At 69.6% G+C, this 57,671-nt stretch carries 48 protein-coding genes and 3 pseudogenes (2 of these 51 cut by a window edge); 20 read left to right on the top strand and 31 right to left on the bottom strand.

Features of this window, described 5'->3' with window-relative positions:
* Window positions 1–213, top strand: the 3' portion of a protein-coding gene (locus BJ970_RS11965; RefSeq protein ID WP_312864221.1) for a DUF4253 domain-containing protein. The gene continues 624 nt to the left of window position 1, outside the view; 213 of the gene's 837 nt are visible here — the last part of the coding sequence; its start codon lies beyond the left edge, outside the window; it ends in the stop codon at window positions 211–213.
* Between the two features lie 250 nt (window positions 214–463).
* Here the strand turns inward: BJ970_RS11965 and BJ970_RS11960 are convergent, their stop codons facing one another.
* Both BJ970_RS11960 and BJ970_RS11955 read right to left on the bottom strand, forming a co-directional pair.
* Entirely contained in the window at window positions 464–757 is a 294-nt protein-coding gene (locus BJ970_RS11960; RefSeq protein WP_184726319.1) for a DUF3017 domain-containing protein, read from the bottom strand.
* 64 nt (window positions 758–821) lie between these two features.
* Window positions 822–1,673, bottom strand: a complete 852-nt coding sequence (locus tag BJ970_RS11955; protein ID WP_184726318.1) for a bifunctional methylenetetrahydrofolate dehydrogenase/methenyltetrahydrofolate cyclohydrolase — start codon at window positions 1,671–1,673, stop codon at window positions 822–824.
* A gap of 377 nt (window positions 1,674–2,050) precedes the next feature.
* Between BJ970_RS11955 and BJ970_RS11950 the strand changes: the two genes are divergently transcribed.
* Window positions 2,051–4,312: a TNT domain-containing protein gene (locus BJ970_RS11950; protein ID WP_184726317.1), complete on the top strand. Its 2,262-nt coding sequence runs from the start codon at window positions 2,051–2,053 to the stop codon at window positions 4,310–4,312.
* Window positions 4,313–4,541: 229 nt separating this feature from the next.
* Here the strand turns inward: BJ970_RS11950 and BJ970_RS11945 are convergent, their stop codons facing one another.
* Window positions 4,542–5,132, bottom strand: a complete 591-nt coding sequence (locus BJ970_RS11945) for a pentapeptide repeat-containing protein (RefSeq protein WP_184726316.1) — start codon at window positions 5,130–5,132, stop codon at window positions 4,542–4,544.
* 42 nt (window positions 5,133–5,174) lie between these two features.
* Between BJ970_RS11945 and BJ970_RS38820 the strand changes: the two genes are divergently transcribed.
* Window positions 5,175–5,525 (top strand): VOC family protein, encoded by a 351-nt coding sequence (locus BJ970_RS38820; RefSeq protein WP_184726315.1) that lies wholly within the window; start codon window positions 5,175–5,177, stop codon window positions 5,523–5,525.
* An 82-nt stretch (window positions 5,526–5,607) separates the two neighbouring features.
* Here the strand turns inward: BJ970_RS38820 and BJ970_RS11935 are convergent, their stop codons facing one another.
* Both BJ970_RS11935 and BJ970_RS39425 read right to left on the bottom strand, forming a co-directional pair.
* Window positions 5,608–6,117: a universal stress protein gene (locus tag BJ970_RS11935; protein WP_184726314.1), complete on the bottom strand. Its 510-nt coding sequence runs from the start codon at window positions 6,115–6,117 to the stop codon at window positions 5,608–5,610.
* Window positions 6,118–6,217: 100 nt separating this feature from the next.
* The gene (locus BJ970_RS39425) at window positions 6,218–6,442 is read right to left on the bottom strand and encodes a hypothetical protein (protein WP_312864220.1); all 225 of its coding nucleotides are present in this window, start codon (window positions 6,440–6,442) and stop codon (window positions 6,218–6,220) included.
* Here BJ970_RS39425 and BJ970_RS39420 point away from each other — a divergent pair.
* Both BJ970_RS39420 and BJ970_RS37745 read left to right on the top strand, forming a co-directional pair.
* Window positions 6,388–6,561, top strand: a pseudogene (locus tag BJ970_RS39420) (M20/M25/M40 family metallo-hydrolase); the annotation flags it as partial. The gene BJ970_RS39425 and the pseudogene BJ970_RS39420 overlap by 55 nt on opposite strands.
* Window positions 6,562–6,640: 79 nt before the next feature.
* Complete coding sequence (locus BJ970_RS37745; RefSeq protein ID WP_312864219.1) at window positions 6,641–7,411, top strand: M20/M25/M40 family metallo-hydrolase; 771 nt, start codon at window positions 6,641–6,643, stop codon at window positions 7,409–7,411.
* A 448-nt stretch (window positions 7,412–7,859) separates the two neighbouring features.
* Here the strand turns inward: BJ970_RS37745 and BJ970_RS11925 are convergent, their stop codons facing one another.
* From BJ970_RS11925 to BJ970_RS11880, 10 genes are all read right to left on the bottom strand, one after another.
* Window positions 7,860–11,165 (bottom strand): error-prone DNA polymerase, encoded by a 3,306-nt coding sequence (locus tag BJ970_RS11925; protein ID WP_184726313.1) that lies wholly within the window; start codon window positions 11,163–11,165, stop codon window positions 7,860–7,862.
* 75 nt (window positions 11,166–11,240) lie between these two features.
* Window positions 11,241–12,899 carry a DNA polymerase Y family protein gene (locus BJ970_RS11920; RefSeq protein WP_184726312.1) on the bottom strand — a complete coding sequence of 553 codons (1,659 nt, stop codon included), beginning with the start codon at window positions 12,897–12,899 and terminating at the stop codon, window positions 11,241–11,243.
* Window positions 12,900–12,904: 5 nt separating this feature from the next.
* Window positions 12,905–13,618: a DnaE2-dependent mutagenesis accessory factor ImuA' gene (gene imuA', locus BJ970_RS11915; protein ID WP_184726311.1), complete on the bottom strand. Its 714-nt coding sequence runs from the start codon at window positions 13,616–13,618 to the stop codon at window positions 12,905–12,907.
* 594 nt (window positions 13,619–14,212) lie between these two features.
* Window positions 14,213–15,778, bottom strand: a complete 1,566-nt coding sequence (purH, locus tag BJ970_RS11910) for a bifunctional phosphoribosylaminoimidazolecarboxamide formyltransferase/IMP cyclohydrolase (protein WP_184726310.1) — start codon at window positions 15,776–15,778, stop codon at window positions 14,213–14,215.
* Entirely contained in the window at window positions 15,775–16,368 is a 594-nt protein-coding gene (gene purN / locus BJ970_RS11905; RefSeq protein WP_312864218.1) for a phosphoribosylglycinamide formyltransferase, read from the bottom strand. The genes purH and purN overlap by 4 nt, the downstream gene beginning before the upstream one ends.
* A gap of 178 nt (window positions 16,369–16,546) precedes the next feature.
* A complete protein-coding gene (locus tag BJ970_RS11900) occupies window positions 16,547–18,169 on the bottom strand; it encodes a cell division protein PerM (protein ID WP_184726309.1) in 1,623 nt (540 codons plus the stop codon).
* Between the two features lie 349 nt (window positions 18,170–18,518).
* Window positions 18,519–19,409 (bottom strand): DUF5336 domain-containing protein, encoded by an 891-nt coding sequence (locus BJ970_RS11895; protein WP_184726308.1) that lies wholly within the window; start codon window positions 19,407–19,409, stop codon window positions 18,519–18,521.
* 272 nt (window positions 19,410–19,681) lie between these two features.
* A complete protein-coding gene (gene sucD / locus BJ970_RS11890; protein WP_184726307.1) occupies window positions 19,682–20,566 on the bottom strand; it encodes a succinate--CoA ligase subunit alpha in 885 nt (294 codons plus the stop codon).
* 4 nt (window positions 20,567–20,570) lie between these two features.
* Window positions 20,571–21,737, bottom strand: a complete 1,167-nt coding sequence (sucC, locus tag BJ970_RS11885) for an ADP-forming succinate--CoA ligase subunit beta (protein WP_184726306.1) — start codon at window positions 21,735–21,737, stop codon at window positions 20,571–20,573.
* A gap of 321 nt (window positions 21,738–22,058) precedes the next feature.
* Window positions 22,059–23,774, bottom strand: coding sequence for a hypothetical protein (locus BJ970_RS11880; RefSeq protein WP_184726305.1), 1,716 nt, complete (start codon window positions 23,772–23,774; stop codon window positions 22,059–22,061).
* A 610-nt stretch (window positions 23,775–24,384) separates the two neighbouring features.
* Here BJ970_RS11880 and BJ970_RS11875 point away from each other — a divergent pair.
* Entirely contained in the window at window positions 24,385–25,077 is a 693-nt protein-coding gene (locus tag BJ970_RS11875; protein ID WP_184726304.1) for a M23 family metallopeptidase, read from the top strand.
* Window positions 25,078–25,115: 38 nt separating this feature from the next.
* On the opposite strand, the gene BJ970_RS11870 is transcribed toward BJ970_RS11875, so the two are convergent.
* Window positions 25,116–25,631, bottom strand: coding sequence for a GbsR/MarR family transcriptional regulator (locus BJ970_RS11870; RefSeq protein WP_246470824.1), 516 nt, complete (start codon window positions 25,629–25,631; stop codon window positions 25,116–25,118).
* Window positions 25,632–25,694: 63 nt separating this feature from the next.
* On the opposite strand from BJ970_RS11870, the gene BJ970_RS37740 reads away from it, so the two are divergent.
* Window positions 25,695–27,326, top strand: coding sequence for a class I SAM-dependent methyltransferase (locus BJ970_RS37740; RefSeq protein WP_312864217.1), 1,632 nt, complete (start codon window positions 25,695–25,697; stop codon window positions 27,324–27,326).
* Between the two features lie 229 nt (window positions 27,327–27,555).
* Window positions 27,556–27,906, top strand: coding sequence for a VOC family protein (locus tag BJ970_RS11860; RefSeq protein ID WP_184726303.1), 351 nt, complete (start codon window positions 27,556–27,558; stop codon window positions 27,904–27,906).
* An 85-nt stretch (window positions 27,907–27,991) separates the two neighbouring features.
* Here BJ970_RS11860 and BJ970_RS11855 read toward each other — a convergent pair whose 3' ends face one another.
* A complete protein-coding gene (locus tag BJ970_RS11855) occupies window positions 27,992–30,475 on the bottom strand; it encodes a UvrD-helicase domain-containing protein (protein WP_184726302.1) in 2,484 nt (827 codons plus the stop codon).
* A gap of 433 nt (window positions 30,476–30,908) precedes the next feature.
* On the opposite strand from BJ970_RS11855, the gene BJ970_RS11850 reads away from it, so the two are divergent.
* Complete coding sequence (locus BJ970_RS11850) at window positions 30,909–31,214, top strand: chorismate mutase (RefSeq protein ID WP_184726301.1); 306 nt, start codon at window positions 30,909–30,911, stop codon at window positions 31,212–31,214.
* A 226-nt stretch (window positions 31,215–31,440) separates the two neighbouring features.
* Here the strand turns inward: BJ970_RS11850 and BJ970_RS11845 are convergent, their stop codons facing one another.
* Window positions 31,441–32,247, bottom strand: a complete 807-nt coding sequence (locus BJ970_RS11845; protein WP_246470822.1) for a 3-hydroxybutyrate dehydrogenase — start codon at window positions 32,245–32,247, stop codon at window positions 31,441–31,443.
* Window positions 32,248–32,394: 147 nt separating this feature from the next.
* On the opposite strand from BJ970_RS11845, the gene BJ970_RS11840 reads away from it, so the two are divergent.
* The 6 genes from BJ970_RS11840 to BJ970_RS11815 all read left to right on the top strand — a co-directional run bounded on the left by BJ970_RS11840 (window position 32,395) and on the right by BJ970_RS11815 (window position 39,041).
* Window positions 32,395–32,709: a hypothetical protein gene (locus BJ970_RS11840; RefSeq protein ID WP_184726300.1), complete on the top strand. Its 315-nt coding sequence runs from the start codon at window positions 32,395–32,397 to the stop codon at window positions 32,707–32,709.
* A gap of 113 nt (window positions 32,710–32,822) precedes the next feature.
* On the top strand, window positions 32,823–33,551 hold the full coding sequence (locus BJ970_RS11835; protein WP_184726299.1) for a PIG-L deacetylase family protein: 729 nt from the start codon (window positions 32,823–32,825) through the stop codon (window positions 33,549–33,551).
* Between the two features lie 34 nt (window positions 33,552–33,585).
* A complete protein-coding gene (locus BJ970_RS11830) occupies window positions 33,586–34,494 on the top strand; it encodes a hypothetical protein (RefSeq protein ID WP_184726298.1) in 909 nt (302 codons plus the stop codon).
* A 133-nt stretch (window positions 34,495–34,627) separates the two neighbouring features.
* Entirely contained in the window at window positions 34,628–35,374 is a 747-nt protein-coding gene (locus tag BJ970_RS11825) for a hypothetical protein (RefSeq protein ID WP_184726297.1), read from the top strand.
* Window positions 35,375–35,854: 480 nt separating this feature from the next.
* A complete protein-coding gene (locus BJ970_RS11820) occupies window positions 35,855–37,297 on the top strand; it encodes a serine/threonine-protein kinase (RefSeq protein ID WP_184726296.1) in 1,443 nt (480 codons plus the stop codon).
* 202 nt (window positions 37,298–37,499) lie between these two features.
* Entirely contained in the window at window positions 37,500–39,041 is a 1,542-nt protein-coding gene (locus tag BJ970_RS11815; protein WP_184726295.1) for a serine/threonine-protein kinase, read from the top strand.
* A 46-nt stretch (window positions 39,042–39,087) separates the two neighbouring features.
* Here the strand turns inward: BJ970_RS11815 and BJ970_RS11810 are convergent, their stop codons facing one another.
* The 3 genes from BJ970_RS11810 to BJ970_RS11800 all read right to left on the bottom strand — a co-directional run bounded on the left by BJ970_RS11810 (window position 39,088) and on the right by BJ970_RS11800 (window position 42,287).
* Window positions 39,088–40,080 (bottom strand): LysR family transcriptional regulator, encoded by a 993-nt coding sequence (locus BJ970_RS11810; protein ID WP_246470820.1) that lies wholly within the window; start codon window positions 40,078–40,080, stop codon window positions 39,088–39,090.
* 128 nt (window positions 40,081–40,208) lie between these two features.
* A complete protein-coding gene (locus BJ970_RS11805; protein ID WP_184726294.1) occupies window positions 40,209–40,904 on the bottom strand; it encodes a response regulator in 696 nt (231 codons plus the stop codon).
* Window positions 40,905–40,940: 36 nt separating this feature from the next.
* Entirely contained in the window at window positions 40,941–42,287 is a 1,347-nt protein-coding gene (locus BJ970_RS11800) for an ATP-binding protein (RefSeq protein ID WP_376775025.1), read from the bottom strand.
* Window positions 42,288–42,375: 88 nt separating this feature from the next.
* Here BJ970_RS11800 and BJ970_RS11795 point away from each other — a divergent pair, with 88 nt between their 5' ends.
* From BJ970_RS11795 to BJ970_RS11785, 3 genes are all read left to right on the top strand, one after another.
* Entirely contained in the window at window positions 42,376–43,602 is a 1,227-nt protein-coding gene (locus tag BJ970_RS11795; RefSeq protein WP_184726292.1) for a PspC domain-containing protein, read from the top strand.
* Complete coding sequence (locus BJ970_RS11790) at window positions 43,595–43,798, top strand: hypothetical protein (protein ID WP_184729398.1); 204 nt, start codon at window positions 43,595–43,597, stop codon at window positions 43,796–43,798. Before BJ970_RS11795 ends, BJ970_RS11790 begins: the two co-directional genes overlap by 8 nt.
* 173 nt (window positions 43,799–43,971) lie before the next feature.
* Window positions 43,972–44,859 carry a glycoside hydrolase family 16 protein gene (locus BJ970_RS11785; protein WP_184726291.1) on the top strand — a complete coding sequence of 296 codons (888 nt, stop codon included), beginning with the start codon at window positions 43,972–43,974 and terminating at the stop codon, window positions 44,857–44,859.
* Between the two features lie 84 nt (window positions 44,860–44,943).
* On the opposite strand, the gene guaA is transcribed toward BJ970_RS11785, so the two are convergent.
* From guaA to guaB, 5 genes and pseudogenes are all read right to left on the bottom strand, one after another.
* Window positions 44,944–46,545, bottom strand: a complete 1,602-nt coding sequence (gene guaA, locus BJ970_RS11780) for a glutamine-hydrolyzing GMP synthase (RefSeq protein ID WP_184726290.1) — start codon at window positions 46,543–46,545, stop codon at window positions 44,944–44,946.
* Between the two features lie 169 nt (window positions 46,546–46,714).
* A pseudogene (locus tag BJ970_RS11775) lies at window positions 46,715–47,419 on the bottom strand (GMC oxidoreductase); the annotation flags it as partial.
* A gap of 121 nt (window positions 47,420–47,540) precedes the next feature.
* Window positions 47,541–47,630, bottom strand: a pseudogene (locus tag BJ970_RS39960) (hypothetical protein); the annotation flags it as partial.
* A 118-nt stretch (window positions 47,631–47,748) separates the two neighbouring features.
* Window positions 47,749–48,879, bottom strand: coding sequence for a GuaB3 family IMP dehydrogenase-related protein (locus tag BJ970_RS11770; RefSeq protein ID WP_184726289.1), 1,131 nt, complete (start codon window positions 48,877–48,879; stop codon window positions 47,749–47,751).
* 146 nt (window positions 48,880–49,025) lie between these two features.
* On the bottom strand, window positions 49,026–50,537 hold the full coding sequence (gene guaB / locus BJ970_RS11765) for an IMP dehydrogenase (protein WP_184729043.1): 1,512 nt from the start codon (window positions 50,535–50,537) through the stop codon (window positions 49,026–49,028).
* A 226-nt stretch (window positions 50,538–50,763) separates the two neighbouring features.
* On the opposite strand from guaB, the gene BJ970_RS11760 reads away from it, so the two are divergent.
* A complete protein-coding gene (locus BJ970_RS11760; protein ID WP_376775117.1) occupies window positions 50,764–51,165 on the top strand; it encodes a DUF5319 domain-containing protein in 402 nt (133 codons plus the stop codon).
* Between the two features lie 73 nt (window positions 51,166–51,238).
* Here the strand turns inward: BJ970_RS11760 and BJ970_RS11755 are convergent, their stop codons facing one another.
* From BJ970_RS11755 to BJ970_RS11740, 4 genes are all read right to left on the bottom strand, one after another.
* Window positions 51,239–52,354: an anti-sigma-D factor RsdA gene (locus tag BJ970_RS11755; protein WP_184726288.1), complete on the bottom strand. Its 1,116-nt coding sequence runs from the start codon at window positions 52,352–52,354 to the stop codon at window positions 51,239–51,241.
* Entirely contained in the window at window positions 52,355–52,927 is a 573-nt protein-coding gene (locus BJ970_RS11750) for a sigma-70 family RNA polymerase sigma factor (RefSeq protein ID WP_184726287.1), read from the bottom strand.
* Window positions 52,928–53,437: 510 nt separating this feature from the next.
* Window positions 53,438–54,034 carry a response regulator transcription factor gene (locus BJ970_RS11745; protein ID WP_029536209.1) on the bottom strand — a complete coding sequence of 199 codons (597 nt, stop codon included), beginning with the start codon at window positions 54,032–54,034 and terminating at the stop codon, window positions 53,438–53,440.
* 308 nt (window positions 54,035–54,342) lie between these two features.
* The gene (locus tag BJ970_RS11740; protein WP_221467119.1) at window positions 54,343–55,449 is read right to left on the bottom strand and encodes a MerR family transcriptional regulator; all 1,107 of its coding nucleotides are present in this window, start codon (window positions 55,447–55,449) and stop codon (window positions 54,343–54,345) included.
* Between the two features lie 196 nt (window positions 55,450–55,645).
* On the opposite strand from BJ970_RS11740, the gene BJ970_RS11735 reads away from it, so the two are divergent.
* The gene (locus tag BJ970_RS11735; RefSeq protein ID WP_184726286.1) at window positions 55,646–55,951 is read left to right on the top strand and encodes a WhiB family transcriptional regulator; all 306 of its coding nucleotides are present in this window, start codon (window positions 55,646–55,648) and stop codon (window positions 55,949–55,951) included.
* A gap of 189 nt (window positions 55,952–56,140) precedes the next feature.
* On the opposite strand, the gene groL is transcribed toward BJ970_RS11735, so the two are convergent.
* Window positions 56,141–57,671, bottom strand: partial view of a chaperonin GroEL gene (gene groL / locus BJ970_RS11730; protein WP_184726285.1) — the 3' portion only. The gene runs 92 nt beyond the window's last position; only the last 1,531 of its 1,623 coding nucleotides appear in the window; the start codon falls outside the window, past its right edge — the gene reads right to left on this strand; it ends in the stop codon at window positions 56,141–56,143.

The raw sequence follows: 57,671 nt of genomic DNA, 5'->3' as shown, positions 1-57,671 counted from the left end.
GAGGAGCGCTTCGGGGCGCGCCTGTTGCGCCTCGGTCCGGACCGCCTGGACCTGAGCGTGGCGGCGCCCCCGCAGGACCCGGACCACGCCGCAGCGGTCGCGGCCGAGCACTGGACCTTCTGCCCGGACCGGATCCTCCAGGAAACCGGCACCATCGCGGCCTACGCCCAGGAAATCCGCGGCCGCCGAACCTGGTCTTTCTGGTGGGAGTAGACACTGCCCGGGTGCACCGCGCCTTTGGGCCCGGCCAGGCAGTCACGACGCTCATGCGCTCAGGACGGGCGAATCAGTCCACGATGGACTAATCGGTGGTAACGGGGCCTGTCCAGACCGGACTCATCACCTATGGTGCCGGCCGCATTGCCGAATCCGTCCACAATGGTCGCCGGGTTCTGGCCGCCGTTCGGCTCGCTCTTCGCCAGGTGCGGAGGCCCCAATTCCTAAAATCGGGACTTCACTTCGCTCAGCCGAGCAACCCGCCCCGGATGGTTATCGCCACCGCGATGATCACCAAGGCGAATCCGCTGTAGAGCAGGACGTCCACGGCTTTGCTGCGGATCGCCAGCAGCCCCATCCGCTCCTGCGGAATCACGGCGCGCGTCGCCGCCGCGAGCAGCAACGCGAAGCCGAGCAGCACCGAACCCCGCCGCCAGTGCCCCAAGGCGACCAGCAGCAACCCGATCAGCACGATCAGCAGCACCAAGCCGAACGGCACGTGCACCGACAGCTGCGACCTGCCGCCGAACCGTTCGCTCACGCCGTTCCTCCCGTGGTGGTGGGCCAACAGCGGGTGGGTTCTACCCGAAACCACCCGGCACGAATCAACCGACGTTGCGTTCCGCGGCCTCGACGACGTTGGTCAGCAACATCGCGCGGGTCATCGGCCCCACGCCGCCCGGGTTGGGCGACAGGAACCCGGCGACCTGCACGACGTCCGGGTGCACATCGCCCGCCAGCCCGGCGTCGGTGCGGGTCACGCCGACGTCGAGCACGGCCGCACCCGGCTTGACCATGTCCGCCGTGATCAAGTGCGGCTTACCGGCGGCGGCGATGACGACGTCCGCACGATGAACCTCGGCGGCGAGGTCCTTGGTCCCGGTGTGGCAAAGCGTGACGGTGGCGTTCTCACTGCGCCGCGTCAACAGCAGACCGATCGGGCGGCCGACGGTGATGCCACGTCCGACGACAGCGACCTGCGCGCCGTTCAGCGGCACGTCGTAGCGGTGCAGCAGTTCGATGATGCCGCGCGGGGTGCACGGCAGGGGCGCCTCCTCGCCGAGCACCAGGCGTCCCAGGCTGATCGGGTGCAGCCCGTCCGCGTCCTTCGCCGGGGCGATGCGCTCCAGCAGCGGCCCGGCATCCAGGTGCTTGGGCAACGGCAACTGCACGATGTAGCCGGTGCAGGCCGGGTCGGCATTGAGCTCGTCCAGCACCGCCTCGACGTCGGCCTGGCTGACGTCGGCGGGCAGGTCCTTGCGGATCGATTTGATACCGACCTTGGCACAGTCGTTGTGCTTGGCGCGCACGTAAGACTGCGAGCCGGGGTCATCCCCAACCAGCACCGTGGCCAGTCCGGGTGTGTGTCCCTGCTCGGCAAGCCGGGCCACCCGAGGCCGCAGCTCGTCGAAAATCGCGTCCTTGGTGGCCCTACCGTCCAGAATCGTCGCGCTCACGGCTGTTCATCGTGGCAGATGGCCCGCAGACCGCCCCGCCCGGTCCTGTATTGCCGCCACGCCCACGGCCACCAACGTCAGCGCAGCGATCACTGTGTCTTCTGGCACGTCCGTACCGCTACCGAATTTCGTCCGCCAGCCACCGACGGCGACGTATCGCTGATCCACCTGGTGGTGTGATGTTTCTCCGGCCGTCCACCGGGCAGGCTTTCGTGACGAGATGGCCGCGCAACGTGACAAGGATCTTGAAAGCAAAGAAATGTCCTGGATCAGCCGCACTGAACTGACACACAGCGCACATGTCGGCGCCCGCGTCGAGTAGCGTCTTGGCCGGGGTGGAGTCGGGTTGCCTCGTCGAGAGGGGGAGGATGTCACCCATGTCGCGTCCGACAGCGATCAGTCCGGAAGAGCAGGAGCAGATTGCCCGCACGATCGGGGTTCTGTTGTTACAAGGCGCTCCCGAGGACTGGCAGGAGATCACGGTGGAGTATCGCGCCACCGGCGAATACCATGACCTGCTGGGTGAGGTCACCGCGCAGGACGGCAGTTCCCGTGCCTGGGAACCGCCGACCGAGCTGCAGGAGATCTTCGAGCGCCTGCGTGAGGGCATGTACCGGCCCGATGTGGGCACCTGGCTCAGTGCCCTCTACGTCGTCGAGCGTCCATCGAGCTACCGGATCGACATCAACTTCGATTCCGAGCCGCACTGGCAGCGCCCGCTGCCGCGCGCCGCGTACGTCGACGAGCTGCGCCGCTACCCGCGCGCCGAGGAGAACATCCCGGAATGGATGCGGGAACGCCTTGACGGTACCGCGCCGGCCCAGCCAGCCGACGCCGAAGCAGCGGTCGCCGAGGCCCCGATCGTCGATCCCATCGAAGCACCGGCCGCCGCGCCAGCGGTCGCCGAAACACCGATCCCGGAGCCTGGGATCGGCGAACCGGCCGACGGTTTTCGGGTGGCCAGCGTCTTCGACGACTACGACGAGCAGGGCCGCCCAGTGGTCGCCGACCGCTCGCCGATCCCGGCCGAGGAAGTCGGGCCGCTGCGCCAGTACCTGGAGAACTCCCCGGTGGTACTGGCCGCTCGGGAGGACGAGGAGGACCAGCTCGATCCGGCCCGCGCCGCCTCGGTGCCGGGCACCTGGCACACCGACGGCGTCTGGCTGTGGCCGGGCGCGATCGCCTTCTACCTCGCGCAGTACGGAGTTCCGCCGGAATCGGAATTGATCGCGCACATCCGCAGCCGCGGCTTCCAGCTCGCCGAGGTCGACGAGGCCACCCGCGATGCGGCCCTCAGCGAACTGCTCGACCAGCCCGCCGACGAACTCGACGGCGAGCCGCAGGAGCACGCCGCACCGGTGCCGGACGAGGCGCTGGAGTCCACACCGGACCCCACGCCCGAACCGGCCGTCGACGACGTGATCGCCGAGCCGGAGCAGGCCGCTGGATCCCGGCATGTGCTCGACGAGGCCGACGTCCCCGACACCCAGGAAGTGCTGGCCAAGCTGCACGACCGGCTCACCGACTACCAGGTGGACGGTGACGGCTACCGGATCGGCAGCCACAGCGCGGGAGCTCGCTGCCTGGTCGAGGATGGCTCGGACTGGGTCGTCACCGCCGGTACCGACGGCGGCGACGACGTCCGGTTCACTCGCGTCGACCACGCCGCCGCTTACCTGCTCGGCAGTCTCCTGATGGACCAGCCCGCCCCGGCGGTTGTTCCGCCTCCGATCACGCCGCCTGCGCTGCCGATGGCCCCGCCGGAACCGGCCGAGTTGCCGCAGCGGCCCGCGCCGGAGACAGCCGACCTGCCACCACGATTCACGCCGGAACCGGAGCACAGCGGGGCGAACCCGTTGTTCACCGCGAACCAAGAACCGACCAACGCCCCGAGCGCGCCGCCGGAACCGGCGATCCACGAATCCGCACCGTCCGCCCAGGCAGGCGACGACGTGACCCGGTTCCAGCCCGCACCGCGGCTGGACCGTCCCGCGCAGCCCCCGATGGCTCCGCCATCGCCGCCGGTCGGGCAGCCCGCGCAGCCTCCGGTTGGTGGGCCGGGCGCGCCACCGCCGTTGCCGAAGCGCCAGCCGCGCCGGGACAGCGGTGCGCCAATGCCTCCGGGCGGACCCGCGCAGGGACCGGTCGGCGGTGCGGAGCGGCGCCCGGGTCCCGGCGGGCCCGGCATGGCCGGTCCGCACCGGCAGGGCCCACCACCCGGGCCGCCGCGCCCGCCGCAGGGCGGACAGCCGGGTGCCCAACCTGGTCAGCCGCAGGGTGGTGGTCAGCAGATTCAGCCGCTGGGCGGTGAACCGCCGTTGACGCTGTACCGGGACCGGCGGATCGTGGTGTTGCAGCCAGGCACCGAACTGGACCGGTTCGGCGAGCCGAACGGCAACGTCACATACGCGATCCGCACGCCGTACACCCACCGTTCGCTGCCACCGCAGTGGGCGAACCGCTCGTACTTCGCCTACCGGGTGCAGCGGCCGATCCAGGCGCTGCGCGGCACGGCGGTGCCGTGGTTCGAACAGCCCGGCGGGGGCACGGCGTTCGTGCTTCCCACGACGGTCAACGATCTCCTGGCGGACGGCACCCTGGCCGAAATGCCGGCCAACGACCGCCCGCCCATGGAGTAACCGAGCAGGTCACGAGTGAGGGGCACCTTCGAACCGGTCGAAGGTGCCCCTCACTGATTCGCCCACGTTGAACCGGCCCACCTTCCCCGGGCGCCCGGGGAAGGTGGGTTTCTTCGAATCCAGGTACGACCCTGAGCCTGCACATCGCTTCACATCGGACACCCGTCGCAACCCGGGCATCCTCCGGCCGGTCCTCCCGTCGGCCCGGGTGGTGCGTGCCGGGCCTGGGTCAATCGACGCGGAGTCCGTGGGCGGCGGCGAAGGTGAGGGCCGTCGCCATGTCGATGCGGGCGCCCCTGAGATTCGCCGCAACCAGGGCGTCGGCGTCGATCCGGGCGTCGCGCAAATCCGCCTCGCCCAGGCGGGCGCCGAGCATGCGCGCGCCGCTGAAGTCCGCTTCGCGGAGATCGCAACGGCGCAGATCGCATTCGGTGAGGTTCGCTTCCCGAAACCGGATTCCGCGCAGGTTCAGGCCGCGAAGATCCGCCTTGCCCATGCCGACCAGCGTCAGATCCGTCTCGCGCAGCGTCCAGGCGCGCAGACGGCAGTCCACGAAGTTCGACCCAAGCAGACTACATCCGTCCATAGTGGACTTTCCGAATACGGTGCGCTCGAACTTGCAGGACCGGAACGCCGTGGCGACGTGTTTCGAACCGTTGAGATCGGTGCCGGTGAAAACACATTCGGTGAACACGCAATTGCGAGTGCTGAGACCGGTCAGATCGGCATCGGTGAAGTCGCAGTGTTCGAAGGTCCGGCCATCCCACTGCTGGTTCGTCAGCACCGCGTCCTGGAAATCTTCCCCGACCGCACTCGTCATGCCCCTAGGGTGGCACGTGTCATCGACCTTCATGGAGGCACCGTGCACGTGCGGCGAGTCGTACCCAACATCCGTGCCAACGACCTCGCGGCGACCCGCGACTTCTACATCGACACCCTGGGCTTCCAGGTCGTGATGGACCACGGCTGGATCGTCACGGTGAGCGCCCCGGGTGATCCGCAGCGGCAGATCAGCATCGTTGGAACGGACGCCACCGCCCCGGTGCACCCGGACATCTCGATCGAAGTGGAGGACGTCGATGCGGCGTATGCGAAGGCCAGGCAGCAGGGCCACGAGATCGTGCACCCGCTGACCGACGAGCCGTGGGGCGTCCGCCGCTTCTTCTGCCGCGATCCCAGCGGCACAGTCCTCAACATCTTGTCGCACCGGTGAGCCGTTAATAACGGCGAATGAAACCGCTTCGAACCAGGGCGAACCGCCTTCGGTACCGAACCCGGGCGAACCGCTCTCCGTGCTACGGCACCACGACGACCGGACGGACGGCCTCGACCACCAGGGTGGCGGGCACCGTGCCGAGCAGACCGCCGCGCCGGCGGGACCGGCCGACCACGATCAGATCCGCCCGGTACTGCTCGGCGACCTGTTCCAAACCGACCGCCGGGTCGCCGCGGTGGTGCACGAAGTCCCAATCGATGTCCACCCACCTCAGGTGCGATACGACTTCCTTCTTCAGCTCCTCCACCAGGCTTTCGGCGGCCTCGCTGGCAACCGCGACGCCCATCGGCGACCAGTAGGCGACGCCGCCCACCGCCTCGACGTAGACCAGCACCAGGCGGGCACGCTCCCGCCGCGCCAGGCCGGCCGCCCACGCCGCGGCGTGGAAGCTCGCCGGGCTGCCGTCCATGCCCACGACGATGCCGCCCAGCCCGTCCTTGCCGATCTCGAATTCCCGCTCGGTCTTGTCGCCTTCGGCCACGCCGAGATGGTAGTTGGCGCGCGCCGGGCCGTTGGACGCATACGACACACTCGAAACGTGAACGGCGCACGCACCCCCTCCGACCTCGAACGTCGCGTCCTGGACGCGATAGATGTAGCCGGGCTTCTGCACGACCTGCGAGAACTCGTCACGATCCCCAGCGTCGGGGCACCACCGGCGAACAGGACGCCCAGCAGTGTGCGCCGACAAGCTGGCAGCGCTGGGACACCGGGTGGATCACTGGCGTATCGACGTCCGGTCGCTCGCCGAGTAGGCCGACTTCCCCGGCCAGGAAGCGGACCGCGATGTCGCCTACGGCTGCGTAGGCGTGCGCGGCGAAGGCCCCGAGCCTGCGCTGGTCTTCTGTGGGCACACCGATTCTTCTGTGGGCATAGGGATGTCGTCCCGCCCGGTGATCTCGACCGGTGGCCGAACCGCGACCCATACGCCTTGCGGGTTGCGGACGGCGTCGCCGCGGGTCGGGGCACCTGCGACATGAAGGGCGGGGTGGTCGCGATCTTCGGCGCGTTGCGGGCCCTGCGCACGGTCGGGGATCGAGCTGGCCCGGCCCGTGGCCGTGCACGCCGTCGTCGGCGAGGAGGACGGCAAGCTCGGTGCATACGCGACGCCTCAGCGGGGCCACCGCGGTGCCGCGTGCATCCTGGCCGAGCCGAGTTCCGGCACGATCGTGGCCGCGAACGGCGGGTCGCTCACGTTCCCGACTCGAAATCCCGGGGCAAGGCACTCACGGGTCCACAGCTACCGGGGCGTGAGCACGCTGGACAAGCTCTCCGAACTGCTGCCCGTGCTGCGCGGGCTGGAGGCCCGCCGCAACGCCGACCCCGACCCGTTGGTCGCGCACTTGGAGGTGCCGTACCCGCTGTCGGTCGGGGTGGCCCGGGCCGGCGACTGGGCCAGCACGGTGCCGGATCTCGCGATCGCCGAAGGCCGCTACGGCGTCCGAGTCGGCGAGTCGATCCCCGACGCCAAAGCCGAATTCGAGGCCACCATCGCACACGCCTGCGCCGCCGACCCCTGGCTCTCCAAACACCCGGTGCGGGTCAGGTGGGGTGTTTGCCAGCGGACGCCTGCCCGAAGGGCACGCGCTGCTCGGCGAAACCCGCAACGCCGTCACTGCGGCCAGCGGTGCCACGCCCATTGCAGTGCGCCGTACGGCACTGACCTCCGGCTATACGCCGCAGCCGGGATCCCGACATTGCAGTACGAACCAGGCGACGTTCGCTACGCCCACGCGCATGATGAGCACGTCCCGGTCGCAGACCTGGAACAAGCGCCCCGTACCTACGCCCTCCTGGCCATCCGCCGCTGCGGCACCGCCTGACCGCCAGCGACGTCATGGACATCAACGCCCGCTCACGCAGCCCTGATCATTCCGAGAAGTCGAGCCGCCACCCGTTGAGCGCGCAGCTTGTGGGGTTGGCGAGCGTGCGTTTCCCACTGCCGGGCGGTCCTGAGACAATCGGGAACGTCGACTTGTCGACGCTACCGGCATGTTGGGCATCCAGGGAATGACTCGGGCGGTCTAGCGGAGCGTTGGGGCTTCGCAGCACGAACTAGCTCATCGCAGCGAAGGGGTTCGCCGAACCGGCCCGGGTACGACGTTGCAGGCACGCACGTCGCGCCCGGGCCCAGGGCGTTCGAGTGCTCAGCCGGTCAGGTTGGGGAAACAACACTCTGGGAGGGAGAAGTGCTCTTTCGCTGCCGGCCAGGCATGATCGACGCCGGTTCGGTGGCCGCAGCCACTGGTGAGATACGAATCTTCGCCGTGGCTAGTGGAAGTCGCGCGAGGTCGAGGGGATGCGCACTTCCAGTTTCTGCAGCCGGTCCGCTCTCAGGTTGATCACCTCCTCCGCTCGTTCCACGATTCCGCGCACCAGCAGCGCTGCGCTGGTACGCCCGACCTTCCGGTAGCGCGCCCACAAACCCGGTGAGCACATGACGTTGACCATCCCGGTCTCGTCTTCCAGGTTCAGGAACGTGATGCCGCCCGCGGTGGCCGGCCGCTGCCGGTGCGTCACCGCGCCGCCCACCAGCACCCGGGTTCCATGCTCCACTTCGGACAGTCGCGAGGCCGGAAGCGCCCCCAGTTCATCCAACCTGGACCGCACGAACTGCAGCGGGAAGCTGTCCGGTGACACCCCGGTCGCCCACACATCCGCGGCTGCCGTCTCCACCCCGTCCATCCCCGGCAGCGCCGGCGCGGCGGCCGACGCGGTGGTTCCCGGCAACCGATCCGGCCGGTCACCGGCAGCGGCGGCGGCATTCCACAGCGCCTCCCGCCGGGACAGGCCGAAGCAGTCGAATGCGCCAGCGGTCGCCAACGCCTCCATCTGCGCGGCGGTCAGGTGCGTCCGGCGCGCCACATCGGCCAAATCGGCGTAGTCGCCGTTCTCCGAACGTTCTGCGACTAATCGCTCGGCGGCACTGTCGCCGAGCTTGCGTACGGAAGCCAGCCCAAGACGTACCGCCTGCCCGCCTTCGCTGGCAGCATCCGGCTCCAGGTCGGCTTGGGCCCGGCTCGCGTTGACGTCCGGCCCGCGCACCCGCACTCCGTGCCGACGGGCATCCGCGACCAGCGACTGCGGTGAGTAGAAGCCCATCGGCTGAGCCTTGAGCAGCGCCGCGCAGAACACCGCCGGGTAGTAGTGCTTGAACCACGCGCTGGCGAACACCAGCAGCGCGAAGCTCAAGGCATGGCTTTCCGGGAAACCGTAGTTCGCGAAGGCCAGCATCCGCTGGTAGATCCGCTCGGCCAGCTCACCGGAGATGCCCTTGGCCGCCATTCCCTCGAACAACCGCCCCCGAAGCCGCTCCATCCGTTCCTCGGAACGCTTGGCCCCCATCGCCCGCCGCAGTTGGTCCGCCTCCGCCGGGGAAAACCCCGCGACATCGACAGCCAGCTGCATCAACTGCTCCTGGAACAGCGGCACGCCGAGAGTCTTTTTCAAGGCACCGGCCATCGACGGGTGCTCGAAGTCCCACTCCTCCAGGCCGTTGCGGCGCCGGATGTACGGGTGCACCGAACCGCCCTGGATCGGGCCCGGCCGGATCAGCGCCACCTCGACCACGAGATCGTAGAACTCTCGCGGTTTCAACCTCGGCAGCGTGGCCAACTGCGCCCGGCTCTCCACCTGGAACACCCCGACCGCATCGGCCCGCCGCAACATCTCGTACACCGCGTCGTCGTTCAGGTCGAGCTTGCCGATGTCGACCTCGACCCCGTGGTGCTCAAGGGCCATGTCGATCGCGTAGTGCAACGCCGAGAGCATGCCGAGACCCAGCAGGTCGAACTTGACCAGTCCGACCTCAGCGCAGTCGTCCTTGTCCCATTGCAGGACGGTACGGCCGGGCATCCTCGCCCATTCCACCGGGCAAACCTCGCTGACCGGCTGGTGACAGATCACCATCCCGCCGGAGTGGATGCCTAGGTGCCGGGGGAAGCCCATCAGCTCGCCGGCCAATTCCCGCACCGGCGCGGGGATCTCGGAATCCTCGGGCAGCGGCCCCCAGTGCTCGATCTCCTTGCTCCAGGCGTCCTGCTGACCGGGCGAGTAGCCGAGCGCCCGCGCGATGTCCCGCACGGCCGAACGCGGCCGGTAGCTGATCACGTTCGCGACCTGCGCGGCATGCTTCCGGCCGTACTTGCGGTAGACGTACTGGATCACCTCCTCGCGGCGGTCCGACTCGATGTCCAGGTCGATGTCCGGCGGCCCGTCCCGCTCCGGTGCCAGGAACCGCTCGAAGAGCAGCTGGTAGCGCACCGGATCGGCGTTGGTGATCCGCAGTGCGAAGCACACCGCCGAATTCGCCGCCGAGCCCCGGCCCTGGCACAGGATCCGCTGCTCCCGGCAGAACTCCACGATGTCGTACACCACCAGGAAGTAACCGGGGAACTTCAACTGCTCGATCAACGCCAGCTCGTGCTCGATCTGCCGGTAGGCCGCGGGGTTCTCCTGCGGCAGGCCGTACCGGTCCAGCGCGCCCCGGTAGGTCAGTTCACGCAGCCAGCTCGCCTCGGTGCGGCCCTTCGGCACGTCGAACGGAGGCAACCTCGGGGCGACCAGCCGCAGGTCGAAGGCGAACTCCCGGCCGAGTTCGGCGGCCCGCTGCACGGCCCCCGGATAGCGGGCGAACATCTCGGCCAGCTCCGCGCCGGAACGCAGGTAGTTGCCCGCCCAGGCGGGCAGCCAGCCGTCCATGTCGTCCAGGCTGCGGCGGGCCCGGATCGCCGCCATCGCCCCGGCCAGCCGAGCACGTTCCGGGCGGGCGAGATGCGCGCCGGTAGTGACCACTGTGGACACCCTCGCGCGGTCGGCGAGCTCGGTCAGGGCGTCGTTGCGCTCCGAATCGGTGGGCAGCCCGTGGTCGGTCAGCTCCACGGTGACGTGATCCCGCCCGAACAAGGCGATCAGCCGGTCCAACTCCGCGTCGGCCGCCGCCGGACCGCCTTCGGCGAGCGCCGCCGGGACGGCTCCCTTTCGACACCCGGTGAGCACCTGCCAGTGTCCCTGCGCCGCCTCCGCGAGCTGCGTCAGCTCGTACCGCGGGCGGCCTTTTTCCTTGCCTTCCAACTGCGCCTCGCTGATCGCCCGGCACAGGCTCCCGTAACCGGCCGGGTCGCGGGCCAGCACCAGCAGATGCCGCCCCTCGGGATCGGCGACCCCGTTCTGCGGCGCCGAAAGCCCCAGGCTCAGCTCGGCGCCGAACACGGTGCGAACCCCGTGCTCGGCCGCGGCCTCGGCGAAGCGCACCACCCCGTACAGCCCGTCGTGGTCGGTCAGCGCGATCGCCTCCAGCCCGAGCCGCGCCGCCTCCGCCGCCAGTTCCTCGGGATGGGCGGCACCGTCAAGGAAGCTGAAATTGGAGTGCGCGTGCAACTCCGCGTAGGGCACCGCCGGAGTCGCGGGGACAACGTCCGCCGCGTACTTGGCGCGCCGCCGAGTCCACGCCGGGCTGTCGTTCCCATCACCGGGATGCCTTTCGTCGCGCGGGCCGTATCCGTCGCCCGAAAGCGGCCGGCCGGAGAGCGCCTTCTCCAAGTCCGACCAGGTCTGGAGCGGGTTGAACCAACTCATGAAGCCAGTGAACTCCTGTTCGAATCATCGGCGCCAGCAAAAAAGTCCCACTCCACTCGAACGAGTGTTCGCCCACTATCGATAGGCGCCCTGCACCCACCAGCTGGCCCCTTCGTGCACCAGCAACAGCGCCACTTCACCCGCGTCGGCATCGCCATCGGCGGGCTCCGGCTCCGGTTCGAGCGCGACCTGGACCCGCACTGCCTCTCGCGGCGGCACCTGCGCTGCCGGCGCAGTGTGTCCCGCACCGCCCGCCAGCAGCTCCACCCACCAGCGCTCGGTCACCGGCCACGGTCCGGCCCAGCCGGACACGGCTCGCGACCGCCCGCCCGCCACCTCGACGCGGCACGGCACGGCGGTGAGCCGATGCCGCTCGGTGACGCCCACCGGTCGGCCTTCACCGTCGAACACCGCCGCAGGCCACGGCGAATCCGGCACCACCGATGGCGACGGTGACGGCAGGCGCCCCGGCCACGGCCGGTCCGCGGGCAGCTCGGGACGGCGTTCGTCGCCCCAGGGCACGAACCGCACCTGATCGCGCAGATCCCGGCCGCCGCCGAGCACCCCGGTCAGGACCGCCTCCGGCCCGAGCATGCCCTGCACCCGCGCGAACGCACGCCCGGCGCGGGCATCCGCTTCCCCGGTCGCGGCATTGAGCAGGTCGAGCTGCAGTCCGCCCGCCCCGACGACCTCTTCCGGCCGCAGGCTCAGCACGCTCACCCCGGCCGTCGGGCGCTGCCGACCGCTGCGACCGTGCAACCAACCGTCGAGCTGCCAACGCACCCGGTCCGCAGTCGCCGCCGGCGTCAACGGCTCCGCGCACCGCCACACCCGGTGCAGTTCCTCGCCGTGCTCGGTGCGGGCCGAAATCCCCAGCCTGGTGCAGGCCAGCCCGAGCTCGCCCAGCCTGTCGTGCAGTTGATCCGCCAGGATCTTCGCCACGAACGCGGCCTTGTCCACCCGATCCACCGGCGGATCGAGCTCCTCGGCCACCACCAGGTCCGGGGGCGGTTGCCGCCGCCGGATCGGCCGTTCTTCCCGGCCGCCGGCCGCGCGGTGCACCACCAGCGCGGCCCGGCCGAACCGCGTGGACACGTCCGACGGGGACAGTGCCGCGAACTCACCCAGCGTGCGAATCCCCAGCCGCCGCAACAGATCCACCAGTTCCGCCTGCTGGGCGGCGCGCTGCCCGGCAAGCTGATCGGCGAGCTGGTCGATCTCCTCGATCGACAGCGGGGCGAGGAACTCCCTGCTGCGGCCGGGGGCCACGAGCTTGTTGCGCCGGGCGGCCAGGATCGCCGCGAACATCCCGTCCGCGATGCCGATTTGGCATTCGATGCCGACCTGCGCGTCGAGCTGGTCCACCACTCGCTCGGCAACGGCCTCTTCGGAGCCGAAGTAACGGGCGGGCCCCCGCGCCGGGACGGCCACCAGCCCGGGGCGCACGATCTCCACGCCCGGCACCAGTTCTTCGACCGCCGCCACGACCGGCTCGAACAACCGCGTATCCCGAGCCGGATCGTGTTCGCACACCACCAGTTCCGGGCACCGGCCCTGCGCCTCGCGGCGGCGCATCCCGCGACGCACTCCGCTGCCGCGCGCCGTTTCCGAGCAGGCCACCACCCGGTTGGCCGCGAACACCGCGGCGGGCACCAGCGGCCCGAGCTCGGCCACGCGGGCGGCGGCGACCACCGGCCAGTCCGGGCACCAGATGATGAGCCGGCGGGGCGGCATCGCTCTCACCCCGCCACCGGGCGCAGCCAGGGCCGGGACGCCTCGCCGGGCTCGTCCGCAGGTACCCCGATCAGCCCGTCGCGCGCCGGGAGCAGCAGTCGGGACGAACGCGGCCGGGACGCCGCGCCACGCCCGCTAGCACGCACCATGACGGCCCGTTCCCGCAGGTAGCCATGGCCCTGGCCGAGACCTCGCCAGTTGGCATCGGCGCAGTGCAGCTGCACTTCGGCTCCCGACCACGGACCGAATGGCAGCAGCACCGAGCCACGATTGCGCGCCCGCGCGGACAGCCGCCGGGCATCCGAGTCGGCCACCTGCCTGGTGCCGCCTACCGCCACCAGGTCGACGCCGTCGAGCAGTGCGGCGATCACCCCCGCCGGATCGCTGCCCGGCCGCGGCACCACCGCGAGCCTGGCGAGCTCCACCCCGGCTTCGGCCGCCGCGACCAGGCTGATGCCGGGCAACCCCACCACGGCCGCCCACGACCCGTTCGCCGTCGCCTCGGACAGCAGCGCGAACAGCAGCGAGACCGATCCGTGCACCGCCACCGTGCTGCCACGGCGCAAACCTGGCCATGGCAGCACGGCAGCGAGCTCCGTCCGCGTGGGCAGCACCCGGCCCGCTCCGGGAACGCCGCCCGCCTCGACGGCCGGCACACCCACGGACACCCCGTCAGCCGTGGACGCGCCCAGCGCCGTCAAAGACGCCATCGCGGACATCGCTGCCTCCCCACATCGTGACCGCATGGGTGCCCGACCCCGGCGCGGGCACCCATTTAGCCGCTGTGGGGAAGACAGCGGTGGAGTCGGCGCTGCGCCTGCACCCGAACACAACGCCAACTCCATCGGAGTAGCCGACCCCGACACCGGCCACTTCCAGATCTCGAACCTCAGTTCGAACAACTTAAGTAAACCCTGCGCACCGGCCCACGTCAAGCGTCCCGACCAGATCGAGTGAACATTTGTTCGATCACCTGATCTTGCCCGAAAAGTCCGCTACAACTTGACACATGACCGCGTTTCCACCCTGCGCGGCGGCCGAACGAGCAGTTCCGGCGGTCGCCCGAGCGGGCGGGCCCGTCGATGCCGACGAACCCGCGGACAAGCAACACCACTCGCCATAGCCACCGGCCTTGCGCCGACGGCTCTGGCGCGGAGCCCGAGGAGGCAAGGAACATGCGCACCACCGAAACCCGCACGGGCCACCGGCCTACCGCGGAACCCGCCGCAACGAAAACCGGAGCAGCGAAAACCACAGCAACGAAAACGGTGCGGCCGACCGAAGTCGCCCGCACCGTCCACAGTGCACCGGAGTCAGTGCGCGAAGTGTCGCGTCCCGGTGAAGTAGAGCGGCACGCCGGCCGACTCCGCCGCCGCGATCGTGTCGGCGTCCCGGACCGAACCGCCGGGCTGAACGATCGCGCGCACACCGGCGTCCAGCAGTACCTGCGGGCCGTCCGCGAACGGGAAGAACGCATCGGACGCGGCAACCGAGCCCTTTGCCCGGTCGCCAGCCCGAGACACCGCGAGGCGCGCCGAGTCGACCCGGTTCACCTGCCCCATGCCCACGCCGACGGTCGCCCCCTCGTTGGCCAACAGGATCGCGTTGGACTTCACCGCTCGGCAGGCGCGCCACGCGAACTTCAGATCCGCCAGCGTGGCCTCGTCCACCGGCGAGCCGGTCGCCAGCGTCCAGTTCGCCGGGTCGTCGCCCTCGGCGTCGATCCCGTCGGAACCCTGCACCAGCATGCCGCCGGAGATCGCCCGCATCTCGATCCGGCCGCTCTTGGGCGGCTGCGCGGTCAGGATCCGGATGTTCTTCTTCTTGCTCAGCACGTCCACCGCGCCGTCGGCGTAGCCCGGCGCCACGATCACCTCGGTGAAGATCCCGGCGACCTGCTCGGCCATCGCCACCGACACCTCGCGGTTCGTCGCGATGACTCCGCCGTACGCGCTCACCGGGTCGCACTCGTGCGCCTTGAGGTGCGCCGCGGCGATGTCGCCGGCAACCGCGATGCCGCACGGGTTGGCGTGCTTGATGATCGCCACGCACGGCTCGCTGTGATCATGCGCGGCCCGCCAGGCCGCGTCTGCGTCGACGTAGTTGTTGTACGACATCTCCTTGCCATGCAACTGCGCCGCGGCCGCGAGTCCGGTCGCCTCGCCACCAGAGACGTACAGCGCGGCGGGCTGGTGCGGGTTCTCGCCGTAGCGCAGCGCGGAACGGCGGTCCCAGGTTTCCCCGATCCAGCCGGGAAACACCGAGTCGTCCCCGGTCGGCACCTTGCTCATCCAGGACGCCACCGCGACGTCGTACGACGCGGTGTGCCGGAACGCGGCCGCGGCCAGCTCGACCCGGTCGGCCAACGTGAAACCGCCCTCGCGGACCTGCTCCAGCACCCACTCGTAGCGGCTCGGGTCCACCACGACGGCGACGTTCGCGTGGTTCTTGGCGGAGGCCCGGACCATCGCCGGCCCACCGATGTCGATCTGCTCGATCACCTCGTCCGGGGCGGCGCCCGAGGCCACCGTCTGCACGAACGGATACAGGTTCACGACCAGCAGCTCGAACGGCGCGATGTCCAGCTCACGCAGCTGGTCGACATGCTCCCGGCGGCGCAGATCGGCGAGCAGTCCGGCGTGCACCCGCGGGTGCAGGGTCTTGACCCGACCGTCGAGCGCCTCCGGGAAGCCGGTGAGCTCCTCGACCGGGGTGACAGGCACGCCCGCCGCGGCGATCGTGCGGGCCGTTCCGCCGGTGGACACGATCTCCACACCGGCGGCGTGGAGTCCGGTGGCCAATTCAAGCAGACCGGACTTGTCCGACACGCCGATCAACGCACGGCGAACGCCTCGCCGCTCCTGCGAATTCGCGGTCACGGGATACTCACCTTCCGTCCCTGCACGGTCCAGCCGTGCAACGCCAGCTGTTCCAGAGTGTCGACCAACAGCCGCCGCTCGACGGCCTTGATCCGTTCGTGGAGGCTTTCCTCGTCGTCCTCGGGCCGCACCTCGACGGCCTCCTGCGCGAGGATCGGCCCGGTGTCCACACCGGCATCCACCACGAACAACGTGCAGCCGGTGACCCGCACCCCATACTCCAGCGCGTCCCTTACTCCGTGCATCCCGGGAAAGGACGGCAGTAACGCCGGGTGGCTATTGAGGTACCGGCCGGCGAAGCGGGCCAGGAAATCGGTGCCGACGAGCTTCATGAAACCGGCGGAGACCACCAGGTCCGGCTCGTGCTCGGCACAGGCCTCGGTCAGCGCATGGTCCCAGTCGGCCCGGCTGGCGTGGTCCTTGACGCGGCGCACGAAGGTCGGCACCCCGGCGCGCTCGGCGCGGGCCAGCCCCTCGATGCCGCCACGATCGGCGCCCACCGCGACCACCTGCACCGGGAAGTCGGGCGCGCTCGTCGCATCGAGCAACGCCTGCAACAGGGTGCCGGAGCCGGATACCAGCACGACCACCCGCGCTGGGCCGGTGGTGGCGAACCGGGTGGGTTGCGAGTGCGCGGCGGCGCTCGGCTGGTCAGTCGTACTCGGGTTCAGCGTTCGCTCCTGACATGCCTCGGCACGATCTCTCGCAAAAGCGTAAGCGCTGGTTGCGGTGCCGACGCCGCCAGGGGCCGGGCGAGTGGCGCAGCCCTCAGCTCCGGTCGTCCTCCCGGAGGTCACCATCGAACTCGGTGGGGTCGATCTCGGTGGGCTTGTGTTTGGGCAAATCCGATTCCGCACCAGCGCGGGCGAGCGGAATCCGCGCTGCGGAGTCGCCCGGCTCATCGCTGGCCGCGTCATCCGTCGCATCGGCCTTGGACGCAGCGTCTTCGTCCGAGCGGTCGCCGACTTGATCTTCATCGGCGTCCGTCGCGCCGCCCGCGGCAGCGTCAGTGGTGCCGGTGGCCTCAGCGGGCTTGTCGCTTGCGTCGCTTGTGGAATCATCGGTGGTCGCCGAATCGGCATCGGCGGCATTGTCAGTGCCGCTTTCCGCCAAGTCGCTGTCTGCCTCGGCGGAGGTGGTCTCGTTTGCGGAGTCTTCATCGGCTTCCGCCGTGGCCGGGTCAGCGGAATGGCCGTTGTCGGTCACATCGGCTTCAGGCTCGTCGTCGGTGTCCGGCCCGGCGAGCCACGTGACGGCGGCCGCTGGCACCGCGATCCAGCACAGTGTCGCCGCAGCCAACGAGACCGGCCGCAGCGTCACCGGTCCGAACGGACCGTTGCCTATGTCGCCGCCGGCGACATAGGCGAGCACCAACATCCCCAACGCCGCGATCGCAGCAGCCACGCCCACCGCCAGCAGTCTGCGCGCCAGCAGGCCGGACGACCGTCGGCAAGCGGCTCCGGCGAGGGCGCCGACGAGGAGTGGCAGTGCCAACACGATTGCCCACCACACCGCCGAGTCCTGCGTCGGCAGGACCGCGAGCAGCGGCAGGTCAGGCACCGGGCCGGGCGTGGACTGCAGCGGCTGGAGCGTGAGCCGACCGATCGACAGGCCCGTCCCGGCGGCGAAGGCCCAGCCCGCCAACACCGCGTTCGGCAGGTACAGGATCGACAGCAGGGTGGAGCCGATCGCGTCGCCGGCTCCACCTCCGGATCGCGCGATGGCGGCGGCCATCTCCGGGGCCGACACGCAAATCCCGAACAGCAGCACCACACCACCGGCCGCGACCAGCGCCGCCAGCGCCAGCAGGCCGACGCGCATGCCCGACCAGACCTCGGCCTCGACGCGTTCCCAGACCAGGTAGATCAACCCGCACCTGTTCGCAACGCCCGCAGTCGACGCGATCGTGGCCGTCAGCCCGCAGCTCAGGAACGCATCCACCGGAACCGCGTTCACCGGCCCGTCCAGGGCCATCGCGATGCCGGTGCCGACGAAGGCGTGCACGAGCCCCATCGCCATGATCAACGGCCACGCCTGGTCGGGGCGCCGCAGCCGGGACCGTCGCGCGACCCAGGCGGACGCGCCAGCGATCACCAGCATCATCAGGGCAGTCGGCAGCAACGGCAGGATGCTGAGCGGAGCGTCCATGATCTTCAGCGTCGCTTGGTGCAACGCGAGCCACCCGGGCAGCGCGGCCACCAAGACCACGGCCGGGTCGAAACGCGCGCTGGTGGCGGTGGCCACCGCCAGCGCGATCAGCCCGGCGGCGATCAGATAACCGACGAGCAGGACGGCGCCGATGGCCACGGCGAGCAGCCACCAACGAATCCCGAGCCTGCGTTCGCGCCGGGCGTCGGCAATCGCGTGGGGGATCGAGTCGAGCACGGACACGCCGCCGAATGTCGCACCGATATTCCGCCAAACGAGTCACAACACGCCGCCGGCTCCGCCCATCGAGCGACACCGCTTGTCCGCTTGGGACGCTGCTGTCGCCCGGGTCGTCGGACTATCGGGCTTCGACCGCTACGCGCTGCACGGGCTCGACGAACTCCGGAAATTTCGGCACGTCTCGCCAGCACGCTGACGGAGAGTTCCTCGACGCGCATTTGCGATCATCAGAGGCTGCCGAACTGTTGTGGACCCGACTCATTCGGTCACCGAAGAACAGGCACCTCGGGGACCTGGATCACTCCGGCGCCCAACACCTGCCGGAACCCGCGTGGCGACGGGAACGCATTGATCAGAAGCTCGGCGGGTTGGCGCCGGGGTGTGGCATCTGCTGGGTGCCCTGCGGTCCGCTCCCCTGGCCCTGCTGCCCGGACGGGCCCGATTTGCCGGGCTGCCCGGACGGGCCCGGCTGACCGGGCGGGTTCGACGGCGGCGCGGACGGGTTCGACGGCGGCGCGGACTGACCGGCCTGGCCAGACTGACCGGGTTGCCCCGGTTGGGCGGGCTGACTCGACTGGCCCGGCTGGTTCGGGGTCGAGAAGTCGCCCGAGGGCGGGTTCCAACCGCCGGACTGCGGCGATTGAGCGGACGCCGAGCTCCACCCGCCACTCGGTTGACCGAATTGACCGGGCTGGGCGGGCTGTCCGGCCGGGCTCCAAGCACCTGGACCACCGGGGGCGCCCGGACCGCCCGAACCACCAGGACCACCAGGACCACTGGGCTTGCCCGGCTGGAACGGGCCGGGCTTCCCGAACTGCGGCCGCGCGGGCGGCGCAGGCTTCGGCGGCGCCTTCAGGATCCCGCCTTCCATCAGCAGCACCCCGACCACGGCGGCCAATTGCGCGATCGCCAGCAGGACCAGCACGATGATCCCGCCCGAACTGCCGCTGACGAGATCCTGCAGCAACGACAGCGTTGCGTAGGCGGACAGTGGTGCGGCCGCGAACAGGCAGTTAGGCGTCTTCGGCACGAACCGAAGCCCCGCTAGGGCCCCGGCGACGACCAACGAGAAGCCCGCCAGGCTACCTATCGCCACCCCTGCGACCTGGTCGAAGAAACCGGTCAGGTAGCCGATCAGGCCGGCGCCAGCCGCCACCAGGGCCAGGATTTCGTTGCGGTCGAGCGAGATTCCGGAGCGTTCCGGTGCGGCCGGACGTGGCCGCTGGGGGAAGGGCGCGGACATGGCTGGACAGACTCCTCGCTTGAACACACGGGTGCGGAGCTCGCTGACGGTATCGGATCAACCGGACACAGTGTCCCGAAAACCGCAAAGCCCGTTCTTTCCTGCAGCGCCAACCGCTTTCGGCCAGGCGCGCGGTTCGCACCGCCGCAGTGGATGTCGCGGGAGCGCCTGACTTGCGCTATCCGCGCCACCGCGCAAAGGCTTTCGGACAGCCACCGGGGCCGGACTCCCGAAGGCGTCCGGCCCCGAAAGATGACCAACGGAGATCGGGCTCAGCCCTTGACGATCTCGCGCATCAGCTTGGCGGTCTCGCTCGGCGTCTTGCCGACCTTGACCCCGGCGGCCTCCAGGGCCTCCTTCTTCGCCGCGGCGGTGCCGGACGAACCGGAGACGATGGCGCCGGCGTGGCCCATGGTCTTGCCCTCGGGCGCGGTGAAACCGGCCACGTAGCCCACCACCGGCTTGGTGATGTTGGCCTTGATGTAGTCGGCCGCCCGCTCCTCGGCGTCCCCACCGATCTCGCCGATCATGACGATCGCCTCGGTCTCGGGGTCGTCCTCGAACGCCTGCAGGGCGTCGATGTGAGTGGTGCCGATGATCGGGTCACCGCCGATGCCGACGCAGCTGGAGAAACCGATGTCGCGCAGCTCGTACATCATCTGGTAGGTCAGCGTGCCCGACTTGGACACCAGGCCAATCTTGCCCCGGCCGGTGATGTCGGCCGGGATGATGCCGGCGTTGGACTTACCGGGCGAGATGATGCCCGGGCAGTTCGGCCCGATGATCCGGGTCTTGTTGCCGGTGGCCTTGGCGTGCGCCCAGAAGTAGGCCGAGTCGTGCACCGGGATGCCCTCGGTGATCACCACTGTCAGGCCGATCTCGGAGTCAATGGCCTCGATCACGGCGTCCTTGGCGAACTTCGGCGGCACGAAAACGACCGACACGTCGGCGCCGGTCTCCTTCATGGCCTCCTTGACGCTGCCGAAGACCGTGAGCTGCTTGCCCTCGATCTCGACGGTCTGCCCGGCCTTGCGGGCGTTCACACCACCGACGATGTTGGTGCCGGAGCGCAGCATCCGAGCGGTGTGCTTGGTGCCTTCAGAGCCGGTGATGCCCTGAACGATGACCTTGCTGTTCTCGTTGAGGAAGATAGCCATCGCCTCATGCCCCCGCAGCCAGCTCGGCGGCCTTGTCGGCCGCACCGTCCATGGTGTCCACCATCGTCACGACCGGGTGGTTGGCCTCGGCCAGGATGCGGCGACCCTCTTCGACGTTGTTCCCATCGAGCCGGACGACCAGCGGTTTGGTGGCCTCGTCGCCCAGGATCTTCAGCGCCTGCACGATGCCGTTGGCAACCGCGTCACAGGCGGTGATGCCGCCGAAGACGTTGACGAACACCGACTTCACGGCCGGGTCGCCGAGGATGACGTCCAGGCCGGCGGCCATGACCTCGGCGGAGGCGCCGCCGCCGATGTCCAGGAAGTTCGCCGGCTTCACACCGTTGTGCTTCTCGCCGGCGTAGGCGACCACGTCCAGGGTGGACATGACCAGCCCGGCACCGTTGCCGATGATGCCGACCTCGCCGTCCAGCTTGACGTAGTTGAGGCCCTTCTCCTTGGCCTTGGCCTCAAGCGGGTTCTCCGCGTCCTTGTCCACCAGCTCGGCCTGCCCGGCCTGGCGGAACGCGGCGTTCTCGTCGAGGGTGACCTTGCCGTCCAGCGCGATGATCTTGCCCTGCGGGTCCTTGACCAGCGGGTTGACCTCGACCAACGTGGCGTCCTCGGCGACGAAGGTCTCCCACAGCTGGACGATCACGTCGGCGACCTGATCGGCGACCTCGGCCGGGAACTTGGCGGCGGTGACGATCTCCCGTGCCTTGTCCTGGTCGACGCCCTCGATCGGGTCGATCGCGATCTTGGCCAGCGCCTCGGGCTTCGTTGCCGCGACCTCTTCGATCTCCATGCCGCCCTCGACGGAGGCCATCGCGAGGAAGTTGCGGTTGGCGCGGTCGAGCAGGAACGAGAAGTAGTACTCGTCGGCGATGTCGGAGGCGGTGGTGACCAGCACCTTGCGCGTGATGTGGCCCTTGATGTCCAGGCCGAGGATCGCCTCGGCCTTGGTCTCGGCCTCATCCGGGTTCCCGGCCAGCTTCACACCGCCGGCCTTACCGCGGCCCCCGGTCTTGACCTGGGCCTTGATCACGACGGGCCCGCCCAGTTCTGCGGCGGCTGCCTTGGCCCCTTGCGGATCGGTCGCCACGGCGCCGGGCAGCGTCGGCACTCCGTGGGAGGCGAAAAGCTCCTTCGCCTGGTACTCGTACAGGTCCACTCGACTCTCCTGCGACGTCGGTGTCGGACTCCGGTGACGATATCGACCTGCGACGACGCATGGGGCGGCGCACCTGGTGAACTGGCTCACCTGAGATGGCGCATTACGCCTGGTCGGACTGTCCGGCTTGGGGATTCGCCTGCTCGGCAGGCCCGATATCGACGTTTGTGGTGACGAACGGAACAGCGCTTCGCGGCGGTGTGCCCGCATTCTCGACCGCGCGTCCGGCCGCGGACAAGACGCAGAACGAGCGACTTGCCCGGCGCACAGCCGCCGCGGACGATCATGGGTTCGCGGCTCAACTGATCGAATCCGCGGGTATCACGCCCGGTCCCGCGGCGCACGGGCGGCGGCCAGAGCGCTGCCGAGAAGCACCAGCACGCAGGCCACGCCGAACCACAGCCCCAGGCCAGGTGCCGAGTCCGGCAGCCGTTCGGCAGTCAGCGGATACTCCAGCGCCCGGACTGCCACGACGAGCGCAGCCCCGCAGAGCAGCGCGGCGGCCCGAGCAGGTCGGCACATCGGCGCGAGCACGGCCGCGCCGACCACCGCAGCCAGTGCGATCACCAACCCCCAGGACGTCGTTTCGAAGGCGGCGAACACGCCGGGCGCGGTGTAGTCGGGGGCGGTCACCACGGGAAGGCTGAAGGCACCGGCGCCGAGCAGCAGCGCGACCAGCGAGGGGAACAGCACCAGGCGGTGCATCGACATTTCCGTGAGATCCACGTCGTCGCGTTCCACCGCACCGGCGATGGCGGCGATTGTCGCCGCGAGGCCGGCGAACAGCACCGCGATCCCGGCCGCCCAGGCACCGATCCCGACATGCGCGTCGGTTGCCTGCACCGCGGTGAACACCGCGTCGAGTACACCAGCCGACGCGAACGGGACCACGACCCAAACCACCGGCAGCATCGGGCGCAGCCACCCCGAGGCACGCGGCAGCAACAGCCCGACACCCAGCGACAGCAGCAAAAGCCCGGCCGGCCACAGCATCCGCGCCGGGTACGGCGACGGGTCGCGTAGTCCGATGGGCATCTGCACCTGTGGCGCGGCCGCCGCGAGCACCGCCAGCGCACCGGCCACGAGCGCGAACACGGCCGACAGGGTGATCAACCGGGTCAATGCGGGCAGGCGCAGGTCCTCGGCCTGTCCGGCGGACTCGGCGCGTCCGGCGGGCACCGCCAGCACCACCAGCGCGACCGCCGCGACCAGTCCGAGCACTGGCCCCCAGGCGAACTGGACTTGCTCAAGCACGGCCGCGGAGACCAGCGGTGGCACGACCACGCCCGCCAGCGCTGCGGCCACCCCGAGCAGTCCGCCGCGGGCGAACTCCGGGTCTGCGGAGCCGGCCAGGAAGCCGGCGGCGCTCGGCACTCCGACGGCGAGCAGGACGCCGCCGATCAGCACCAGCAGCGGGCCGTCGAGGGCCGCCTTCGGCAATAGATATGGATCGTCGGAGACGAACGGCGCCATCAGCACGCCGACAGCGGCGATCACACCCGCGCACAACACGAGCGTGAGCAGGCCTTGCCGGTGCGAGCCCGTGCCCTCATCGCCGTGCTCGATGCTTCGAACCGCGAGGATCCCGGCGACGATCCCCGCCACGTGCCCGGCGATGAGCAGCCAGACCCCGGTCGAAGGGGCCTCGGCGTCGAGGCTGTCCACCCGGAGCAACTCGGGCCGGGTGGCCAGCCCGGCGTCAACGACGAATTGCAGGTCAAGCACCAGCCGACCGGGTGCGAGCGCGGCAGGGCCGACGAGCACGGCCGCCGCCGTTCCGAGCCGCCCGAGCCGGGCGAAGACGACCGCCAAGACGGGGGCGAGCAGCGCGAGCACCAGCAGCAACGGCCAGGCCGGGTACGCCGCCGGGGCGCTGGGCTCGACGAGACCGAGCAATGGCCCCAGGCCGACGAGCAAAGCACCCGCGCCGGCCACCACGATCGCGACCCGAAGTCGCATCGGAAGATCAAGATTGGGCTGCGGACTCATGGCCGGAGCCGAGGAATCGCCGGGCGGGAGGTCGGGCCGCGCAGTCACCGCGCAGACGCTAGCAACCCCGGGCACGGACTGCGCCACGGGTCGCGGCCCCTGCGGGCCATCCCTGATGTCCCCACCGAACGGAGCACTCCGAGGTTGCCCATGAAGCGGCTCTTAGAGTGTGACTTACAACACCTTTCGCTACCGCAGGATTCCCGGATGGAAACGCCCAGGGGCTCGTCACGGGCCAATGGGCCCGCCCTGCAATGATCACGAAGCCGCAGGCAGCTTCGCTGTGCGACGACCACGCCCAGTATCCACGCACGCCTGAAAACCGGACTCGCAACGCACTTTTCGAACACGCGCCGTATCCGACGCGTCACGTACCGGGATTTGCCCCTAGGGGATCAGCTTGGTTACTGTCCCCCGGTCCGTTGTCACGGTCTGATCACGAAGGACAACCTTCGGCCGGTACCCCGACCGGCCCCCGGGATCCCCGCCCGGGAACGTGATCCGACTCCCCGAGACGGAAGGGCAAGCATTGGCTCGACACCGCTCCCCCGGCGGCGAAGAACGTTCTCCGGGTTACGCGGAGGCGTCCCCCGACGACCCCTCCAGTAGTCCGGGAAAATCCCGGCCCTCCTCACTCGCATCGGCCTGGCGCGGCCGCGTGGTCGTCGCCGCCGTCGCCGCCGGCGCCTTCGCGGCCGCCGGGCAGTCGATGGCCGCTGGTGAAGGGCACGCCGCCCCGGACCACGACGACTTCAACCCGTCAGACGCCTCAGCCTCCTTCAACGGCGCGCTGGCCGACGGGCCCTACACCGGCATGGGCGGCAGCGCCCCCGCTCCGGCGATGCTCCCGGTCGCGAAGACCTCGGATGCCAGCGCCGAGCTGGAGAAGCTCACCAAAAGCGAGCGGATCAGCCAGCAGCTCGACGCCGCTCGCATCGCCGCCGAAGAAGCGGCGCGGGCGCCGAAGTTCGTCGTTCCCGCCGCGGGCGCCTTCACCTCCGGTTTCGGTGGTCGTTGGGGCACCACGCACTACGGCATCGACATCGCCAACGCCAAGGGCACACCGATCTATTCCGTCGCCGACGGAGTCGTGATCGAGGCGGGCCCGGCCAGCGGTTTCGGCCTGTGGGTCCGGGTGCAGCACGAGGACGGCACGATCACCGTCTACGGCCACGTCAACACCATCACGGTCAACGAGGGCGAGAAGGTCAAGGCCGGCGACCAGATCGCCACCATGGGCAACCGCGGCTTCTCCACCGGCCCGCACCTGCACTTCGAGGTGTGGAACGTCAGCGGTAAGAAGATCAACCCGCTCCCCTGGATGCAGGCCCGAGGCATCTCCCCGGTCTGAATCACCCGAGCACTCAGCGATGGCGCCTGACGGTGCGGCTACGGCCGCCGCTGTCGGCGCCATTTCTGCATCAACTCCGGGATTTCTGCGCGAAGAAACTCGAAGAACTGCCGCGTCTCGTCGAGGCGCGTCCCCGCCGGCGTGTCCGCGCCGACCGCGGTTACCCCTTCGGTCAGGGTCTGCTCCCAGCCGAGCAGGTCCGCATCGCGGCTCATGATGTTGGCGTACCAAAGGTCGTCGAGCACCCGGTAGTGATCGCGCCGCTCGCCGGGACTGCGCTCCCGCACCACCAGCTTGACCTGCACGAGGTAGCGGACCGCGCCGGACACCGCGGCCGGACTGACCTCCAGGACCTCCGCGAGTTCGCCGGCCGTGCGCCGTCCCTCGTCGGCGACCAGCAGGCTCGCGAACACCCGCGCCGCCATCCGCGGGAAGCCCGCCCCGGTCAGGTCCAGGGCAAACCTTTCGACGAACCGTAGGACCACGTCCTCGCCGTGCCGTTCGCCGCCGTCGCGTTGCGCCATGTCCCGTTCCTCGCCAGCCGTGTTGATCAACTAAGCAATTTTATATGGTTTCTTTAGTTCATGAATTTGTGAAACAAGTGTAGCTTGAACGGCGTGACCGAACAGATCCGGTTGACCGGCGCGCAGCAGACCCTCCTCGGTCCCCTCTACGCCAGGGCCCTGGACAACCGCAGGCCCGACCCGGTGCTCGGCGACGAGACAGCGGATCGCCTGCTTGACGAGATCGACTTCGACTTCCGCAGCCTGCACATGAGTTCCGGGGACCGGATGGCGGTGATCCTGCGGGCCAAGCAACTCGACGACTGGGTTGCCCGCTACCTCTGCGAGCACCCCGATGCAGTGGTGCTGCACCTGGCGTGTGGCCTCGACAGCCGGGCCTTCCGGCTAGCCATCCCCGCCAGCGCGCAGTGGTACGACATCGACCTGCCCGACGTGATCGGCCTGCGGCAGCGGCTCTACCCGCAAACCCCCGCGAACTACCGCACCATCGCGACCTCGGTGACCGAGCAGGACTGGCTCGACGAGATCCCAACCGGGCGACCGACGTTGATCGTCGCCGAGGGCCTGACGATGTACCTGACCGAGGCGGACGGCGTGGCCCTGCTGCGCCGGCTGGTCGAACGCTTCGAGACCGGCGAGATGATGTTCGACGCGGCGCTGCCGTGGACCGTGTCGGCCGCCCGCTTCTCGTGGTTCCTACAGCGGACGGGCGCCACCTTCCGCTGGGGCATAGGCGATCCGCACACCCTCGAACTGCGCGTTCCCGGACTCCGGTTGTCGCAGGAACTGCCCATGGTCGACCTGCCGGACGCGGCGAAGCTGGCCGCGGCCGACCGGGTGGCCGCCAAGGTCATGAATTCCATTCCGGCATTGCGCAAGGCCCTCCGACTACTGCACTTCAGCTTCGAGCACCGGCCCCGGGAGAAGGTCGAGCTGACCGGCGCGCAAGCGACCATGCTCGCGACTCTCTACCTGCGCGCGCTGGACAATCGTTCGGCCGAGCCGGTGCTTGGCGACCGGCACGCCGACGAAGCCGTGCAACGCATCGACTTCGACTTCGGCAAGTTCAAGATGGGCGCGCGCAACACCGGTTCGGTGACGATCCGTGCCAAGGCGCTGGACCGTTGGGTCGAAGAGGCGCTCCGGCCGGGCATGACGGTCCTGCACCTCGGCTGCGGGCTGGACAGCCGCTTCGAGCGGGTCGATCCGCCGGAGGACGTCGAGTGGTACGACATCGATCAGCCGGACGTCATCGAGCTGCGCCGACGGCTCTTTCCCGATCGCCCGCACCACCACACCATCGGATCGTCGGTGACCGCGCCCGGCCTGCTCGACGACATCCCGGGGGACCGAACGGTGCTGGTGGTCGCGGAGGGCCTCACGATGTATCTGTCCGAATCGGACGGGCTGGCGCTGCTCCGCCGGATCACCGAGCACTTCCCGAGCGGCGAGCTGCTCTTCGACGCCTTCAGCAGCTTGGGCGTTCGGGTGTCCAACCGGCTCAACCCCGCTGTGGTGCATGCCGGGGCGCACCTGCAATGGGGCATCGACGAGCCGCTATCGCTGGAATCTCGCGTGCCTGGCCTGCGGTTCGTCACCGAGTGGTCGTTCACCGATGCGCCGGAACTGGACCGCTACCCGTGGCCGGTACGGGCGGCGATACGCGGTTCGGGGCACATCACTGCGGTCCGGCGTCTGGGCCGGATGCTCCGCTACCGCTTCTGACCCCGGCAGGACACCTCCGAGTACCGGAGCCGGTGCACGCCGGGAACGTCGTCCGGAAATGCTCGCCGCCCCGGCGGCACCGATTCCTTCGGCCCGGTAAGACGATCGAAGAACGGTCGACCCGCCTCCGTCTCGTCGGCGCGTCCGCAGCGCTCTGACGTCCGGCCCGGCGGTCTGGAGCTTCTCGTGGCACGGTTTCGTGTGGAGTCGGTGCAGCTGGAGGTCTGCGATGATCAACGGGGCGCACTTGCTGTTGTTCAGCCGAAATGCCGAGCAGGATCGGGCGTTCTTCCGCGACGTGCTCGGGTTCGGGTCCGTCGACGCCGGGGGCGGCTGGTTGCTGTTCGGGCTGCCGCCCGCCGAACTCGCGACCCACCCCACCCACGGGGATCCCACCTGTGAGCTCTACCTGATGTGCGACGACGTCGCGGCCACCGTCGACGAGTTGCGGGCCAAAGGCGTCGAGATCACGCGTTCCGTCAGCGACGAGAACTGGGGGCTGCTCACCGCGTTCCGGCTGCCCAGCGGCGCTGAGATCGGGCTCTACGAACCCAAGCACCCGCGGCCGGACGGGAGGTAAGCGCGGCTGGGCACGCCGCCCGGTGGGCGGTTGTTCCGCCACGAAACCGACGACCGAAGCCATTCGGGACGGCCCACCACTGCGCTCAGAGCTTGGTCAGGGGGACGCTGCCGATCAGCATCAGGCGGACCGTGCCGGAACTGCCGAAGTCGATCGTCGCGGTGGCGCGTGGCCCCTCGCCCTCGGTGGACAGCACCGTGCCCAGCCCGTACTTGTCGTGGGTGACCCGGTCGCCGGCCGCCAGCTTGATCGAGACCGTGTCCTTCCAGCCCTTCATGCCGGTGCTGCGCATGCCGCGCGCCGCCAGCCCGGCCTGGGCCGAATCCGAACCGGTGCGGTCGAAACCGCCGCGGCTGCCCCAGGTGCTGCGCACCTGCGGGGCGGCGCGTTCCGGCTCGATCCGACGCCAGTGCATCAGCTCGTCCGGGATCTCGGTGAGGAACCGGGAGGCCGGGTTCGTCATCGGCTGGCCCCACGCCGAGCGCATGAGCGCCCGCGACAGGTACAGCCGCTGCCGGGCGCGGGTGATGCCCACGTACGCCAGCCGCCGCTCCTCCGCCAGCTCGGCTGGTTCGCCGAGCGCCCGCATATGCGGGAACACCCCGTCCTCCCAGCCGGTGCAGAACACCACCGGGAACTCCAAGCCCTTCGCGGTGTGCAGGGTCATCAGGGTGACGACCCCGTCCCCGGACTCGGGTAACGAGTCCGCGTCCGCCACCAGGGACACGCGCTCCAGGAATGCCGAGAGCGAGTCGTCGGGCGGCAGCCCCAGCGCCGCCTCCTCGGCGTCCTCGGCGGCCGGGGCCACTGCGGAAACCACCGCCTCCGCCGACGGATCGACCTCGGCCGCGGACTCGCCGACCGGGGCACCCGCGCGGGCCTCGGTGAACTCCCGCGCGACCGTGACGAGCTCGGTCAGGTTCTCCACCCGCGTGGCGTCCTGCGGATCGTCGCTGGCCTCCAGCTCGGCGCGGTAGCCGGTTCGCTCCAGCACCTGCTCCAGGATCTCGGCGACATCGGACTCCGCCGCGACCTCCTGGAGCTCGTCGAGCAATGCCACGAATCCCGCGATCGCCTTCCGCGACCGGGTATTCAGCAGCGCGACCTCCCCGGCCGCCGCCTGCCGCAGCGCCGCGGCGAACGAGATCCGCTCCTGCTCGGCGTGCACGGCGACCACGGCCTCCGCTCGGTCACCAATCCCGCGTTTTGGCACGTTGATGATGCGGCGCAGGCTGACCGTGTCGTCCGGGTTGTCCAGCACCCGCAGGTAGGCCAGCGCGTCCCGCACCTCGCGGCGCTCGTAGAACCGAACGCCGCCGACGACCCGGTATGGCAGGCCGAGCCGGATGAACACCTCTTCGAACACCCGGGACTGGTTGTTTGTCCGGTAGAACACCGCGATGTCGTTGAACGTCGCGGTGCCTTCGTCGACCAACCGGTCGATCTCGCCGGCGACGAACGCCGCCTCGTCGTGCTCGTTGTCCCCGACGTAGCCGACGATCGGCTCGCCGTCCCCGGCATCGCTCCACAACCGCTTGTCGCGGCGGTTCGGGTTGCGCCGGATCACCGCGTTGGCGGCGGACAGGATCGTCTGCGTGGACCGGTAGTTCTGTTCCAGCAGGATCGTCCTGGCCTGCGGGTAGTCGCGCTCGAACTCCTCGATGTTGCGGATCGTCGCGCCGCGGAAGGCATAGATCGACTGGTCGGCGTCGCCGACCACGCATAGCTCGGCGGGCTCGATGCCGCTGTCGGTCGCCTCGGTGCCGACCAGCTCGCGCACCAGCACGTACTGCGCGTGGTTGGTGTCCTGGTATTCGTCGACGAGCACGTGCCGGAAGCGCCGCCGGTAGTACTCCGCGACTGCGGGGTGGTCCTGCAGCAGCTCCACCGTGCGCATGATCAGGTCGTCGAAGTCCATCGCGTTGGAGTCGACGAGCCGACGCTGGTATGCGGCGTAGACCTGGGCGACCTTGCGCTCCATGTCGTTGCCCGCCTGCTCGGCGGCGGTCTCCGAGGTCAGCAGCTCGTTCTTCAGGTTCGAGATGTGCACCGCGAGCGTGCGCGCCGGGTAGCGCTTGGAGTCCAGGTCCTGTTCCCGCGCGATCATGGTGACCAGCCGCCGGGAGTCGTCCGCGTCGTAGATCGAGAAGTTGGACGACAGCCCCAGCGTCTTGGCCTCTCGGCGCAGCACCCGGACGCACATCGAGTGGAACGTCGACACCCACATCACGTTGGCCCGGCGCCCCACCAGGTCGACCACGCGTTCCTTCATCTCGGCCGCGGCCTTGTTGGTGAAGGTGATCGCCATGATCTGGCCCGGGTGCACGTCCTCGGCGAGCAGGTAGGCGATGCGGTTGGTCAGTACCCGCGTCTTGCCCGATCCGGCACCCGCCACCACCAGCAGCGGCGACCCGGTGTGCACGACGGCGTCGCGTTGCTGCGGGTTCAGGCCGGTGAGCAGTGCGTCCGGATCCGGACCGGACCGCGAAGCGCGCCCGGATTCGGCCGATTGCGGCGATCCATGCTGCGCGAGATCGCCCTGCCACTGGAGATCGAGTGGGGTGCTCATCGTTGTTCCACGTTACCGGCGAGCCCGGACAAAACCCGAATCCCGGTACCCCAGCGACGCGGCGCTCGCGCCCGTGCGGCCGTGCGGCGCCGGGCATGACGGTGGGGGGCCCGGCTCGCGCCGTGGGCCGCGGTGCGGATCGCCGCGGCGGTGGTGGTTCAAAATAACTCGAACTGGTGATCGAGCGACGGGATACAGATACGTTCGGGTCCACTGGTTGGGATTGGTGCACCACCTCGTCGCCAGGCCCCACGTCGGTGTGGCAAACTGAACCCGTGCGAACGCTGACCTACGAGTTTTACTACGGGCCCCGGACTTCGGTGCCCGTAGCTGCGTGAGCTAAAAACCACTACGACGCCCTGGAGTCCTCGGACTCGGGGCGTTCGCGCGTTCCGGGGCCGGGGCAGGGACCGAAGCCGGAGGACAACGCCCGATGAACGCCACTGTGGACGGTGACCAGCCGCAGTCCGAGCCCGCCTCGGCCAAGCTGGCCGCCGCGGAGGCCATCAGCAACTTCCGCGAGGAGATCGACCACCTGGACGCCGAGATCCTGCGCCTGGTCAAGCGGCGCGCCGAGGTCTCCCAACAGGTCGGCCAGGCCCGGATGGCCGCCGGCGGACCACGCATCGTCTACAACCGCGAGATGGACGTGCTCGCGCGCTACCGGGAACTCGGCCCGGAAGGTCGTGAACTCGCGATGATCCTGCTGCGCCTGGGGCGCGGCCGCCTCGGCCACTGAGCCGACACGGCGCACCGCCGAGCGAAGGTGCGCCCGGGACACGGCCAACCGGGAACTCAAGTCCGAACCCAGGTGTCGCCAAGGTCAAGGCCCGTGAGTACATCGGGTTGCGCTACCCATCCGACGTATCCCACGGGCCTTGACCAAGCGCTCCCCACCGGGGATTTCGGCCTTTGGCGCACCGAAACCGCAGCCGTGGCGATCAGGTTGCGGGACAACGGAAAGTTCAGTGCGCTGTCCAGCCGCCGTCGATCGGGAACGAGGCGCCGGTGATCGAGGTGGTGCCCGGACCGCACAGCCACATCGCGAACTCGGCGACCTCGTCCGGCTCCACGAGGCGCTTGATCGGTGTGCGGGCCAGCAGCACGTCCTCGACGACCTGGTCCTCGGGCACCCGGAGCAGTTTCGCTTGCTCGGCGACCTGGCGCTCCACCAGCGGGGTGCGCGCGAAGCCCGGGCAGAGGCAGTTCGACGTCACCCCATGCGGCGCGCCTTCTACCGCGATCGTCTTGGACAACCCTTCGATCGCGTGCTTGGCGGTCACGTATGCACTCTTGAACGGCGAGGCGCGCAGGCCATGCACGGACGAGATGTTGACGATCCGGCCCCAGCCCCGGTCGTACATGCCCGGCAGCGCGGCGCGCACGATCCGGAACGGCGCCTCCACCATCACCCGCAGCATCGCGCTGAAGGTGTCGGTCGGGAACTGGTGGATCGGTGCGATGTGCTGGAAGCCGGCGTTGTTGACCACGACGTCCGCCCGATCGCCGAGATCCGCGGCGGCATCGAGGTCGGCCAGATCGACGACCCGGGCCTCGGCGCCGATCTCGGCGGCGACCGCCTTGACCGCATCCGCCGCCCGGTCCACCGCGATCACCTCGGCCCCGGCCCCGGCTAGTCGACGGGCCACGGCGGCCCCGATCCCGCTGGCCGCTCCGGTGACGAGCGCGCGCTTGCCCGCCAGGCCCGGGCAGCCGGCGCGGGATGCTGCGGAGTTCGTACCAACCGACTCGGCCGACCGATCACCACTCATAGCCTGAGAACCTAGGCGTGAGTCCGGTCTCAATCCAGGGGCCAGAGCACAACCTTTCCCGGTCGCCGCGTCGACCTCGGGGTCATCCGGAAGATATCCGGGATATCACCCATACCGGGCAACGCCGAGACAAGGCAGACTGAAGTCATGGTTCTCGGTGTAGTGGCCTTCCTTGTGACGCTAGCCGCGGTTCTCGCCGCCGCCGGTCACGCGGGCTATCTCGCGATGCTGACGTCCGCGGCGAAGAAGCGCCCCGGCGGTCAGCCCGCCGTCGATTTCGCCCGGAAGCGGTTTCCGATCGCCGGGGTCGGCCTGGGCGTGACCTTGCTGGCATTCCTGATCGGCACCGGCGACACGGCGGGCGCGGATATCTTCGCGATCCTGCTCGGTGGGGGCGGTGGCATCGCCTCGGTCAAGGCGTTGCAGTCTACGCAGAGCAAGTTCCGCAGGGGAGACTTCTGATCAGCATTAGTCCCTTCGGCGCATTCGAGGGCGCCGAATGACCCACTTGATCACAGTGGGTGCTTACTCGACCCCGCAGCGGAGTTACTAGGGTTGCCGCATAGGCTGTGACCATGACCACTTCGCCGGAACCATCCCCAGAAATCCGGCGCGTCCTCGTCGTCACCGCGCACCCCGACGACGTCGATTTCGGATCCGCGGGCACCATCGCCTCCTGGGTCGCCGCAGGCGTGCAGGTCACCTACTGCGTGTGCACCGCTGGCGATGCTGGGGGCTTCGACGACACCCCGCGCGAAGACATGCCGCGCCTCCGGCAGGACGAGCAGCGAGCCGCCGCGGCTGCCGTGGGCGTCACCGACGTGCACTTCCTCGGCTACCGGGATGGCCAGGTCACCGCGAACCTGCAGCTGCGGCGGGATATCACCAAGATGATCCGCACGGTCCGCCCGCACCGGGTCATCAGCCATTCACCGGAGATCAACTGGGCCCACCTCCCGACCTCGCACCCGGACCACCGCGCGGTCGGCGAGGCCACGCTGGCCGCGATCTACCCGGACGCGCGCAACGGATTCGCCCACCCCGAATTGCTGCAGGAGGGGCTGCAGCCATGGACGGTCGCCGAGCTGTGGATGTCGGAATCACCCGACGAGCGGATCAACCGAGCGGTCGACATCACCGATTACTTCGACGCGAAGCTCGCGGCGTTGTCGGCGCACCGGTCGCAAACCGCGCATCTCGACGATCTCCGGTCAATGATCCGGCGACATCTGGCACGAACGGCCGAGCGGCACGGCATGGCCGGTCGACTCGCCGAGGCATTCCACGTAGTCGACACGTCCTGAACTCCCCGCGAGTCGCAGAAAGTCGAGACCTCCGATGGACAGCGGCAGAACCCTCGGCTGGAGCGGCCGGCTCGACTGGCCGCCCGCCCCGGAACAGCCCGCGCACGGGCGGACGCTGGCGGCCCACACCCGCCCGACGTCGTCGCGCGAACTTGCCGCACAACCGGTGATCGATCCGCTGGTCGACACCATTCCGGTCGGCGGGCTGCACAAGTTCAACCTGGGCATGGTCCCGGCTTCGGTCACGCCGCCGCGAACCTGGCGGCAAGCGGCCTGGTTCGCGATCGCTTCGTCGGCCGCCGCGCTGGGCGGGCTGATGTTCGCCACCACGTGGTTGGCCGACGGCTCCTCGCCGATCGAGGGGCTGGATCTACCGGGCATGCCGCGCGGCCGGTTGTACCCATCGGTGCCGGCGTCGGACCCGTACTACCTGACCGGCGAGCCGACCCGGCCGGAGGCGGTGCGCATGACCGGTTCGGTGCAGATGTTGCCGACCGTGCTGAACGGCGAACCGAGCCCGCCGAGCACATTCGCGGTCGGCGGCGTGGACCCCGACGTGCCCGGCTCGCCGACCGCCAGCTCCGCGCCGACGTCGACCACACCGACGCCAGCCTTCGAGGACCAGCAGCTGCTGTTGTTCGCCGACACCAATGCGATCAAGAGGTGCGGGGACGAGTACTACGCCGCGATCGGCCGCGGCGACCTGCGAAGCGCTTACTCGTTGACCACCGGTCCGCTGCGGGCCGAGGGCTACGAGGCGTTCGCCGCCCGGTACTCGCACGCCAGGTCGGTCGAGGTCGTCGACGTGCACGTGACTCCGGACAGCACGGTGCACACCCTGCGGCTGACCAAGGCGGACGGCAAGGTGCAGACCGAGCGGCACGAGCTGCGGTACACGCTCGCCGACGAGCCGCTGATCATCTCCGACAAGCGGATCACCTGATCACGGATCGTGATCAAGTACTCCGTTGGGGCCCGTCCGGCGCACCCCTTCCAGTGAACTCGGCGGTAGGTCTTCCCACCGGGGCGTCGGCGCGGTACGAGTTCGGCGGAGCCAACTGACGAGGACGGGCAGCGTGGAGCAGCATCCTTCGAGCAGCAGGCGGCGAGCCCACGGCGAGTCGGTCACGGTAACCGAGTTGATCAAGCGGGATCCGGTCTCTGCCGAGCACGAAAGGCTCGCCGATGAACTCCTCAGAGCGCCCGATCCGGCGGCCGCCGCACCGCCGCGGCTCACCCGGATCGCCTTCGGCACGCTGGGTGTCGTGCTGCTGATGGGCGCCACCGCCGCCATTACGGCGATCATCACGCAGCCTGCCGCCGCGCCACGTCCGGCCACCTCGGCCGCCCGCATCGATGGCGTGCTGGCGCTGCGACCGGATTTGGTTCGGCAGGCCCGCTGGCCGTTCTCCGCCAACGGCGGCTTCGCCGAGGCGGCCGGTTCGGGCAGCGCCATCGAGGAGCCGCTGGTGGCCGAGCAGAGCACCGCGAACCCCGCCGCAGGCAGCGACGACTCAGCGCTCAAGGTGGCCACCGAGTTCTACCGGCGCCTGGAGCGCGACCCGAGCACGGCGGTCAAGCTGGTGGCCCCTGGCCTGCTCGCCGGGCATCAGGCTGAATTGGCCCAGGCGTGGGACGCGGTCACATCGGTGCGGCCGCGGGTGCGGGCCAGGCCGGACGGGGTGGTGCTGGCGGAGGTCGAGGCGACCTATCCGGACGGCGACCGGGTGGTGCTGCGGCAATTGCTGACCGTCGAATCCGGCGCCTGCCCGAAGATCGTCAATGCGGATTTGCTCAGCGCACGGCACCTGGCACCCCGTTGAGCACCTTCACGCGCCTCGGCGGGTTCTCACAACAATGCGACAACGACCCGAGTCCACTGAAACGCTCCATGCCGTACCGGGATGAACCAGACAGAGCCGATATCGTTGCGCCACGCAACCGGTGCGCCGCCCCACCGGGCGCCCCCGACCGCCCGATAGAACCAACATCACCAGCGAAAACGACTGTGTGGAGCACCCGGTTCGACCGACCGCGCCGGGCTTGTCGCGTACCGTCGAATCAGGTCGCACGGATCTTTTCGACTTCGGGCCTACGCCGATACGCCGTCGGCTAGGCTCCGGTATCGCGGTTTGGATCGAGCCATCCGGCCAACTCGAGCCGCGTCGAGAATGTGTACATGTCGGGGGACCGGAGCCCGGTCCGCCTAATCCGCCGATGTTCGGTGGGGCCGCGCCCGGGAACCAACCGCCTGGGATCTCGCGGTGCCTGTTGGGCATCGATAGCAGTACGGGGAGACGTCGGTGAGCGACGAAGGTCGCCTGGTCGCCGGACGCTACCGAGTGCAGCGACGCATCGGCAGTGGCGCGATGGGCGTGGTGTGGGAGTGTGTCGACGAGCGCCTGCACCGCACGGTCGCGGTCAAGCAGTTGTTGCTGCAGCCCGGATTGGATCCGGGTGAGGCCGAGGAAGCGCGGCAACGGGCAATGCGGGAGGGCCGGATCGCGGCCCGGCTCCAGCACCCGAACGCCATCTCGGTCTACGACGTGGCCGAGGACGAGGGTCAGCCGGTCCTGGTCATGGAGTACCTGCCGTCCACCAGCCTGGCCGGGATGATGTCCGACCACGGACCGCTCCCGCCGCGCGAGGTAGCGCGGATCGGTGCGCAGGTGGCCTCGGCGCTCGGTGCGGCGCACGCCGCCGGTGTCGTGCACCGCGACATCAAGCCCGGCAACATCCTGCTGGGCGACAACGGCCAGGTGAAGATCACCGACTTCGGCATCTCGCGGGCGCAGGGCGACGTGCAGGTCACCAAGACCGGGATGCTCGCCGGAACGCCCGCCTATCTCTCGCCCGACGTGGCGATGGGTCAGGAGCCGACGCCCGCCTCCGACGTGTTCTCTCTCGGCGCCACGCTGTACGCGGCGATCGAGGGCCGTCCGCCGTTCGGGCTCAACGAGAACACCCTCGCGCTGCTGCACGCGGTGGCCGCCGGGAAGATCGAACCGCCGCAGCAGGCCGGCCCGATGGCACAGCCGCTGATGGCCATGATGGCCGCGCGGGTCGAGGACCGGCCGGACATGGCACAGGTCCGCGAGATGCTGCAGTCGGTTGCCGACGGCGGCTCGGTGACCTCGATCCCGACCATGGCGGCGCCGATCCCGCCCGCGCTGGCTCCGGAGTCCAGCCAGCCGGACCTGGCCCCGACCAGCGTGGTCGGTTCGGAGGGCACCGCCGTCGCCTACTTCGAGGACGAGCCTTACTCGGAGCCGGCCTACGCCGACGCCACCTCGTACATGGGTTCCGACACCCGCGGCGACGCGGCGATCTACGAGAAGCCGCGCAAGAACAAGCGGCCGGTCGTGATCTCGGGCATCGCACTGGTGGCCGTGGCGGTGATCGCGGTCCTAGTGACCTCGGCGCTGATGAAGACCCCGACTCCGCCGGGGAACACGAGCAATCAGCAGACCTCGCAGCAGCCTCAGGCGCCGGCGCCTCCGCAGGAGACGACGACCGAGGACGCGCCCACCACGACGGCGAGGCATCAACAGACGACGGCGCGGCAGCCGACCACGACGGCGAAGCAGCCGACCACGACGCAGGAGCAGGAGGCTCCGACGACGTCGAAGCAGCCAACGGCCACGAAGACGACGCCCCCCACGGACACCAACGACCCGTCGGAGCCGACGACTCAGCCGACCGGCGGCTCCGGCAGTGGCGCAGGCGGCGGCTCCGGCGGGAACTAGGGGATCAGGCTCGAACACGCGCTGGCCGGGGCGTTCGCCAAGGCGCGGGCGCCCCGGTCCCAGGCGTTTTCGGGCACGGGTGGCCCCGGGGTGTGGACGGGGGCGAGACGCCCAGTAACGTTGCACACCGTCGGGTGAAAGCTGGCCACGGGGGTCCGGTCAGTACTGTCCAACTAGGCACAGCCAGTACCAGGAGACACCGGTGAGCGCCGAAGGTCGTTTGATCGCGGGCCGGTACCGCTTGCAGCAGCAGATCGGCAGCGGCGCCATGGGCGTGGTGTGGCAGGCCGTAGACGAGCGCCTGCACCGCACGGTCGCAGTGAAGCAGCTGCTGCTGCAACCCGGCTACACCCCCGAGGAGACCGAGGAAGCCCGTCAGCGGTCGATGCGCGAAGGCCGCATCGCCGCCCGATTGCAGCATCAGAACGCGATCGTCGTGTTCGACGTCGCCGAAGACGAGGGCCATCCGGTCCTGGTCATGGAGTACCTGCCGTCGCAAAGCCTCGCTTCGGTCATCGACGAGCAGGGCGTACTGCCACCGCTGCAGGTGGCCCGGATCGGCGTGCAGGTGGCCGGGGCACTCGCCGCGGCGCACATGGCCGGCATCGTGCACCGAGATCTCAAACCGGGCAACATCCTGCTCGGCGACAACAACATCGCCAAGATCACCGACTTCGGCATCTCCCGAGCCATCGGGGACGTCGCGGTGACCAAGAGCGGCATTCTCGCCGGCACCCCGGCCTATCTGGCGCCGGAGGTGGCGCTGGGCCGGGACCCGGCACCCGCGTCCGACGTGTTCTCGCTGGGCTCGACGCTGTACGCGGCGATCGAGGGCGAGCCGCCGTTCGGGGTGGACGAGAACGCGATCAGCCTGCTGCACCGGGTGGCGCGCGGGCAGATCGAGCCGCCGCGGCAGGCCGGGCCGATGACCCCGGCGCTGATGCAGTTGCTGCGCCCGGACCCGGTCGACCGGCCGACGATGGCGCAGGCCCGCGAACTGCTGCAGGCGGTGGTCGACAGACGGCCGATCCCGAACACCTCGCCGAACGGCAGCTGGCAGCGGCCTGCGCCAGCAGCGCCGCGCACCCCGCCGGCGGGCACCCAGGTGGCTCCGCCGCCAACGACGGCCAACCCACCCACTCGGGTCGGCGGTGCGGCGCAGGCGGCGGAGGCACCGCGGCGCAACTACCGCCAGGTGGTGTTGTGGCTGGTAGCGATCCTGGTAGCGGTGCTGGTCGGAGTGCTCGCCGCGAATGCCTTCGGCAACGACTCGCCGCAGGGGCAGCCCAGTCCGTCCGCTCCGGCGGAGCCGGCTCCGGCAGCCAGCGGCAAGCCGACCAAATCGGCGTCACCGACGACGGCGACTTCGGCTGCGGTGACCTCGGCGGCGGTGACTTCGACACCGACCGAGATCAGCTCGCCGCCCGCCGCCCCGCCGCAGCCGTCGCAGAACGACAGCGTGGGTGCGGTGCGCACGTACTACTCGCTGGTGCCGCAGAGGCTGGACCAGGCTTGGAACATGCTGGGCCCGAGCCTGCAGGCGCAGGGCAAGGACCGCTACGAGCGCTTCTGGCACTCGATCGACAACGTCGTGATCATCGGTGACCCGGTGCAGGTGGGTTCGAACGTGGTCGTCACAGTGCAGTTCGCCAAGGGCGGCAACAAGATCACCGAGCGGCACGTGCTCGGCATGGTCACGGGCCCGGACGGCCAGCCGTTGATCAACACCGACCACCGGGGCTGACCCGTGTCACGCCTGGTCGGGGCCCTTCCCGCACGGCATTTCGAGGTCAGGCACGGGCGATCTCCAGCAGGGTGTCGAGCAGCGACTGGGTGGCCGGGCGGTCGGCTACCGTTTCGCGCACCGCGACGTAGAGTCGGCGCACCGGCTCCGGGCGGCGCGCCGGCCGCACCACCACGCCGGGATGCACAACGTCGAGGCCCAGCCGTGGGACCAGCGCGACGCCGAGTTCGGCGGCCACAAAGCCCTGTGCGGAGTAGCTGCCGTCGGTCTCCAGCACCACCTTGGGCGTGAACCCGGCACTGGCGTAGGCGTCCTGGAGCAGCTGTGCACAGATTTCGTCGCCGGTCAAGGCGCTGTTCACCCAGGAATCGCGGGCCAGCTGAGCGAGATCGACGCAGTCCTGCGCGGCCATCGGGTGCGATTTCGGCAGCACGAGGCGGTACGGGTCGTCGGCGAGGTGCACGAACCGCACTCCGCGTCGCTCGGGTGCCGCCCGCCCCACCACGGTGATCGCGCGATCGGCCTCACCGAGGACCACCTCGTCGAGCAGCCCCGCCTCCTGCATCCGCAGGTCGAGTTGCACCTCGGGATGTTCGGCGCGGAACTTGGCGACCGCGGGCGGGATCAGCCCGACGCTGGCGGTGTGGAAGAACCGCACCCGCAGCAGCCCGGTGCGTCCGGCACGGATGTCGGCCAGTTCCACCTCGGTGCTGCTGAGCAGGTCGGCGATCTTCCCGGCGCGCTCGGCGAGCAGAGTGCCCGCCGGGGTCGGTTTGAGCCCGCGCCCGACCTTTTCGAGCAGCGGAGTGCCCGCCTCCTTCTCCAGCGTGGACAGCTGTTGGCTGATCGCGGACGGCGGCTGATGCCGATCGTGTCGGTGTTGCTCGGCTGGTTGCTGCTCGGCGAGGAACTGGGCCTGCGAGCCTGCTGGGCATGGCGATCGTCCTGCTCGGCGTCGCGCTGACCCGCCGCTCTCCTGCGCCGAAACCCGTTGTCCCCGCCGGTTTTCCCGCATCGGGTAAGGAGCAGGACAACGCATCGGAGCACCCTCGCGCCTGGACCCGGTTCCGCCTCGGGCTGATGCGGGGTTCCCAGCTCTACGCCGACCTGGCCACCAACCACCCCATGAAGTGAGCGGAACCAGACGGGCCCATCCCGCCCGGGCGTTCAGACCAGGCGGCGGTCGGAGGCCCAGCGGGAGAGCTCGTAGCGGTTCGACAGCTGCGTCTTGCGCAGGACGCTCGACACGTGCGTTTCCACCGTCTTCACCGAGATGAACAGCTCCGAGGCGATCTCCTTGTAGGCGTAGCCGCGCGCCAGCAGCCGCAGCACCTCGCGCTCCCGCGGCGTGAGCAGGTCGAGCTCCGGGTCGCCGACCGGCGCCGAATTCGGCCCCTCCGAGAAGGCGTCCAGCACGAAACCCGCCAGCCGCGGCGAGAACACCGCGTCACCGGCCCGGACCCGCTCGATCGCGTCCGCGAGCTCCCGCCCGGAGATGGTCTTGGTGACGTAACCCCGCGCGCCGCCCCGGATCACCGCGATGACGTCCTCGGCCGCGTCCGACACCGACAGCGCCAAGAACACCACTTCGGCGTTCTTGCTGCGCACCTGCCGCAGCACCTCGGCACCGCCGCCGTCGGGCATGTGCACGTCGAGCAGCACCACCTCGGGCTGGTAGTGACCGATGCCGGCGACCGCCTCGGCCACCGATCCGGCCTCGCCGACCACCTCGACCTGCTCGGCCGCCGCAGCGAGTTCGGCGCGCACCCCGGCGCGGAACAAGGCGTGGTCGTCGACCAGGAAAACCCGGACCGGCCGGGATTCGCCGACCTCGGCTGTCGCTTCACCGGTCACGATCAACATCCTCCATCGCTGGGCTCGCCGGCAGCGTACCCGAGTTCACGCCGCTGCCCTGGGCATTTCCATCTGCACCTCGGTCCCCGCGCCGGGCGAGGTACGCACCTTGACCCGGCCACCGTGCCGCTGCATGCGGCCACGGATCGAGTCGGCCAGGCCGTGCCGGTCCTCCGGGACGTTGTCCGGGTCGAACCCGGCACCGCGGTCCCGGACGTACACCGAAACCTGTGCGGACTCCACCTCCGCGTAGACGCTGACCTCGGCGACGCCCGCGTGCTTGGCGGCGTTGACGACCGCCTCGCGAGCCGCGGCGAGCTGCGCGGTCAACCGCTCGTCCAGGTCGCAGTCGCCGACCACCACCTGCTGGATCTTGACCGCGAAGACGTCTTCCACCTCGCCGCAGATCCGGCCCAGTTCGGCGGCGAAGGCCGTGGCCGGCGCGTCCTCCACCGGTGCACGGCGATCGGAGCCGTAGCCGTCCGGACCGTAGAGCCAGTTCCGCAGCTCGCGTTCCTGACCCCGCGCCAGGCGGCGCACCTCGCGCTCGGAGTCGGCCTGCTTCTGGATCAGCGCGAGGGTCTGCAACACGGAGTCGTGCAGGTGCGCGGCGATCTCGGCGCGCTCCTGCGAGCGGATCCGGCTGGCGCGCTCGACGTTGAGATCCCGCACCAGGCGCACCCACCACGGCACGGTCAGCACGGCGACGCCGATCAGCGTGGCGGCCACGGCCAGCAGCCCGAAGCGGACGTCGTCGATCGAAGACGTGCCGACCAGGAAGACCACGATGCCCACGACCACCAGCGACGCCCCGGCCAGGATGCGCACCAGTGCCGATCGCCCGCCGCCGCCGAACAGCGCATCGGCCACCCCGGACCGGGCGCCCTGCCGCCAACGGCGGCGCTGCGATTCGTCGGCCTCCCGCCAGACGACAGCGGCCCCGACCAGCTCCACCACCAGCAGAGCCACAACCCACGTCGGCAACGCGATCAGCGAGCCGACCGCGACCATCGCCCCGATGCCGAGCAGGATCAGCCCGAGGCCCTGCTGGCGCTCCCTGACCGAAATCGGTCGCTCCGCTGTGGTGCCTTGCGGCACGAACACCCAGAGCAGCGCGTACGCCAGAATTCCCGCGCCGCCGCACCCGGCGAGCACCGCGAAGGCGCCGCGCACCCAGAGCACCGGCAGGTCCAGGTGCTCGGCCACCCCACCGGCGACCCCGGCGACCAACCGTCCGGTGCGCCGCCGGCGCAGCTGCGCGAACGCCGGAGCCTGCGGTCGGCGCTCCGTCGCGCTAGGCATCGCGATCTCCTGGGTTGCGTCGGCCGTTTCCGCCGCACGAGTAGGTTTCCGGGCGTTCACAGCGTCGATAGTCACAGACCGCGCGCGCATGGGCATCAGGGGCCGTCCCTGACTTTCCGGGCAGTCTCAGGGGCCTCCCTGATGCTTCCGATGGCACCGGGCTCGGATAGTGATAGCCATGAACAGCACGAAGCGAACCGGCCTCGGCGGTGTCGAGGACACCTTGCGGAATTTCTGGGAGACCCGCCCGGTGCGACCGCTCGCCGGGGGCAAGGTGGGCGGCGTGGCCGCGGCCATCGGTGTGCGGTACGGCATCGATCCGATCCTGGTTCGCGTCGCCTTCGTCCTGGCCGCCCTCTACGGCGGTGCCGGTCTGGTGCTCTACCTGCTGGGATGGCTGCTGTTCCCGAAGGAAGGCGACCCGGCACCCGGGTCGGCCGAGCCGACCCGGCAACCGACGTCCACCGCGCTGGCCGTGGTGTTGGTAGTGCTGTTGGTTCCCGTCGTGTTCTGGCTGACGAGTTCGCCTTCGATCATCGGCCTGGCGCTCGGCCTCGGCGCGCTCTACCTGGTGCATCGCAACTATGGCGACCGCGGCGTCGCACCGGCCGCGCCGACGCCCGCCGACGCTCCGCAGCCTACGGTTCCGGTTACCGACAACACCTGGGTCTACCCAGGAAGCGCAGCGGTTACGGCACCGCCAAACGAAACGCCGCAGCAGACACCACCGGCTTGGGATCCGCTCGGCGCCGCGCCGTTCGCCTGGGACCTGCCGGAACCGAACGAACCCGAGGAACCCGAGCCGCAACGCCCGCGACGGCGCTGGATCAGCTTCGCGACCCTGGGTTTGGCGGCGTTCTTCGGCGGTCTTGCCGCCACGCTCGGCGCTCGGCCGGACATCGCGCTGGCCATCGCGCTCGGCGTGCTGGGGCTGGGCATGATCGCCGGCGCGTTCCTGCGCGGCGGCCGCGGGTTGATCGGGGCAGCGATCCCGGTCGGCGCGCTGGCCATGCTGCTGGCCGTGGTGCCACCCGACGGCATCACCGGCGGGCTGGGCAACGAGGAGATCACGCCCAGCTCGATCGAGCAGGTCCAGCCGCACTATCAGCGCTCGGCCGGTTCCTTGGTGCTCAACATGCAAGACTTGCGAATCGCCGACGGTCAGGAACTGCGCACCGGCGCCAAGGTCGGGTTCGGTGACATCCTCGTCCGCGTTCCACCCAAAGTCGACGTGACCGCGCGGTGCGCCGCCGAGATCGGCGGCGTGCAGTGCTTGCGCGACTCGGCGGACGGTCGGCGGGCGGAACGCTCCGTCGTCGACCAGGGCGACGACGGCCCTGGCGGCGGGAACCTCGTGCTCGACCTGACGGTGGGCGCCGGAAACGTGGAGGTCATCCGTGGCTGAGAACGAGATCACCCGGCGCCCGGACCGGGACGGCCCGGACATGGTCACGCTGGTAGCCGGTCTGCTCTCGGTCGCCGTCGCCGGCGGGGTGCTGGCCGGCTTCGGCGGCCATCTACAGTGGCTGCTCGCGGTCGCCGCGGTCGGGATCGGGATCACCATGCTGATCGCCTCGTTCCGCAGCCGCCGGGACAACTGACCGTCGATCGGGACTGTTCACCGGCCGTCTTCGGGAGAACCGCGAAAGTCCGGCGAAATCACGGAGTCCCAAAATCCGCCAAGCGCGGGACTTTGTGCATACTTGATCAATCCGCTGCACTCGCTGGGCGCGCAAGAGTGGGGCGAGCGCTCCCACCCCCCGAAGGAACTGTCATGGCCCCCAGACAACTGCTCGCCGCCGCACTTGCCTTACTGGCCTCGATCCCACTCCTCAATGCCTGCGCCGCGCCCCGCACCGAGGTGTTCTTCGACGATTTCACCGGGACGGAACTGGACCGTTCGAAATGGACGGTCGAGGTCACCGGCGAGAACTTCGACACCGTCAACCAGGAACAACAGGCTTACGTAGATTCGCCCGAAACCATCTACCTTGACCATGACCCGGCGACCGGGGCGAGCAACGGCGCGCTGGCCCTGCACCCCCGGTTCGTCCCGGGCCATCAGGCCCCGGACGGGGAGACCTACGACTTCGTCTCCGGCCGGATCAAGACCCAGGGCAAGGTCGAGTTCACCTATGGCAGCTACGCGGCGCGGCTCAAGCTCCCCGAGGGTGCCACCGCTGCCGGGCTGTGGCCCGCATGGTGGTCGCTCGGTGCCAACATCGACACGGGTGGGCAGTGGCCGGAGTGCGGCGAGGTCGACGTGATGGAAAATGTCGGCGAGCCGTGGACCAGCGTGTCGATGCACGGCCCGGAGTATCACGGCGACACCCCGATCGACGGCAGGCAGCGATTCGAGGGCAAGGACCCGGCCGACTGGCACGTGTACCGGGTGGACTGGACGCCCTACGGGTTCACCTTCTTCGTCGACGACACCGAGACCTACCGCATCACCAAGAAGGAGATGCAGGCCAAGGGCTTCACCTGGGTGTTCGACGACCCGCAGTTCCTGATCCTGAACTTCGCCCTCGGCGGCGAGTACCCGAACGGCGTCAACGGCGTTGACGAACCCTACTTCGGCCTACCCCAATCCACAGTGGACAAGATCGCCGCGGGCAACGTCCGCTACCTGGTCGACTGGGTCCGCGTCACGCGGTCCTGAGCGCTCTAGAGATTTCGCGCGAAACCGACACCGGCGCCGAGGAGGGGGCGGCGACTTCGCGCGAAACCGCCGCCCCTCCCGGGATCACTCCCACTCGATGGTGCCCGGCGGCTTGGACGTGACGTCGAGGGTGACCCGGTTGACGTCGGCGACCTCGTTGGTGATGCGGGTGGAGATCCGCTCCAGCACGTCGTAGGGCAGCCGGGTCCAGTCCGCGGTCATCGCGTCCTCGCTGGACACCGGGCGCAACACCACCGGGTGCCCGTAGGTGCGGCCGTCGCCCTGGACGCCGACCGACCTGACGTCGGCCAGCAGCACCACCGGGCACTGCCAGATGTCGCGGTCCAGGCCCGCCGCGGTCAGCTCCTCGCGGGCGATCGAGTCGGCCGCGCGCAGCGTCGCGAGCCGCGCGGCGGTCACCTCGCCGATGATCCGGATACCCAGCCCCGGCCCGGGGAACGGCTGCCGATGCACGATCGTCTCCGGCAGGCCCAGCTCCAGCCCGACCCGGCGCACCTCGTCCTTGAACAGCGCGCGCAGCGGCTCGACCAGCTCGAACTGGAGGTCATCGGGCAGCCCGCCGACGTTGTGGTGGGACTTGATGTTGGCCGCACCGGTACCGCCGCCGGACTCCACCACGTCCGGGTAGAGCGTGCCCTGCACGAGAAAGTCGATCTGCTCGCCGGCCGCGCCCGCCTCGGCCTGCAGGTCGCGGGCCGCCTGCTCGAAGACCCGGATGAACTCCCGGCCGATGATCTTGCGCTTCTCCTCGGGGTCGGTGATGCCGCTGAGCGCGCCGAGGAACCGGTCCACCGCGTCGATAGTGACCAGCCGGACTCCGGTGGCCGCGACGAAATCCCGCTCCACCTGGGTGCGCTCGCCGGAGCGCAGCAGGCCGTGGTCGACGAACACGCAGGTCAGCTGGTCGCCGATGGCGCGGTGCACCAGGGCAGCCGCCACCGCGGAGTCCACCCCGCCGGACAGCCCGCAGATCGCCCGCCGGTCACCGATCTGCTCGCGGATCGCGGCCACCGTCTCGTCCACGATGGACGCGGTGGTCCACTGCGGACGGACACCGGCGATCTCGTGCAGGAACCGGCGCAGCACCTCCTGACCGTGCGGCGAGTGCACCACCTCGGGGTGGTACTGCACACCGGCCAGCCGGCGGTCGAGGTTTTCGAAGGCAGCGACCGGAGTGTCGTTGGTCGCGGCGGTGACGGCGAAGCCCTCGGGTGCCTTGCTCACCGAGTCGCCGTGGCTCATCCACACCGGGTGGTGGCCGGGCAGCTCCGCGTGCAGCGTGCCGCCGTCACCGCTGATGGCCAGCTCGGTGCGGCCGTACTCGCGGGTACCGGTGTGCTCCACCGTGCCGCCGAGCGCGGAGGTCATCGCCTGGAAGCCGTAGCAGATACCGAAGACCGGGATGCCCGCGTTGAACAGCTCCGGATCGACCTGCGGCGCGCCGTCGGCGTAGACGCTGGCGGGACCGCCGGAGAGCACGATGGCGGCCGGGTCGCGGCCCGCGATGTCCTCGACCGGGGTGTCGTGCGGGACGACCTCGGAGTAGACCTGCGCCTCCCGCACCCGTCGCGCGATCAGCTGGGCGTACTGGGCGCCGTAATCGACAACGAGAACAGGCCCCTTGCCCTGGCGATCGGCGCCCCTGTTGCTTGCGGTACCGGACACGTCGTCGAAACCTCCTGGCGAGAGCGGTGGCAGCCATTGTCCCAGGTAACCGAGGCCACAGCGGCACCGACCCTGCACGGCCCGGAAACGCGACACGAGCCACCACCGGACGGCGGACCCCTCCCGCAAGCACCCGCTCGAACGCCGTTGGCAGGCCAGTGCCGCGGGGTTAGCGGGACCTGGCGGCTCCGGCGCGGGACCGATGACCATAGGGCTGGCAGATCTTGAGCGCCGCGGGTGCGGTGGCCGGAACCGCAGGGGATTTCGGGGCGATCGGATTCACCTGGCGGTAGCCGGCGTCCTGGCTCGGGCGGGTGTCCTTCTCGCCCTTGTTCGGCCACATCGAGAACGCCCGCTCGGCCTGGGCGGTGATGGTCAGCGACGGGTTGACCCCGAGGTTCGCGGACACCGCCGAACCGTCCACGATCGACATCGTCGGATACCCGTACGCCCGGTGGTAAGGGTCGATGACCCCGCGCTCGGCATTCTCCCCAATCGGGCAGCCGCCGAGGAAATGCGCCGTCAGCGGGATGCCGAATAACTCGCCCCAGGTACCGCCGGCGATCCCGTCGATCTGCTCCGCCGCGAGCTCGTTGGCCCGATCGCCGGCCGGGATGAAGGTCGGGTTGGGCGCGCCGTGGCCCGGCTCCGAAGTCAGCAGGGACTTGCCGAAACGCCGCTTCGACCGGGTGGTCAGGGAGTTGTCGAGGCTCTGCGTGACCAGCAGGATCACCGTGCGCTCGCTCCAATTCCGCACCGACAGCATGCGCAACGCCCGCAACGGGTGCTGCCGCACGTATTGCCACAACTGCTTCCAACGCGGCCCCTCGCCGCCCTTGGTCGCCAGAGTTGCGCAGCAGGTGGATCCGCTGGATGCCATAGCACCCGAGCTTCGGCACCCAGAGGAACTTCCGCAGGTCCCAGGAGGTTTCGGGCAGTTCATGATCGGCGAATCGACAACCCGCTTCGAGCACCGCGACGCGGTAGCCCTTCTCGGTCAGGCGCAGGGCAGCCACGCTGCCGCCGAACCCGGAACCTATGACGACCACGTCGAAATCGGTGTCGCCTTCGCCGCGTCCAGCCATGCGCGACAGATTAGACGGAACTACTCGCCAGTAGCTAGATCTCCACGACAGCACCGGGCCCGAAATCCCCGATTTTGCCCCTAACCTCAGAAGGCTCTCCCGCAAGGGAGAACGAGGCTCAGCCGCGGAGCATCAGGCCGACCCGCTGGAACTCCTTAAGGTCCCGGTAGCCGGTCTTGGCCATCGCGCGGCGCAGGCCGCCGAAGAGGTTCAGCGTGCCGTACGGATCGCTGCTCGGCCCGAACAGCAACTGCTCCAAATCTGCCCCGGAACCGGCGAAACCGACGATCTCGCTGCGCGGCAGATTCGGGTGCGCGGCGGCGGAAGTCCAGTAGTAGCCCTGCGCCGGCGTCTCGGACGACTCGGTCAACGCCTCGCCGAGCATCACGGCATCGGCGCCACAGGCGATCGCCTTGGCGATGTCCCCGGAGTACGACAGCGCACCGTCGGCGATCACGTGCACGTAGCGACCGCCGGTCTCGTCCAGGTAATCGCGACGGGCCGCGGCCGCATCCGCGATCGCGGTCGCCATCGGCACCCCGATGCCCAGCACCTGGGTAGTGGTGGCCGCGCGGGACTGGCCGAAGCCGACGATCACCCCGGCCGCTCCGGTGCGCATCAGGTGCATCGCTGTGCGGTAATCACCGACCCCGCCGGCGACAACCGGGACGTCGAGTTCGGCGATGAACCGCTTGAGGTTCAGCGGCTCGCCGTCCCGGGCCACGTGCTCGGCGGAAATGATGGTGCCCTGCACGAACAGCATCTCGACGCCCGCCGCGAGCAGGTCCGGAGTCAGTTCCTCGGCGTGCTGCGGGCTCACCCGCGCCGCCACCGTGACGCCGGAATCCTTGACCTGCTTCAGCGCGGCGGCCAGCAGGTCGTTCCGGATCGGCGCGGCGTGCAGTTGCTGCAGCAGCCGGATCGCCGCCTCCGGGTCGCTGCTCTCCTCGGCGGCGCGAACCACCTCGAAGATCTTCTCCTCGACGTTCTCGTGCCTCGCCCACAGTCCTTCGGCGTTGAGCACGCCGAGGCCGCCGAGCTCGCCGACACGCACCGCGGTGGCGGGTGAGACGATCGCGTCGGTCGGGTGCGTAACCAGCGGGATGTCGAACCGGTAGGCATCGATCTGCCAGGACAGTGACACATCCTTCGATGACCGGGTCCGCCGGGACGGCACGATTTCCACGTCATCCAAGTCGTAGCCGCGCATGGCCGTCCGGCCCATGCCGATCTCAACCTGATCCCGCACCGTCAGTCCCTCCTCGCGGCACCCATGTCCAACGAAACATTGTCTCTACGGCATCCGGGTGACCTGCAGCCGGGGCACCTTGGCCCGCCGTGACCTTCAGATCCCGCGACCAGGTCATCGCCGCCACGACGCCGGGCCGGTGCTGATCAGCGGGTGGTGTAGTTCGGGGCCTCGACCGTCATCGTGATGTCGTGCGGGTGGCTTTCCTTGAGCCCGGCCGCGGTGATCCGCACCAGCTTCGCGTCCTGCAGTTCGGCGATGGTGTTGGAGCCCGTGTAGCCCATGCCCGAGCGCAATCCCCCGATCAACTGGTCCACGACCTGCGCCAGCGGCCCGCGGAACGGCACCCGGCCCTCGATGCCCTCCGGCACCAGTTTGTCCTCGGACAGCACGTCGTCCTGGAAGTAGCGGTCCTTGGAGTACGACTTGGCCTGTCCCCGCGACTGCATGGCACCCAGCGAGCCCATGCCCCGGTACACCTTGAACTGCTTGCCGTTGACCAACACCAGCTGGCCCGGCGACTCGGCGGTGCCGGCCAGCAGGCTGCCCAGCATGACGCTGCTCGCGCCGGCCGCGATCGCCTTCGGAATGTCCCCGGAGTACTGGATGCCGCCGTCGCCGATCAGTGGCACACCCGCCGGGCGGCACGCCATGCTCGCCTCGTAGATCGCGCTGATCTGCGGCACGCCCACCCCGGCGACGACGCGGGTGGTGCAGATCGAGCCGGGCCCGACGCCGACCTTCACCGCGTCCGCCCCGGCATCGACCAGCGCCTGCGCGCCCGCGCGGGTCGCCACGTTGCCGCCGATCACGTCGACGGAGTTGCCGAGTTCCTTCTTCAGCGTCGCGACGGTGTCCAGCACCGCGCGCGAGTGCCCGTGCGCGGTGTCCACGATCAGCACGTCGACACCCGCATCCACCAGCGCCATCGCGCGCTCGTGCGAGTCGGCACCGACGCCTACCGCGGCGCCGCACAGCAGCCGACCGTCTGGGTCCTTGGTGGCGTTGGGGTACTGCTCGGTCTTGACGAAGTCCTTGACGGTGATCAACCCGCGCAGCTTGCCGGCGTTGTCGACGATCGGCAGCTTCTCGATCTTGTGCCGCCGCAGCAACCCGAGCGCGGCCTCCGCGGTGACGCCCACCTGCGCGGTGACCAGCGGCGTGGCGGTCATCACCTCGCGCACCCGGCGCGTGTAGTCCACCTCGAAGCGCATGTCGCGGTTGGTGATGATGCCGACCAGGGTGCCGTCCGGGTCCGTCACCGGAACCCCGGAGATGCGGAAGCGGGCACACAGCGCGTCCACCTCGGCGAGGGTGTCGTCCGGCGAGCACGTCACGGGGTCGGTGACCATCCCGGCCTCGGAACGCTTGACCACCTCGACCTGCGCGGCCTGTTCCTCGACCGACAAGTTCCGCTGGAGGATACCGACACCGCCTTGCCGGGCCATCGCGATCGCCATCCGCGCCTCGGTGACGGTGTCCATCGCCGCCGACAGCAGCGGCACCCGCAGCCGGACGTTGCGGGACAACAGGGTGGACGTGTCGACTCCGCTGGGGATGACATCGGATTCGTCCGGTAGCAGCAGCACATCATCGAAGGTCAGCCCCAGCGTCGCGAACTTCGAGGGGAGGCCGGGTGCGGTGAGTTCGCTGGTCATGGCGAGGGATGTGCCTTCCTTCACGCTATGGTCCACAAACCGGCGGATGCGGCTTGGATGTCCTCGGCGATTACGTCGTGCAACGTGGCATCGACATCGGGGATTCCCTCAATGATAGAGACCACAGGTCAGGGCCCGATTGCCCCGTCTGCGCAGGCGTGCGCCACACCACCGCAGGGGGCCAAATCCGCCCCGACAGCCCCACGAGGTGGACACAGCCGGTACCGTGCGGGCCGTGCCGCACGATCCGATGCCACCAGACCCGTTCGCGGGCGATCCGGAAGATCCGAGCATGGCACTCGGTGATCACGACGACGACGCCGACGACGGACCGCCACTCGGAGACGAGGAGCGGGCCGAGCTGCTCGCCGACCTGACCGACCTCGCCGTCTACCAGGCCCTTCTGGAGCCCCGCGGGATTCGCGGCATCGTGGTGGACTGCGCGGACTGCGGCGAATGCCACTATCACGACTGGGAGTTGCTGCGCTCCAGCCTCGAACAGCTGCTGCACGACGGCCGGATGCGCCCGCACGAGCCGGCCTTCGACCCGAACCCGAGCGACTACGTCACGTGGGAGTACTGCCGCGGCTACGCCGATGGGGTCACGGAGAGCGAAAGCACGCACTGACGCGCGTTCTGGGCGCAGACAGCAGAAGAGGGGTTCCCGGCGTGGGGAACCCCTCTTCTGCTTGTCGTCTTGATCAGGGGTTACTCGAACTCTGCTGCTGCTGCGGCGGGAACAGCCCGGAGCCGATGCCGCTGGAGGTGTGTTCGGAGGTACCGCTGGTCTCGCTCGGCGATGTGCTGGGCTCCGGCGTCGGCCGGGTGGACGAGGTCGGCGGCTGCGACGAGCTGTTCGTCGGAGGCGGCTGTTGGGGCAACGGCTGCGACGGCGACGGCGACGTGGTCGGCGTCGGGGGCGTCTGGGACGTTGGCCGCTCCGAGGTCTGGTGGTTCTCGTCCTGGTCCATCCGCGCGGTCAGCGAAGCATGCGCGGCCCGCAGGTCCGAGAGTCCGTGCTCGTCGTCGACGCCGCGCATCTGCTCCTGCGCGGAACGCAGCGCCGCCTCGGCAGCGGTGCGGTTGCCCTTCTCGATCGCGCCCTCGGCGGTGTTCAGCTCCTCCCGAGCCGAGCTCGCCGCCACGACCGCGCGGGTATGGTCGGTGTAAAGGACCTGGGCCACGCCCCACAACATGTCGCCGGGCTGCGCGTCGCGAGCGGCCACCCCGACACCGGTGAACGTGATCATCAGGACCGCGGCCGCGGTGGCCACCGGAACCAGGTGCCGCCGCTTGAGCCGACGGCGCGGGCGACTGCCCGCCGCGATCGCCGCGGCTGCGGTCTCCGCATCGACGAGATCACCGATCGGCGCGGCATCGATGTCCTGCCGCCACGCGATCAGCAGCGCCTCCAGGCTGGGCCGCCCGCCGTCGGCCGATGCGGTCACGTCTGGGTTGGTTCCGCCGAGCGCGTCCAGCAACGCGTCGTCGGCCTGCAGCGCGCTCAGGTCGATCGGTTCTTCGGCGAAGTCGTCGAAGTCGATCAGCTCGTCGTTGTCCCGGTCGTCCGGACGCTGCCGGAAAGCAAGCACCGCGGCTCCGCCCGTCCCGGCGGACGCGGCGTCGGATTCGGTGGTTTCAGACTCGGCCGAGTCGGAATCCCGATGGTTGTCGATCAGTTCCGTTCCCTCGTCTGCGGACCCTTCTGCGGGAGCCGAGTCCCGCGCAACTTCCGCGTGCGAACGGTCCTCGTGCCGGCCGGACTCGACAGGGTCGTGTCCCGCCTGCTCCCCCTCGGGCCCTTTCCGCTCCGCCATTCAGACCACCTCCTCCGCGGACAGCGTCTTTCGCAGCCGGGCCAACGCGCGGTGTTGAGCCACGCGTACTGCGCCCGGCGTCGAACCGACCGCTTCGGCGGTTTCTTCCGCCGACAACCCGACAACCACCCGGAGCAGCAAGATTTCCCGCTGCTTGGCCGGGAGGACACGAAGCAGTTGCGCCATCCTGCCCGAAAGCTCACCCTGCATCGCCCGCTGCTCTGGTCCGGCCTCGGATTCCGGGGTGTCCGGAACGTCCGCGACCGGTTCGGAGCGATTGCGGGCCAACGCACGATGCGCATCAGCCACCTTGTGGGCGGCGATGCCGTACACGAACGCCAAGAACGGACGACCCTGGTCCTTGTAGGTGGGCAGCGCGGTCAGCACCGCGAGGCACACTTCCTGGGCCACGTCGTCCGCCGAAGCGAACGACCTCTCGTTTCGTCCGACTCTGGCGCGGCAGTACCGCACCACCAAAGGACGGATTTCGGCCAGCAAGCGCTCGATCGACTGGCGATCGCCGTCGACGGCGGCGCTTACAAGAGCGTCCAGCCCGTCCCCCACGTTGGTCATCGCAGACAGCAGCCCTGGTGTTACGCGTTCAAGCGATTCGGATTTGCCCGGCGGACATCTCGTGCGCCGCACGTCATGCCGATCTCACCGTACCGGTCAAGGGACGATCGTTGAACAGGGAGGCGGAGTCGGGGGCCGTGGTCGTCACACATTCACAGATACCAGACGCTGGGCCCGGCGGCGTTTGCCCTGGCCACCGGGATCGAGAAGGCTCATGAGCGAAGATCGGCGATGATCTTCGCACGGGTCGCGCGGCGACGCGACCATGGCCCCTCCGGGATAGGTACGCCGTTTGCCGCAAAAAGGTGTTTCGACCCGCCAGTACCGATCGGGGCGGACTATGGTTCGCGCCACACCGGCTGCCTCGGCCCGATACTCGGGCCGCGCCGAAGTGACGCGAGCCATAAACACCTTCGTAACGTCAGCTCGCGCCAAGCCAACGCCCGCGCCGAGCGCCGCGAGCTCGGGATCGAACCTATCGACGCGCGCGGCCTGCGCCGCGCGCGTCGATCACGCCACGAGGCCGCGGCGGAATCCGTGCGCCACAGCTTGCGCACGGTCTCGCACACCGAGCTTCCGAAACAGCCGACGCGCGTGGGTCTTGACCGTGTCTTCCGAGAGGTAGAGCTCCCGGCCGATTTGCCCATTGCTCTTGCCTTGGCTCATACCGCGGAGCACCTGGAGCTCCCGCTCCGTCAGCTGCACGCCGGGGTCCGACGGCTGCCGGGGCGCGGGCACCGAGGTGCTCGCCAGCGTGTGCGCCAGCGCCGCCACCAGCTCCGGCCGGGAGGCATCCCAGCGGAGATAGCCGCGTGCTCCGCCGGCGATCGCCGCGGCGATGCTGGCCGCGTCGTCCGGCGCACCGAACACGATCACGTTCGCTTGTGGGTGAGCCGAGACGAGCCGACGAGTGGCCTCGACGCCATTGGGCACTGCGCGCTGGGTTCCCACCAGCACGACGTCCACGGCCTGACGCGAGAAGCGGGCCAAAAGCTCGTCACCGTGCGCAACGCAATCAATTCGACTCACTCCGGGGACAGCAGACATCACACGAGTGAGCCCTTCCCGAACGCTACGTCGGTCATCGCAGATCAGGACCGTCGTCACGGGAACTCCTTCCTGCAGGCGAGTGACGTTCCAACTCCCCTATCGGACGCAGGGGCCAAAACCTTGACACGATCCGGTGCTTAATCCGTCAAGAAATTTTGCGTCGCCCCCATCCGGGCCGGGTTCATCGGAACCGAGCAAGTCGCGGAGACCGGGTCGGCGACTACCCCACGACGTCACCGACCACGCCCCGCACCTGCAGTATTCACCCGATTGCACCCTGTCGTGACCAGATCTTCGCCCGTCCGCACGAAAACCGTCATCCCACCCACACGTTGGGTTGTGATTTACGACACAAAGAGCGTAACTCAGCCGAGGACGGCCTCCGAGACACGTGCGACGGCGGCCTCAAGCGAATCGAGCAACTCCACATGAGCCGGCAGCGCCTGGTGCGCCCAGCCAGCCCCCACGACGAACGCTCGCGCCCGCTGCCGGGTGATCGGAATGTCGTCCAAGACCCGCGGCGAGGCGTAGTGCGACTGATCGGCCCAAAGCACCACGGCCGCAGGCGCGGACCGCCGCACCGCCGCCGCGAGTCCTTCTCTCGGCAGCGCGGCACCGAACAGCCGGTGGCCGACCCGGTTGGCCGCCAGCGCCGCGGCGAGCGCCACGAGTTCGAGCTCTTGGGCTTCGCCGGGCACCGGAGCGAGCACCACCGGGCGGGGATTGATCGGGGCCTGCGCGTTGGCGATCACCGATCGAAGCGCGGTGGAGGCGCAGTCGACCAACAGCTGCAGGACCTCGACGCCGGAGCCGGAGCGCTGGCGCCGCTCACTGACCGCGCGCAGCACCGGCTGCAGCATTCCTCGCCAGGTGCCGACGACCCCGTCACTCTCCACCGACTCGATCAGCAAGCGCTGCACGGACCAGGAGTCCAGGGCGAGCGCCGCTCTCCCCAGCCCGCGGGCGTGGGGCCCGGCGCCGACGAGTTTGAGCCCGCGCCCGCCGGTGTTGGAGCCGCCGACCAACTTGATGTCGCCCGCGCCGTCGAGCACACCGGACAGCATCATCGGGCCATCACCGGAACCGTCGGAATCCGGTTGTTGTTGTTCGGCCGATTCTGGGTATCGCTGCGGTAGCGGCGCCGCGACGGTGCGGGCGTAGCGAGCGGCCTCCATCGGGGAGGCACCGCGCAGCAGGGCTCGCTGCATCTGTTCCAGGCGGGCGATGTCGTCCGGGGCGTACCGGCGATGGCGTCCGCTGGTGTGATCGCTGGGACCAAGGCCGTACCGACGATCCCAGGTGCGCAGCGTGGCAGGTGCCACACCGAGTCGTCGGGCTACTGCGGCGACGCTGAGGCGCGGCTGATCGTCCGACGCCGCGCCATCGGAACTTCCGACCGGTTCCGGATCGTCGGTCGAGTTGGGGGCGTCCTGCCCCGGCACAGGTTCCGGCCGCGTCGTCACCCGGGACATGTTCCGGTTCTGGCGTGTGGAGAGCAAGCCGCCGGGGGGTCGATCTTCGTCGGCCAAAGATCACTCCAACGATGAACAGCTTTTGGCACGATAAGGGTTGAACAAGTTTTGGCGCGGTTCTACGGTCGGATCATGCGAGGCTGCGGCCGCCCGCCGCAGCGGGGAGGGGACCCACCGCTAGGAGGTGGTTTGCGCAATGGCAGACACTCGACGTCTTCCAGGACCGAACGCCGATATCTGGGATTGGCAGATACGGGGCTCCTGTCGAGGCATGGACAGCGCGTACTTCTTTCATCCGGATGGCGAGCGGGGGCCGGCGCGAGCCCGGCGCGAGTCGAAGGCGAAAGAGGTATGCCAGCACTGCCCGGTGATCGCGCAGTGCCGGACCCATGCGCTTGCAGTGCAGGAGCCGTACGGCATCTGGGGCGGGCTGTCGGAGTCGGAGCGGGAAGTGATCATCAAGGCGCGCAAGCGCCAGCAGCTGGCGGTTGCGGCCAGCTGATGAGCTTGCGCGGTCGACGCGGTGCGAGCCGCGGCCGACCGCCGGAGTCGAATGGCAACGAGGGGCGTCATTCGGCTCCGGGCAGGACGCACGAAGATCGGGGCGGCACCCCAATTGCGGGTGCCGCCCCGATCTCCGTGCCGAGTGCGAGTCCGGGCTCCGGCCCGGCTATGCGCTCACGGGCCCGGCTCAGTGGCCATGCCCGTGGCCGTGGCCATGCCCGGCGGCCTCCGGCTGCTCCTCCGGCTTGTCCACCACCGCGCTCTCGGTGGTGATCACCATGCGGGCAATGGATGCCGCGTTGGCGACCGCGGAGCGAGTCACCTTCAGCGGGTCCACGATGCCCGCCTCGATGAGGTCGCCGTACTGGTTGGTCGCCGCGTTGTAGCCGGAGCCCCAGTCCAGGTCCCGGACCTTGGAGACCACGACGGCGCCCTCCTGACCGGCGTTGCTGGCGATCCAGAACAGCGGGGCGTCCAGTGCGCGGCGCACCAGCTGCACGCCGGTGGCCTCGTCACCGGTGAGCCCGAGGTCGTCGGCCAGCACCTTTGCGGCGTGGATCAGGCTGGACCCACCGCCGGGGACGCTGCCCTCCTCGGCCGCTGCCTTGGCGGCGGCGACCGCGTCCTCGATGCGCGACTTGCGCTCCTTGAGCTCCGTCTCGGTGGCCGCACCGACCTTGATCACCGCAACGCCGCCGGCCAGCTTGGCCAACCGCTCCTGCAGCTTCTCGCGGTCCCAGTCGGAGTCGCTGGCCTCGATCTCCTTGCGGATCTGGTCGGCCCGGTCCTTGACGTCCCCGGCCTTGCCGCGGCCGTCCACAATGGTCGTGGTGTCCTTGGTCACGGTGACCCGGCGGGCCGATCCGAGCACCTCGGGGCCGGCCTCGGACAGCTTGAGACCGATCTCCGGCGCGATGACCTGGGCGCCGGTGGCGATCGCGAGGTCGTCCAGGAATGCCTTGCGGCGGTCGCCGAAGAACGGGGCCTTGACCGCGACGACCTTGAAGGTCTTGCGGATCGCGTTGACGGCCAGCGTGGACAGCGCCTCGCCCTCGACGTCCTCGGCCACGATCAGCAGCGGCTTGCCGTTCTGCGCGATCTTCTCCAGCAGCGGCAGCAGCTCCTGGAGGTTGGAGATCTTCTCCCGGTGCAGCAGGATCTGCGCGTCCTCCAGCACCGCCTCCTGCCGCTCGGCGTCGGTGACGAAGTGCGGGGAGATGAAGCCCTTGTCGAACTGGAGGCCCTCGGTGATCTCCAGCTCGGTGGCCAGCGTCGAGGACTCCTCGATGCTGATCACGCCGTCCTCGCCGACCTTCTCCATCGCCTCGCCGACCAGCGCACCGATGGTCTCGTCCCGGGAGGACACGGTGGCGATCTGGGCGATGTTGTCGCGGCCGCGGACGGGAGTGGCCTTGGCCTTGAGGGCCTCGACGACGGCGTCGGTGGCCGCCTGGACGCCCGTGTTCAGCGCCGCCGGGTTGGCGCCCGCGGCCAGGTTGCGCAGGCCCTCGCGGACCAGCGACTGGGCGAGCACGGTGGCGGTGGTGGTGCCGTCGCCGGCGACATCGTTGGTCTTGGTCGCGACGTTCTTGGCGAGCTGGGCGCCCAGGTTCTCGAACGGGTCGCTCAGCTCGATCTCGCGAGCGATGGTCACGCCGTCGTTGGTGATCTGCGGTCCGCCGAACTGCTTGTCCAGCACGACGTGCCGGCCACGCGGT

Origin of the sequence: Saccharopolyspora phatthalungensis (genome assembly GCF_014203395.1) — a bacterium.
Lineage (GTDB): Bacteria > Actinomycetota > Actinomycetes > Mycobacteriales > Pseudonocardiaceae > Saccharopolyspora > Saccharopolyspora phatthalungensis.
Note: the sequence above shows the minus strand (reverse complement) of the source record. Positions and strands in the feature narration are given on the sequence as shown.

What these genes read in the sequence shown, in the direction of transcription:
- BJ970_RS11950 (WP_184726317.1), top strand. Translation starts at nt 2,051, where the DNA reads ATGTCGCGTCCGACAGCGATCAGTCCGGAAGAGCAGGAGCAGATTGCC.
- BJ970_RS11945 (WP_184726316.1), bottom strand. Translation starts at nt 5,132, where the DNA reads ATGACGAGTGCGGTCGGGGAAGATTTCCAGGACGCGGTGCTGACGAAC.
- BJ970_RS11925 (WP_184726313.1), bottom strand. Translation starts at nt 11,165, where the DNA reads ATGAGTTGGTTCAACCCGCTCCAGACCTGGTCGGACTTGGAGAAGGCG.
- BJ970_RS11920 (WP_184726312.1), bottom strand. Translation starts at nt 12,899, where the DNA reads ATGCCGCCCCGCCGGCTCATCATCTGGTGCCCGGACTGGCCGGTGGTC.
- imuA' (WP_184726311.1), bottom strand. Translation starts at nt 13,618, where the DNA reads ATGTCCGCGATGGCGTCTTTGACGGCGCTGGGCGCGTCCACGGCTGAC.
- BJ970_RS11895 (WP_184726308.1), bottom strand. Translation starts at nt 19,409, where the DNA reads ATGTCCGCGCCCTTCCCCCAGCGGCCACGTCCGGCCGCACCGGAACGC.
- sucD (WP_184726307.1), bottom strand. Translation starts at nt 20,566, where the DNA reads ATGGCTATCTTCCTCAACGAGAACAGCAAGGTCATCGTTCAGGGCATC.
- BJ970_RS11860 (WP_184726303.1), top strand. Translation starts at nt 27,556, where the DNA reads ATGATCAACGGGGCGCACTTGCTGTTGTTCAGCCGAAATGCCGAGCAG.
- BJ970_RS11855 (WP_184726302.1), bottom strand. Translation starts at nt 30,475, where the DNA reads ATGAGCACCCCACTCGATCTCCAGTGGCAGGGCGATCTCGCGCAGCAT.
- BJ970_RS11850 (WP_184726301.1), top strand. Translation starts at nt 30,909, where the DNA reads ATGAACGCCACTGTGGACGGTGACCAGCCGCAGTCCGAGCCCGCCTCG.
- BJ970_RS11845 (WP_246470822.1), bottom strand. Translation starts at nt 32,247, where the DNA reads ATGAGTGGTGATCGGTCGGCCGAGTCGGTTGGTACGAACTCCGCAGCA.
- BJ970_RS11840 (WP_184726300.1), top strand. Translation starts at nt 32,395, where the DNA reads ATGGTTCTCGGTGTAGTGGCCTTCCTTGTGACGCTAGCCGCGGTTCTC.
- BJ970_RS11835 (WP_184726299.1), top strand. Translation starts at nt 32,823, where the DNA reads ATGACCACTTCGCCGGAACCATCCCCAGAAATCCGGCGCGTCCTCGTC.
- BJ970_RS11830 (WP_184726298.1), top strand. Translation starts at nt 33,586, where the DNA reads ATGGACAGCGGCAGAACCCTCGGCTGGAGCGGCCGGCTCGACTGGCCG.
- BJ970_RS11810 (WP_246470820.1), bottom strand. Translation starts at nt 40,080, where the DNA reads ATGCGTTGTCCTGCTCCTTACCCGATGCGGGAAAACCGGCGGGGACAA.
- BJ970_RS11805 (WP_184726294.1), bottom strand. Translation starts at nt 40,904, where the DNA reads ATGTTGATCGTGACCGGTGAAGCGACAGCCGAGGTCGGCGAATCCCGG.
- BJ970_RS11800 (WP_376775025.1), bottom strand. Translation starts at nt 42,287, where the DNA reads ATGCGCGCGCGGTCTGTGACTATCGACGCTGTGAACGCCCGGAAACCT.
- BJ970_RS11795 (WP_184726292.1), top strand. Translation starts at nt 42,376, where the DNA reads ATGAACAGCACGAAGCGAACCGGCCTCGGCGGTGTCGAGGACACCTTG.
- BJ970_RS11785 (WP_184726291.1), top strand. Translation starts at nt 43,972, where the DNA reads ATGGCCCCCAGACAACTGCTCGCCGCCGCACTTGCCTTACTGGCCTCG.
- guaB (WP_184729043.1), bottom strand. Translation starts at nt 50,537, where the DNA reads ATGACCAGCGAACTCACCGCACCCGGCCTCCCCTCGAAGTTCGCGACG.
- BJ970_RS11755 (WP_184726288.1), bottom strand. Translation starts at nt 52,354, where the DNA reads ATGGCGGAGCGGAAAGGGCCCGAGGGGGAGCAGGCGGGACACGACCCT.
- BJ970_RS11750 (WP_184726287.1), bottom strand. Translation starts at nt 52,927, where the DNA reads ATGACCAACGTGGGGGACGGGCTGGACGCTCTTGTAAGCGCCGCCGTC.
- BJ970_RS11740 (WP_221467119.1), bottom strand. Translation starts at nt 55,449, where the DNA reads ATGTCCCGGGTGACGACGCGGCCGGAACCTGTGCCGGGGCAGGACGCC.
- BJ970_RS11735 (WP_184726286.1), top strand. Translation starts at nt 55,646, where the DNA reads ATGGCAGACACTCGACGTCTTCCAGGACCGAACGCCGATATCTGGGAT.